Annotated in this window: 46 protein-coding genes (1 of these 46 cut by a window edge); 26 read left to right on the top strand and 20 right to left on the bottom strand. The window is 56.0% G+C overall.

Annotated elements, in window-relative coordinates:
- Window positions 1-162: 162 nt before the first annotated feature.
- The 3 genes from GS630_RS11795 to GS630_RS11785 form a co-directional block, all read right to left on the bottom strand.
- Window positions 163-918, bottom strand: coding sequence for a sulfotransferase family protein (locus tag GS630_RS11795; RefSeq protein WP_171177312.1), 756 nt, complete (start codon window positions 916-918; stop codon window positions 163-165).
- Window positions 919-923: 5 nt separating this feature from the next.
- The gene (locus GS630_RS11790; RefSeq protein WP_171177314.1) at window positions 924-1,760 is read right to left on the bottom strand and encodes a hypothetical protein; all 837 of its coding nucleotides are present in this window, start codon (window positions 1,758-1,760) and stop codon (window positions 924-926) included.
- A gap of 527 nt (window positions 1,761-2,287) precedes the next feature.
- Window positions 2,288-2,911, bottom strand: coding sequence for a TetR/AcrR family transcriptional regulator (locus GS630_RS11785; RefSeq protein WP_171239091.1), 624 nt, complete (start codon window positions 2,909-2,911; stop codon window positions 2,288-2,290).
- Between the two features lie 137 nt (window positions 2,912-3,048).
- On the opposite strand from GS630_RS11785, the gene GS630_RS11780 reads away from it, so the two are divergent.
- From GS630_RS11780 to GS630_RS11750, 7 genes are all read left to right on the top strand, one after another.
- The gene (locus GS630_RS11780; RefSeq protein ID WP_171619824.1) at window positions 3,049-3,513 is read left to right on the top strand and encodes a (2Fe-2S)-binding protein; all 465 of its coding nucleotides are present in this window, start codon (window positions 3,049-3,051) and stop codon (window positions 3,511-3,513) included.
- 3 nt (window positions 3,514-3,516) lie between these two features.
- A complete protein-coding gene (locus GS630_RS11775) occupies window positions 3,517-5,703 on the top strand; it encodes a xanthine dehydrogenase family protein molybdopterin-binding subunit (RefSeq protein ID WP_171619822.1) in 2,187 nt (728 codons plus the stop codon).
- 130 nt (window positions 5,704-5,833) lie between these two features.
- Window positions 5,834-7,153, top strand: coding sequence for a glutamine synthetase family protein (locus GS630_RS11770; protein ID WP_171177322.1), 1,320 nt, complete (start codon window positions 5,834-5,836; stop codon window positions 7,151-7,153).
- A gap of 58 nt (window positions 7,154-7,211) precedes the next feature.
- A complete protein-coding gene (locus GS630_RS11765) occupies window positions 7,212-7,892 on the top strand; it encodes a type 1 glutamine amidotransferase (protein ID WP_171177324.1) in 681 nt (226 codons plus the stop codon).
- Window positions 7,892-9,250 carry a glutamine synthetase family protein gene (locus GS630_RS11760; protein WP_171177326.1) on the top strand — a complete coding sequence of 453 codons (1,359 nt, stop codon included), beginning with the start codon at window positions 7,892-7,894 and terminating at the stop codon, window positions 9,248-9,250. Before GS630_RS11765 ends, GS630_RS11760 begins: the two co-directional genes overlap by 1 nt.
- Before the next feature lie 8 nt (window positions 9,251-9,258).
- Complete coding sequence (locus GS630_RS11755) at window positions 9,259-10,563, top strand: FAD-dependent oxidoreductase (protein ID WP_171619820.1); 1,305 nt, start codon at window positions 9,259-9,261, stop codon at window positions 10,561-10,563.
- A 115-nt stretch (window positions 10,564-10,678) separates the two neighbouring features.
- A complete protein-coding gene (locus GS630_RS11750) occupies window positions 10,679-11,893 on the top strand; it encodes a DegT/DnrJ/EryC1/StrS aminotransferase family protein (RefSeq protein WP_171239086.1) in 1,215 nt (404 codons plus the stop codon).
- A 41-nt stretch (window positions 11,894-11,934) separates the two neighbouring features.
- On the opposite strand, the gene phaR is transcribed toward GS630_RS11750, so the two are convergent.
- The 3 genes from phaR to GS630_RS11735 form a co-directional block, all read right to left on the bottom strand.
- On the bottom strand, window positions 11,935-12,486 hold the full coding sequence (gene phaR / locus GS630_RS11745; RefSeq protein WP_171177332.1) for a polyhydroxyalkanoate synthesis repressor PhaR: 552 nt from the start codon (window positions 12,484-12,486) through the stop codon (window positions 11,935-11,937).
- Window positions 12,487-12,620: 134 nt separating this feature from the next.
- Window positions 12,621-13,067, bottom strand: a complete 447-nt coding sequence (locus GS630_RS11740; protein WP_171177334.1) for a phasin family protein — start codon at window positions 13,065-13,067, stop codon at window positions 12,621-12,623.
- Between the two features lie 131 nt (window positions 13,068-13,198).
- On the bottom strand, window positions 13,199-15,001 hold the full coding sequence (locus GS630_RS11735; RefSeq protein ID WP_171236785.1) for an alpha/beta hydrolase: 1,803 nt from the start codon (window positions 14,999-15,001) through the stop codon (window positions 13,199-13,201).
- Between the two features lie 111 nt (window positions 15,002-15,112).
- Here GS630_RS11735 and phaZ point away from each other — a divergent pair, with 111 nt between their 5' ends.
- Together phaZ and GS630_RS11725 are read left to right on the top strand one after the other, a co-directional pair.
- Entirely contained in the window at window positions 15,113-16,384 is a 1,272-nt protein-coding gene (gene phaZ, locus GS630_RS11730; RefSeq protein ID WP_171177338.1) for a polyhydroxyalkanoate depolymerase, read from the top strand.
- A gap of 5 nt (window positions 16,385-16,389) precedes the next feature.
- Complete coding sequence (locus tag GS630_RS11725; protein ID WP_171619816.1) at window positions 16,390-16,977, top strand: DUF6151 family protein; 588 nt, start codon at window positions 16,390-16,392, stop codon at window positions 16,975-16,977.
- Here the strand turns inward: GS630_RS11725 and GS630_RS11720 are convergent.
- The 4 genes from GS630_RS11720 to GS630_RS11705 form a co-directional block, all read right to left on the bottom strand.
- The gene (locus GS630_RS11720; RefSeq protein WP_171177343.1) at window positions 16,968-17,684 is read right to left on the bottom strand and encodes an alpha/beta fold hydrolase; all 717 of its coding nucleotides are present in this window, start codon (window positions 17,682-17,684) and stop codon (window positions 16,968-16,970) included. The two genes, GS630_RS11725 and GS630_RS11720, sit on opposite strands and share 10 nt — an antisense overlap.
- An 85-nt stretch (window positions 17,685-17,769) precedes the next feature.
- A complete protein-coding gene (locus GS630_RS11715; RefSeq protein WP_171620142.1) occupies window positions 17,770-18,384 on the bottom strand; it encodes a hypothetical protein in 615 nt (204 codons plus the stop codon).
- 44 nt (window positions 18,385-18,428) lie between these two features.
- Window positions 18,429-19,421, bottom strand: a complete 993-nt coding sequence (locus GS630_RS11710) for a carboxylesterase (RefSeq protein WP_171239082.1) — start codon at window positions 19,419-19,421, stop codon at window positions 18,429-18,431.
- On the bottom strand, window positions 19,421-20,170 hold the full coding sequence (locus GS630_RS11705; protein WP_171619813.1) for a carboxylesterase: 750 nt from the start codon (window positions 20,168-20,170) through the stop codon (window positions 19,421-19,423). Before GS630_RS11705 ends, GS630_RS11710 begins: the two co-directional genes overlap by 1 nt.
- A 217-nt stretch (window positions 20,171-20,387) precedes the next feature.
- Here GS630_RS11705 and thrS point away from each other — a divergent pair, with 217 nt between their 5' ends.
- The 5 genes from thrS (at window position 20,388) to GS630_RS11680 (ending at window position 25,073) form a co-directional block, all read left to right on the top strand.
- A complete protein-coding gene (thrS, locus tag GS630_RS11700; protein WP_171619811.1) occupies window positions 20,388-22,346 on the top strand; it encodes a threonine--tRNA ligase in 1,959 nt (652 codons plus the stop codon).
- A 221-nt stretch (window positions 22,347-22,567) separates the two neighbouring features.
- Window positions 22,568-22,870, top strand: a complete 303-nt coding sequence (locus GS630_RS11695) for a DUF2282 domain-containing protein (RefSeq protein WP_171177392.1) — start codon at window positions 22,568-22,570, stop codon at window positions 22,868-22,870.
- A 72-nt stretch (window positions 22,871-22,942) separates the two neighbouring features.
- Window positions 22,943-23,800: a DUF692 family multinuclear iron-containing protein gene (locus tag GS630_RS11690; protein WP_171619809.1), complete on the top strand. Its 858-nt coding sequence runs from the start codon at window positions 22,943-22,945 to the stop codon at window positions 23,798-23,800.
- Window positions 23,797-24,558: a DNA-binding domain-containing protein gene (locus GS630_RS11685; protein WP_171619807.1), complete on the top strand. Its 762-nt coding sequence runs from the start codon at window positions 23,797-23,799 to the stop codon at window positions 24,556-24,558. The genes GS630_RS11690 and GS630_RS11685 overlap by 4 nt, the downstream gene beginning before the upstream one ends.
- On the top strand, window positions 24,555-25,073 hold the full coding sequence (locus GS630_RS11680) for a DoxX family protein (RefSeq protein ID WP_171177405.1): 519 nt from the start codon (window positions 24,555-24,557) through the stop codon (window positions 25,071-25,073). Before GS630_RS11685 ends, GS630_RS11680 begins: the two co-directional genes overlap by 4 nt.
- Window position 25,074: 1 nt before the next feature.
- Here the strand turns inward: GS630_RS11680 and GS630_RS11675 are convergent, their stop codons facing one another.
- Window positions 25,075-25,443, bottom strand: a complete 369-nt coding sequence (locus GS630_RS11675) for a hypothetical protein (RefSeq protein WP_171177407.1) — start codon at window positions 25,441-25,443, stop codon at window positions 25,075-25,077.
- A 41-nt stretch (window positions 25,444-25,484) separates the two neighbouring features.
- Window positions 25,485-25,802, bottom strand: a complete 318-nt coding sequence (locus tag GS630_RS11670) for an ArsC/Spx/MgsR family protein (RefSeq protein WP_171177409.1) — start codon at window positions 25,800-25,802, stop codon at window positions 25,485-25,487.
- A gap of 214 nt (window positions 25,803-26,016) precedes the next feature.
- Between GS630_RS11670 and GS630_RS11665 the strand changes: the two genes are divergently transcribed.
- Window positions 26,017-26,223, top strand: a complete 207-nt coding sequence (locus GS630_RS11665) for a cold-shock protein (protein ID WP_008758035.1) — start codon at window positions 26,017-26,019, stop codon at window positions 26,221-26,223.
- An 84-nt stretch (window positions 26,224-26,307) separates the two neighbouring features.
- On the opposite strand, the gene GS630_RS22515 is transcribed toward GS630_RS11665, so the two are convergent.
- Entirely contained in the window at window positions 26,308-26,436 is a 129-nt protein-coding gene (locus GS630_RS22515; protein ID WP_256368730.1) for a hypothetical protein, read from the bottom strand.
- Window positions 26,437-26,673: 237 nt separating this feature from the next.
- Window positions 26,674-27,582, bottom strand: a complete 909-nt coding sequence (gene thyX / locus GS630_RS11655; RefSeq protein WP_171177413.1) for an FAD-dependent thymidylate synthase — start codon at window positions 27,580-27,582, stop codon at window positions 26,674-26,676.
- A 176-nt stretch (window positions 27,583-27,758) separates the two neighbouring features.
- Between thyX and GS630_RS11650 the strand changes: the two genes are divergently transcribed.
- The 3 genes from GS630_RS11650 to GS630_RS11640 are packed head-to-tail and all read left to right on the top strand — an operon-like array spanning window position 27,759 to window position 29,601.
- Window positions 27,759-28,187, top strand: a complete 429-nt coding sequence (locus GS630_RS11650) for a VOC family protein (RefSeq protein WP_171177416.1) — start codon at window positions 27,759-27,761, stop codon at window positions 28,185-28,187.
- On the top strand, window positions 28,184-28,885 hold the full coding sequence (locus GS630_RS11645; protein ID WP_171177418.1) for a DUF1194 domain-containing protein: 702 nt from the start codon (window positions 28,184-28,186) through the stop codon (window positions 28,883-28,885). The genes GS630_RS11650 and GS630_RS11645 overlap by 4 nt, the downstream gene beginning before the upstream one ends.
- Window positions 28,882-29,601 (top strand): DUF1194 domain-containing protein, encoded by a 720-nt coding sequence (locus GS630_RS11640; protein WP_171177420.1) that lies wholly within the window; start codon window positions 28,882-28,884, stop codon window positions 29,599-29,601. The genes GS630_RS11645 and GS630_RS11640 overlap by 4 nt, the downstream gene beginning before the upstream one ends.
- Here the strand turns inward: GS630_RS11640 and GS630_RS11635 are convergent.
- The 3 genes from GS630_RS11635 to GS630_RS11625 form a co-directional block, all read right to left on the bottom strand.
- Window positions 29,595-30,092 carry a MarR family winged helix-turn-helix transcriptional regulator gene (locus tag GS630_RS11635; protein WP_171177423.1) on the bottom strand — a complete coding sequence of 166 codons (498 nt, stop codon included), beginning with the start codon at window positions 30,090-30,092 and terminating at the stop codon, window positions 29,595-29,597. The two genes, GS630_RS11640 and GS630_RS11635, sit on opposite strands and share 7 nt — an antisense overlap.
- Window positions 30,093-30,170: 78 nt before the next feature.
- Window positions 30,171-30,428: a succinate dehydrogenase assembly factor 2 gene (locus GS630_RS11630; RefSeq protein WP_171236801.1), complete on the bottom strand. Its 258-nt coding sequence runs from the start codon at window positions 30,426-30,428 to the stop codon at window positions 30,171-30,173.
- Window positions 30,425-30,817: a helix-turn-helix transcriptional regulator gene (locus tag GS630_RS11625; protein ID WP_171177427.1), complete on the bottom strand. Its 393-nt coding sequence runs from the start codon at window positions 30,815-30,817 to the stop codon at window positions 30,425-30,427. The genes GS630_RS11630 and GS630_RS11625 overlap by 4 nt, the downstream gene beginning before the upstream one ends.
- Window positions 30,818-30,909: 92 nt before the next feature.
- Here GS630_RS11625 and GS630_RS11620 point away from each other — a divergent pair, with 92 nt between their 5' ends.
- Window positions 30,910-32,112, top strand: a complete 1,203-nt coding sequence (locus GS630_RS11620; RefSeq protein ID WP_171177429.1) for a pyridoxal phosphate-dependent aminotransferase — start codon at window positions 30,910-30,912, stop codon at window positions 32,110-32,112.
- A 2-nt stretch (window positions 32,113-32,114) separates the two neighbouring features.
- Window positions 32,115-32,516, top strand: a complete 402-nt coding sequence (locus GS630_RS11615) for a hypothetical protein (RefSeq protein ID WP_171619805.1) — start codon at window positions 32,115-32,117, stop codon at window positions 32,514-32,516.
- Here the strand turns inward: GS630_RS11615 and GS630_RS11610 are convergent.
- Window positions 32,513-33,871, bottom strand: a complete 1,359-nt coding sequence (locus tag GS630_RS11610) for an MATE family efflux transporter (protein ID WP_245223058.1) — start codon at window positions 33,869-33,871, stop codon at window positions 32,513-32,515. The two genes, GS630_RS11615 and GS630_RS11610, sit on opposite strands and share 4 nt — an antisense overlap.
- Before the next feature lie 119 nt (window positions 33,872-33,990).
- Entirely contained in the window at window positions 33,991-34,914 is a 924-nt protein-coding gene (gene ppk2 / locus GS630_RS11605) for a polyphosphate kinase 2 (protein WP_171177435.1), read from the bottom strand.
- A gap of 122 nt (window positions 34,915-35,036) precedes the next feature.
- Between ppk2 and GS630_RS11600 the strand changes: the two genes are divergently transcribed.
- Window positions 35,037-35,915 carry an alpha/beta fold hydrolase gene (locus tag GS630_RS11600; RefSeq protein WP_171619803.1) on the top strand — a complete coding sequence of 293 codons (879 nt, stop codon included), beginning with the start codon at window positions 35,037-35,039 and terminating at the stop codon, window positions 35,913-35,915.
- A 13-nt stretch (window positions 35,916-35,928) separates the two neighbouring features.
- Here the strand turns inward: GS630_RS11600 and GS630_RS11595 are convergent, their stop codons facing one another.
- Window positions 35,929-36,537, bottom strand: a complete 609-nt coding sequence (locus GS630_RS11595; RefSeq protein WP_171177439.1) for a carboxymuconolactone decarboxylase family protein — start codon at window positions 36,535-36,537, stop codon at window positions 35,929-35,931.
- Between the two features lie 134 nt (window positions 36,538-36,671).
- Between GS630_RS11595 and GS630_RS11590 the strand changes: the two genes are divergently transcribed.
- The 5 genes from GS630_RS11590 to GS630_RS11575 form a co-directional block, all read left to right on the top strand.
- A complete protein-coding gene (locus GS630_RS11590) occupies window positions 36,672-37,847 on the top strand; it encodes a peptidase S41 (RefSeq protein WP_171619801.1) in 1,176 nt (391 codons plus the stop codon).
- Between the two features lie 178 nt (window positions 37,848-38,025).
- Entirely contained in the window at window positions 38,026-39,984 is a 1,959-nt protein-coding gene (gene parE / locus GS630_RS11585) for a DNA topoisomerase IV subunit B (protein ID WP_171177441.1), read from the top strand.
- Between the two features lie 23 nt (window positions 39,985-40,007).
- Complete coding sequence (locus GS630_RS22590) at window positions 40,008-40,358, top strand: DUF6864 domain-containing function (RefSeq protein ID WP_371419732.1); 351 nt, start codon at window positions 40,008-40,010, stop codon at window positions 40,356-40,358.
- Entirely contained in the window at window positions 40,351-40,752 is a 402-nt protein-coding gene (locus tag GS630_RS11580; RefSeq protein ID WP_152457479.1) for a hypothetical protein, read from the top strand. The genes GS630_RS22590 and GS630_RS11580 overlap by 8 nt, the downstream gene beginning before the upstream one ends.
- Before the next feature lie 282 nt (window positions 40,753-41,034).
- Window positions 41,035-41,212, top strand: the 5' portion of a protein-coding gene (locus GS630_RS11575; protein WP_171619799.1) for a UDP-glucuronic acid decarboxylase family protein. 794 nt of this gene lie beyond the right edge of the window; the window shows 178 of its 972 coding nt (coding positions 1-178); the start codon lies at window positions 41,035-41,037; the stop codon falls past the right edge of the window.

Here is a 41,212-nt window from a genome sequence, read left to right as displayed (position 1 = left end):
GACGCGGGCTCAGGTCATGGCTGGTCAGATCAGAAGCTTCGAACTTAAGTTTCTGAGCAGACTCATAGGACACATAAAGTTCCGGGATTGGACCGTAAGGCATAACCTTAGCGGGGCGTGAAACCGCCGCTGTTTTGACTCGCTTTTTCATCTTGCTTCTTTTCAGGCAGTTTCCGACACGCGGATGCGGTGCTTGTACAGGTGATTATAGTGAGGCTTCATCCGACGGTGCACACGGCGCACGCGTTCAGGGGCATCAGCCACTTCAACGTACTTTCGTTTTTGCGGTTTCAGACCGGTAGACTGGGCCAGGTTGGCATGAAAAGACCCACCGTCCCACCAACTATGCTCGGACGGGTCGCCACCAGCTTTCCAGGTCAGAGCCTCTTTGACGAAGGGGATGCCAACCGCATCGCAGAATGCCCGGGTCATGTCATGCGGGTTTTCCAGCAGGTCGTCACTGTCAACAACCGGAGGTTTTTTGCCGCCGTTCAAGGCTGTCAGCAGATCAAACAAAGCGCGCTGCTCGGGGAACCCGACCTCGAGCTCATCGAAATCCGGCCATTTGTTGTACATGGACGAAATCGTCTTGGCCGGGTCGCGGATCAGGAAGGCATGTGTGAAATGCGACAAGAATTCGGGGTCCCACATATGGTTGATATAATGTGGGAAATCCTTGATGAAGACCGGCCCTTTTGCGGCACGGGCTTTGATATCGTCCCACACACTTTCCAGGGTCAGGCCGGGGGTTGTGACTTCACCTTCCTGAAAACGCGGCCACATTGGGTCTTCACCCTGATACCAGGCTTCGCCAAATGGTTCATGCAGGCAATCCAGATCGCCACGTTGGCGCATCATCCATTCAAACGCGGTCGAGGTAGAGCGGGGAATCGCCCAGAGAGCTACAATCTTGTGCATTCGCTTCAGTCTTTCAGTGAGGAGAGCAGGCTGCCCTGCTGGGTTTCCGGAGCCAAGCCCAGGGTTTTGAAAATGCGCCAGTAAAGCGCGGTGTCATGGCCAATGACCGGCTTGCCAAGCCGTTTCTCCAGTTCGACTTCATAGTGAACCGGACGCTGGGCAATACCGTCGGACGGGCGGCGATAATTGCTCATCCCGTTGATCAGATAAGCATCGACATTGGGGGCCTTGTCAGCAGTATAATCGAAGGACTTGTAGATCAGCTCTTCTTCAAAACACCAAATGCAATCATCGACCGCTTCCTGGCTGTTGAACCAACCCTGATCAAAAAAGTTACCGGCCCAGACCACATCAAACCCGGCTTCTTTCAGGAACCCAACTGTGCCTTGATACCAAGTGTCCCTGTGATAGCAGGCGTTGAGCGCGACCTTTTCCACATTCTGATCACGCAGCGCTTCAACCATCGAATAGCCTGCCATGTGAAACGGTGTTTCGTACTTGTCGCTCAGCATTTCGATATGCTGACGGATACCTTCTACACCCAGACCACTGGCATGCACCCAATTTGAACCGACCTGCCCACAGACGTCCGCCCCATTGTTGGCCATGCATTCCATGAATTCTTCCAGCAGGCCGAAGTTCTTTTTGCGTTGATCCAGCCTGTGAGCATAGTCCGGCACATGAAGCATACGGCCGTGCACACCAACACTGCGCGGTGCCATGCGCAAGAAATCAGACGGGGCCGCGTCAAAGTCATGCGGAGGACAAGTAAAACCAACCTGATGCGGAAAGAGCTTGACCTTGGGGTTTTCCCACTTGGGTGGCTTTACGTAACTGTTCATCGCTCATCTGTTCCCTTGGAGAAACCTGGTAGAGAGTTAGAACTGTTTTGCTTTGCATTCCCATTGCTTTTTTGTGCTCATACTCATACCAAAATTGATATGATGTTCCACTTACGAAAATTGCCGCCCAAGAGCTCACTGATAACCCTTGAAGTGGTAGCGCGATTTCGGGACTTCGTCGTACCGCCTAAGAACTGAAAACACCGAAATCAGCAGTCAGCCGTCGTATTGATAATTTGAAATCCGATGTTGGGTCGCGTTCTTTTCGATCAGTACAGAATGCCAAGGATTTCGCGCGGCCGACAGACGCCTTGGGACCGCCGCTTCTGGAGCCCCAAATTGAGTTACAGTTGGATGGTTAGGGCTGGTTGGCAAAGCGCGCATTCTTTCAATGCCGGTTGGCCGATTTCGGAAGAATCCGATAGCTGCATCTATTTTCCGCAAGCCGCCGCGCATTGCGAAAGGTTAAGCTGGATCGGTGCCGTGTTGTTGACGCAATGTGTGGCCTACGTGACACCCACGTGCGCTCAAGAGGCGGGCAAGTCCGGATCGATGCCGTATCTGCTGATCATCATCTGAACACTGCTTTCGATCGTGTCCTCCATTTCAGCCTTGGTCAGCGTTCCGCCGGTAAACAACAAAGGCCAGAAGGCGCGTGCTTTGATCAGGCCGATAAACTCTTGCCCGGCCTGTTCGGGGTCGTCGATTCTCAGCTGCCCATCTTCAGCCGCATCTTTGAGCATGGCGATAAATGTAGCGGTCTTATCCAGTTTGCCCTGCGCCTCAGCCGCGAGCACAGGGTTGCGCAAGGTTTCGCTGATGACCATCCGCGCCATCGCAATGACATCCGGCAGCATTAGAATTCGTCCCTCGGCCCAAGCCAGCTCGGTGAGTTGCTCGCGAATATCGCGACCCTTTTCATACCGGATTTCCAGCACCTCGGCAAAACGGCTGGACAATTCGATCACGATAGACCGGAACAGATTTTCTTTACTTTCAAAATACTTGTACAGCGTACGCTTCGACACTTCGGCCCGCGCAGAAATGCGATCCATGCTTGCTGCGGCAAAACCCTTTTCCTGGAATTCGGCCACGGCAGCTTCGATGATCTGTGCGGACTTGGACGCATTCGGTGTGCTGCATTCATTCATACCCGAGCTATAGACCTATTGACGGGGGCCGGTCAAACCCTAGGTAAACGCAGGAGTTTACAGGCGCGAAGTATTGTGCCACATGTAAACCCGCCAGTTTACCGACTCGGGCAACAAGCCAACACGGAGACCCCCTCATGGCCATAAATCTGAAACTGAACGGCGAGACGCATACGGTCGAAGCCGAACCCGGCACCCCCTTGCTTTGGGTAATCAGGGATGAACTGAAACTGACCGGAACCAAATTCGGCTGCGGCGTTGCCTCTTGTGGCGCATGCACGGTGCATTTGAACGGAGAACCCGTCCGCTCGTGCCAGACGTATATCGAAGATGTCGAAGATGCCGAGATCACCACAATCGAAGCGATCGGTGCGGACAAGATCGGCTCGGCCGTCCAGCAAGCTTGGGTCGAGCTTGATGTCGTCCAATGTGGATACTGCCAGTCTGGTCAGGTCATGTCGGCCGTTGGCCTACTGTCTGAGAAACCCAAGCCCAGCGCCGAAGAGATCGACGAATACATGTACGGCAACGCCTGCCGCTGCGCGACCTACCAACGTATCCGCGCCGGTATCCAGCGTGCATCTGAAATTCTGGAGGCCTGATTCATGACTATCAACACTTCCCGCAGGGGGTTTCTGAAGGGTGCAGCTGCCGCAGGTGCGGTTCTGCTGGTTGGTGCGCGTCCCGATGGCGCGATTGCCGCAGCGTCGTCCGAGAACGTTCAGCTCAATCCGTTTGTGCGGATTGATGCCGACGGCACCGTGACTGCGATCGTGAAGCATTTTGAAATGGGTCAAGGCCCAGCGACCGGTCTGCCGACGATTATTGCGGAAGAAATCGGCCTGCGGATGGACCAGATCGAATATGACTTTGCACCGTCTAACCCACAAGTTTACGCCAACCTTGCATTTGGTCAGGCCCAGGGTACCGGCGGTTCGACCGCTATCGCCAACTCATGGCAGCAATACCGCCAGGCCGGTGCCGCTGCGCGTGAGATGCTGATCACAGCCGCCGCGCAAGCCTGGGGCGTGGACGCGTCGGGCGTGACGATCGATGAAGGTGTTGTGAAGGCGGGCAGCAACGAAGCTCCAATCGCCGAATTTGTGGCGGCGGCGTCGCAGCTCGAAGCTCCGGCAGAGCCGCGCCTGAAAGATCCGTCAGAGTTTCGTTTGATCGGCAACCCGGATGTGCGCCGCAAGGATTCAGCCATCAAGGGCAACGGTCAGGCGATCTATGGTATGGATTTGCATTTACCCAACCAGATGATCGCCATGATCAAACGCCCTGAGGCGCGCGGTGCCACTGTTACTGGCTTTGACGATAGTGTCGCGAAAGAGATTAAGGGCTTCATCAACGCTGCGACTCTGCCCAACAATGCGGGCGTCGCTGTCTACGCCGAAAACACTTGGGCTGCGATTCAGGCCCGTGATGCGCTTGAGGTCGAGTGGGACATATCCGCAGCCGAAACGCGCAATTCGGATGAGATCGAGGCCGAGATTCGTGCCGCTCTGGACGCCGAGCCACAGCACAATGTGAATAAAGCGGACATGGCAGCCGTTGCGAAGGCAGTCGACGGTGCGGACACGGTGATCGAAGAGACATTCTTCTTCCCGCTTCTGGCGCATGCCCCGATGGAGCCAATGAACTGCACCATCGAACAAACCGAAGATGGTGGCATCCTGCTGCACGACGCTGCGCAAATCCCCACGATCACCCATTTCGCCTTCGCCGAGATTTTCCGGCTTCCTCCGGAAAAAATCCAGATCAAGACACTGCTTGCAGGTGGGTCCTTCGGTCGCCGCGCCACTCCGGATGCGGATTATCAGGTCGAAGCCGCCTTGGCCTTTGTACTTACTGATCGGACGCGCCCGTTGAAACTGGTCTGGACTCGCGAAGATGACATCCGCGGTGGATACTACCGTCCTGCTTTCGGCCACAAGGTCCGTGTCGGACTGGACGGTCAGGGCAACGTTGTCGGCTGGCAGCATAAGGTTGCGGGACAGTCGATCATGAAAGGCACACCGTTTGAGTCTGTGCTGGTCCATGACGGCGTCGACCACAGCTCGGTCGAGGGTATCGCAGACAGTCCTTACGCCATCCCGGGCATGTCGCTGGGTTTGACCGACACGGCCAAGGCGACCTCGCTTTTGTGGTGGCGTTCGGTGGGTCACACCCATACGGCCTATGTCATGGAAACCATGATGGACAAAGCTGCCGAAGCAGCAGGGCGTGATCCGGTTGAATTCCGTCTGGCGCATCTGAACGATGCGACCAATGCCGACCAGGCCCGCAAGGCCGGCGTTCTGAAACTGGCTATCGAACAGGCGGGTTGGGGAAATGCACCGGCTGGTCATGCGCAGGGCATCGCGGTGCACAAGTCATTTGGTTCGTATGTTGCCGAGGTTGTCGAAGTGTCCGGCGACGTGGACAGCGGCATTCGCATCGAAAAGGTGACTTGTGCCGTCGATTGCGGAATCGCCGTAAATCCCGACGTGATCAAGGCGCAGATCGAAGGTGGTGTCGGTTACGGCATCGGCCACGTCATGCGCGATCAGATCACGCTCACCAGCGGTGCCGTGGATCAGACAAACTTCCCGGATTACGAGCCACTGCGGATCAGTGACATCCAGGCCATCGACGTGCACATCGTTCCTTCGGCTGAAGCACCGACCGGTGTGGGTGAGCCGGGCACGCCCCCATCCGCTCCGGCGCTGGCGAATGCGATCCGCGCCCTGACGGGCGTTAAGGTCACGACCCTGCCGATGGCGGAAAACGGCGTTACATTCGCCTGACCGAAAACTTTAGGGCTTCGGCGTTACTTGCGTCGACGCCCTTTTGCTTCCCGCACAATTTGATCAAATTTGATGACAAAGCAAATCCATTGAAGTACATCTCGGGGGAATAGCACCGACGGAGCCCCCAATGGACCTGAGCGCCCTGCACAATTTCCGAGTTGCCGCATGTGACCTGAACGGTCAGATGCGTGGCAAACGCGTCCCCGCTAATTATGCAGACAAGCTGGAAAAAGGTGCGGTGCGGATGCCGTTCTCGGCCTTGAACGTTGATCTGTGGGGTGCTGATATCGACGGCAGCCCTTTGGTCTTTGAAACAGGCGACGCCGATGGCGTGTTGCGCCCGACGGAACGTGGACCAGTGCCGGTTCCTTGGCTTGTAAATGAAACGGCGTTGGTTCCAATGAGCCTTTTTGACGACGATGGGACTCCGTTTGCCGGAGACCCGCGCCATGCCCTGGCCACCACGTTGGAGCGCTATGCACAGCGTGGCTGGTCGGTTTTGGCTGCAACCGAGCTAGAGTTCACTCTTGTTGATGCCTCTGGCCCGCAACCGCAGCCTCCGTTGAATCCAATCACCGGTCGCCGTCTTTCGCATGAGGCCGTTCTATCAGTTGCCGAAATGGACGCCTTCGAAGCGTTTTTCACTGACCTGTATGACGGTTGCGCCGACATGGGAATCCCGGCGCAGACTGCCATTTCAGAAAGCGGCGTGGGCCAGTTCGAGATAAACCTGAACCACCAAGACGCCATGCGCTGCGCTGACGATACGTGGCTTTTCAAGGCCTTGACGCGGGGGCTGGCCCGCAAACACGGGTTTGCGGCAACTTTCATGTCCAAGCCCTACGCCGAGGATGCAGGCAATGGGATGCATGTGCACTTCTCGGTCCTGGATCAAGACGGGCGTAACGTGTTTGACAATGGCGGGCCCGAAGGCACAGAGCTTCTGACGTCGGCCGTAGCGGGCTGTGTTGCGGCCATGCCTGGCAGCACATTGATCTTTGCGCCGCATGGAAATTCTTACACGCGACTTGTGCCGGGCGCACATGCGCCGACCGGAGCGTGCTGGGCCTACGAGAACAGAACCGCGGCCATTCGTATTCCGGGTGGCGCGCCGGCAGCACGTCGCATTGAACACCGTGTTGCTGGGGGCGACATCAATCCATACCTTATGCTGAGTGCGGTTCTGGGCGCAGCCCTAATAGGTATCGAAGACGGGCTGCAGCCCCCTGCCCCAATCACCGGAAACGCCTACGATCATCCGGACCTGCCGCAGTTGATGCCAGACTGGTCCACGGCAATAGACCGGTTTGAGGCAGATCCCCTGATCGCCCGCCTGTTCCCTGCCGATCTAATCCGGTACCTGGCAATGACCAAGCGGCAAGAGATTGCCCGATTTGAAAATATTCCTTCAGAGGCACACTGGCTGAGCTATCTTGAGGCGGTTTGACCCTCTTGCCGCCCTGCACGGACTCAGCTAGAATGAATTTGATCAAATTTGGTGTCACATGAAAATCGGCATACTACAAACCGGCCACACCCCAGATGTGCTGCAGGATGAATTTGGGGATTACGACGCTCTGTTCCCCAAACTTCTTGATGGCCACGGGTTTGATTTCGAAACATTTGCGGTTGTGGACAATGTCTTCCCAAACGGAGCCGATGACGCAGATGGTTGGGTCATCACCGGATCGCGCCATGGTGCGTATGACGACCTGCCTTGGATTGCACCGCTGGAAGCGTTGGTCCGAGAGATCCACCAAAGCGGCAGGCCGCTCATTGGCGTGTGTTTTGGCCACCAGATCATTGCGCAGGCCCTAGGTGGCAAGGTCGAGAAATTCTCGGGCGGGTGGGCCGTGGGGCGGACAGAGTATGACTATGATGGGGACAAGGTCTGGCTAAATGCCTGGCATCAGGATCAGGTTGTACAACTCCCTGATCAGGCTCGTGTTCTGGGACGGAATGCATTCTGCGAAAACGCGATGCTGGCCTATGGAGACACGATCTGGACAGTTCAGGCGCATCCAGAATTTTCTAACGGATTCGTTTCGGGCCTGATGCGGACACGCGGCAAAGGCGTGGTTCCCGATAACCTTATGCGAGCAGCCGCAAACCGTGAAACTGCACCCGATGACAATGCAAGAATCGCGCGCCAAATGGCCGAGTTTCTAAAGAAAGAGAGAGCCTGATGGCTGATTGGACTGATAAACTGCCGGACGCCGCCAAAGCGTATTTCCACGGACAGAGGCTGGACGAGGTTGAATGCATCATCTCGGACCTGCCTGGTATCGCACGGGGTAAGGCTGTGCCTGCTTCGAAGTTTGCAAAGCAGTCGTATTTCCACCTGCCCGACAGCATTTTCTACCAGACCATCACAGGTGGCTGGGGCGAGGCCGCGGGTGAAGATGGCTTTATCGAGCGGGATATGATCCTGAAACCCGATTTCTCGACCACCTCCGCTGCGCCCTGGACCGGAGACTGGACGCTACAGGTGATCCACGACGCTTATGACCGGGACTACAATCCTATACCGTACAGCCCGCGCAATGTTCTTAAGCGTGTTGTGCAACTCTATCACGACAAGGGATGGAAACCCGTTGTCGCGCCCGAGATGGAGTTTTTCTTGGTCGCGCCCAATGTCGACCCGGCACAGGGCATCAAGCCTATGATGGGTCGCTCTGGCCGCCCGGCGGCGGCACGACAGGCCTATTCCATGACAGCAGTGGACGAGTTTGGTCCGGTGATCGACGACATCTATGATTTCGCCGAACATCAGGGGTTCGAGATCGACGGCATCACGCAGGAAGGTGGAGCCGGACAGCTAGAGATCAATCTGCGTCACGGCAATCCGATCAAGCTGGCGGATGAGGTGTTTTACTTCAAACGCCTGATCCGTGAAGCTGCGTTGCGCCACAACTGCTTTGCGACTTTCATGGCCAAACCGATCGAGGAAGAGCCCGGATCGGCCATGCACATCCACCATTCGATCATCGACATGGAAACGGGAGAGAATCTCTTCTCCGGTCCGCAGGGCGGTGAGACGGACGCGTTCTACCACTTTATTGCAGGGTTACAGAACCATCTGCCCGCCGGCCTGGCCGTGATGGCGCCTTATGTGAACTCCTACCGACGCTATGTGAAAGACCATGCAGCGCCGATTAATCTGGAATGGGCCCGCGATAACCGCACAACCGGCATCCGCGTCCCGCTTTCTGGCCCCGCGGCGCGCCGTGTCGAAAACCGAATCGCCGGGATGGACTGCAACCCGTATCTGGGCATCGCATTGTCACTGGCCTGCGGCTATCTGGGCCTGGTCGAACAGGAGCGCCCCCGCCGCCAATTCTATGGCGACGCTTATGAAGGCGAAGGGGATATTCCTCAGGTCATGGGGGAAGCGCTGGATCTGTTTGACGAGGCTACGGCCCTGCATGAGGTCCTTGGGCCCGAATTTGCCCGCGTCTACGGCATCGTGAAACGCGCCGAGTACGAGGAGTTCCTGCAGGTCATCTCTCCGTGGGAACGCGAGCATCTGTTGATCAACGTCTGAGACACGCCGTGAACCTGCTTTATTCGAATGACCGCAAGGGCGAATACCCTGCCAGTTGGTACGCTGCGACTGCGAACCCGATGGATCGTTTTCCTGCTCTGTCAAAGGATACCAAAGCAGACGTATGCGTTGTAGGTGGTGGCTACACTGGCCTGTCAGCAGCGCTGCATCTGGCCGAAGCCGGGTTCGACGTCGTGTTACTCGAAGCCCATCGCGTCGGCTTCGGCGCGTCCGGTCGCAATGGTGGCCAATTGGGCAGTGCGCAACGGATGGATCAGGAAGATCTCGAACGCCTTGTTGGCGATGCAGATGCTACCAAGCTGTGGGATTTGGCCGAAGACGCCAAGGATCTGGTCAAGTCTCTGATCGCCAAACACCAAATCAACTGCGACTTGAAACCCGGAATTGCGGTTTTGGGCCTAAGCTCTTCAGAGCAAAAAGAGCTGCATGATCACGCCGGTCATCTGTCGGGACGGTATGGCTATGATCAGATTGAGCTATTGGATGAAAACGCAGGCCGCGCGCTCTGCCCGTCCCCGGCTTACAAAGGCGGCTATCTGGATATGGGCGCGGCGCACCTTCACCCCTTGAACTATGCCTTGGGGTTGGCGCGCGCGGCGGCGAAAGCGGGTGTGCGGATCTACGAAAACACCGAGGTCACCGGGATTGATGAAGCACGACCTGCGGTAGTCCATACCTCTAACGGGACCGTTCGGGCCGAGCATGTGATCCTGGCGTGTAACGGCTATCTGGGCGACCTCAATCGCTCTGTGGCTTCTCGGGTCATGCCCATCAACAACTTCATTGCCGCCACCGAACCACTAGGCAGCGATGCCGCACGTGTTTTGACACAGGATGTCGCGGTTGCTGATACCAAGTTCGTTGTGAACTATTTCCGCCTGAGTGCGGATGGTCGACTGTTGTTCGGGGGCGGCGAAAGCTATGGCTACCGTTTCCCTTCAGATATTGCCGCCAAGGTTCGCAAACCCATGACCGAGATTTTCCCGCATCTGCGCGATGTCAAAATCGATTATGCTTGGGGGGGAACGCTCGCAATCACCATGCGGCGAATGCCCTATCTTACCCGCGTGGCACCAAATATCCTGTCTGCCTCGGGCTATTCCGGTCATGGCGTCGGCACTGCGACACATGCCGGACAACTCATGGCCATGGCAATACAGGGACAGGCTGAAGGGTTCGATACAATGGCGCGTGTGCCTGCCCTGCCCTTTCCCGGCGGACCCGCCCTGCGCAACCCGCTGCTGGTACTTGCGATGACCTGGTTTGCACTGCGCGACCGTCTTGGGGTCTGATCCACTTAAACATTATGACAGATTGGTGAATTCTTGCCGCAGCGTGGAATGAGCGCTTGGCTTGCCACGTGAATAGCTTTATCTTTCCCAAAGATAGAATTCGGGAAAACCAAATATGACGCTTCCACCAAACGTTCATGACGCCGAACCCATCCCCGCAGCCGCCCGCGAAGCCATCGACGCCTTGATGCAATCAGGCGATCTGTTCCGCTATACCGCACCGCAAGATGCCCCGGTGGCCTTGCTGGAAGCCGAGTTCGCGGAATTGCTGGGCTCGAAATACGCTCTTGCGGTTTCTTCTTGCTCGGCCGCGCTGTTCCTGTCGCTCAAGGCGCTGGATTTGCCTCGCGACGCGCGCGTTCTGATCCCCGGCTTTACCTTCGCCGCAGTGCCCTCGTCCGTCGTGCACGCGGACTGCATTCCGGTTCTGTGCGAGGTGGGTGAAAACTATCGCATCGACATGGTAGATTTCGAGGCCAAGCTGGGCAACGCTCAAGCCGTGATCATCAGCCATATGCGCGGACATACGTCAGACATGGATGCCATCATGGACCTGTGCGACGCGCGCGACATCCCGGTGATCGAGGACGCAGCGCATTCGCTGGGCACCACGTGGCATGGCCGCAATATTGGCACCATTGGCAAGGTCGGCTGTTTCTCGTTCCAGTCTTACAAGATGATCAACGCAGGCGAAGGCGGCATACTGGTCACGGATGATGCTGATATGGTGGCCCGCGCCGTCATCATGTCTGGCGCGTATGAGCATAACTGGAAGAAGCACAAAACTCCGCACGGCGACAACTCGTCCGAGTTGGAAGAGGCCTTTGCCCGCTGGCAGAACAAACTGCCGCTGTATAACCTGCGTCTCAGCAATCTGAGCGCGGCGGTGATCCGTCCTCAGATCCCTGAACTTGCGCGCCGTGTTCGCGACGGCCTGGCAAATCACGACTATGTGGCCGAGCGCCTGAACACATCACCCTATATCGATGTTCCCGCACCGCTGGCACCTGAAAGGCGAGCGCCCGACTCGATCCAGTTCAATCTTGTTGGCATGGACGAGGCCGAGATTCGCGCCTTTGCCGCCGCATCCGAGGCACGTGGTGTGAAAGTGCAGGTCTTTGGTCTGAGCGAGGACAATGCCCGTGCATTCTGGAACTGGCAGTTCTTGCCCGAGAAATTCGAGCTTCCCCAAACCCGCGCCATGCTGATGAAAGCATGCGACGTGCGCCTTCCCGTGCGACTAACACGCGAAGAGCTGGATGTGATCGCGGATATTCTGCTGGCTTCTGTGGGCGAAGTGACCGGCCCGATGCCGGTCTATGGCACCTAAAAAAACAGGCCCGCTTAACTGCGGGCCTTTTCTTTTCGATTTCAGTTCAGCTTGGACAGCTTCTGCTGAAGCTCTGCCAGTTGTTTCTTGATGTCGTCCAGGTCCTCTTTCGGCTCGGCCTTTTCCTCTTCCGCGTCAGGCGAGGACCAGCCGCTGGACAAACCACCAGTCATGGCTTTCAGGAACGCTTGTTGCTGCGCTTGCAGCGCGTCGAAGCCCGGCATCTGCGACATCGGGTTCATGGCGCTCATATTCTCCATCATCTTGCTTTGGCTTTCACGAAGCATCTCGAACGAGCTTTGCAGGAATTGTGGCATCATACCCCCACCCGGCACCATATAGCTGCGGACCAGATCGTTCAGCACATTAACCGGCAGTACGTTTTCACCGCGGCTTTCATGTTCAGCAATGATTTGCAGAAGATATTGACGTGTCAGATCATCCCCGGTTTTCAGGTCGATGATCTGAACCTCGCGCCCATCACGGATAAACCCCGCAATATCTTCGAGCGTCACGTAATCGCTGGTCTCGGTGTTATACAGCCGACGGCTGGCATAGCGCTTGATCAGCAGCGGTTTTTCTTGGTCCGACACCGGGTACCCTCCCCAAGGATGATGCGTTGCAGCACAGGTTATGCGACTGCAGCACAAAAAGAAAGGGCAGGTCAATGGACCTGCCCAACGCGATTGCACCTTTAGGGAGGATAAGGTGCCTATCGCGGACGTTCTTACTTGGCCGCTGCGGCTTTCTTAGCAGCAGTGGTCACGTCGTTGGTTGCTTTCTTGACAGCAGCAGTTGCTTCTTCTGCAGCGTCTTTGCCAGCAGCCATCAGCAGCTCGACGGTTTCGGTCTGAACTTTTTTCGCGATTTCAGCGAAAGCAGCCAGGTTTTCAGCTGCGACTTCAGCCGACGCGCTTGCAAAATCGGTAGCCGCTTTTGCGTAGTCAGCAGGCTCTGTCTTTGCTTTCGACATCTCGGTCAGCTTGGCCAGGGTGTCCTTGGTCCATTTGTTCGAGATCTCGGCTGATTTCTCAGCAGCTTCCAGAGCAACGCCCGACAGCTTTTCGTTCAGCGAAGCGGTCGATTTGAATGCGTCTTCCATTGCGGTGGTGTCCACCGGGAATGCGCCCATCATGTCTTTCATGATCGCGCTAAAGTCTTGGGTCTTTGCCATTGTCCTAATCCTTTTAGCCGGTCCGGGCCCACCCCGGGCTTCATCAGCTTGAGGACAATATGATTGCTGCATCGCAGCATTGCAAGTTTTTTCTTGCTGCGATGCAGAAAAATTTAAGTTTCAAAATGAAATCAGGCGTTTGGATTTGCCAAAACATAGGTACCCGGAGCCGGAGCTAGGCTTGGGTATTCCGAATCGCCGGCAACGCGTGCGGGCACCTGTTTCCCGGACCGTTTCTTCAGCCATGCGTCCCACATCGGCCACCAGGACCCTTCATGAAAGTCTGCCTCCTTAAGCCAAGTGTCGGAATCCAGTTTCAGGTCTGGATTGGTGTAGTGTCCGTACTTCTTTTTGCTCGGAGGGTTCACGATGCCTGCGATATGGCCCGACTCGGAAACCACGAAAGTCTTCGAACGCGATCCCATTTTCTGAACGCCCCGGTAGCAGTCTTTCCAGGCAGCGATATGATCGGTTTCGCATGTAACGGCCATCAAAGGCACATCTACATCGCTGACGGACAGTTTGTGTCCCAACAGCTCAAAACCGTCTGTTGCGAACTCGTTACGCTGACACAGGCCGCGCAGATAATCGACGGCCATTTTCGCGGGAAGGTTCGCGCCATCGCCGTTCCAGTAGAGCAGATCAAAGGCCGGAGGCACCTCGCCCATCATGTAACTGCGAATGGCTGGTCCATAGATCAGGTCGCGTGACCGCAGGAACGACATCGTGCGCGCCATGATCCACGAGCGCAGCACGCCTTCCTTGTTCACCTCTTCCTCAATCCCGTCGATGAAGTCGTTTTGCAGGAAAGGCGTGAATTCACCCTGATCAGAAAAATCCGTCAATGCCGTGAACAGCGTGGCTGATTTGACCGACTTATCCCCGCGCTGCTTCATCAGCGAAAGAGTCAGGCTAAGAGTAGTGCCCGCGATGCAGTAGCCGACCGCGTTGACCTGTTTGACCTTGCAGATCTTCTTGGCAACGTCGATTGCCGTCAAAAAGCCGTCCTGAATGTAATCTTCCATGCCGGTTTCGGCATAGCTTTCATCCGGATTGACCCAGCTGACAACAAATAGGGTGTAGCCTTGCTCGGTGATCCACTTGATCATGCTGTTCTGTGCTTTGAGGTCCAGGATATAAAACTTGTTGATCCAGGGCGGGAACAGGACGATTGGTGTCTCGTAGACAGTGTCTGTCGCAGGCTTGTACTGAATCAGCTCCATCATCCGGTTGCGATAGACCACTTCACCCGGTGAGGTTGCCAGGTTTCCGCCGACCTCGAACGCATTTTCGTCCGCCAGCTTTACCACCAGTTCGCCATCGTTGGCTTCCAGGTCGGCAACAAGGTTCTCCAGCCCTTTGATCAACGATTGGCCTTCTGTCTCGACCGCTTTTTGCAAAGCATCCGGGTTCGTCGCCAGAAAATTGGTCGGCGCCATCATGTCGATGATCTGCTGCGAGAAATACTGCAAGCGCCGCTTGTCCTTGGTATCAAGATCGTCGACCGAAGCGACAGCTTGCGCAATAGCCTGGGCGTTGGTTTGGTATTGTTGACGGATCAAACGGAAATAGGGGTTGGTTTCCCACAAGGGGTTCGAGAAGCGCTTGTCTCCGGGGGAGGAGATTTCGTCATCCGCTTCGCCTTTTGTCAACGCACGCTGCGCTTCAGCAAAGTTCAGAACAGACTTTCCCCAGAATTCTATCTGCTGCTCCAACAGTTTGGCGGGATTTTGCCAAGCTTCGGCCCAATATGCCGTTGCTGCTCGTGCGAAAAGCTCTTGATTCGGGCCATCTAATGCAGGTGTGTGAGGCTTTTTAGTAGCCATGACCTCAATCAAACGCTTCGAGAGTTGCTCGACCTTTTCCATATTTTCTTTAAGGCGTTCAATGTGTTCGTCTGATACGTCTGGCATTTGGTCTTCACTTGTTGTCATTTTAACAATTCCCCCCTAACCTCGCTGCTATGCAGAATAACGTCGTGGGTGCTGGGGGGCAAAGCGACGAATGGTCCGAACTATCAGACTGACACTCAGGAGGCCCCATTTATGCGCTATATGATGACCTACGACCTTATGGAAACCATGCGCAACACCAACCAATGGCTTGGTGCCACAGCCAGCGCGATGGCCTCTTACCCGATGTTTTCCATGGTTCCCAACCCCGCTTTCAACTGGATGGCGGCCTGGGGCGAGGTGACAGAACGCACCTTCCAACGCATGGTTGTGAAGCCCGACTGGGGCATCCGCACTTTCACCTGCGAAGACGGCAAAGACCATCTGGTCGAAATTACAACGGTTCTGGAACGCCCGTTTGGCGATCTGGTCCATTTTCGCGTCAACGGCCGCGAAGAACAACCGCGCAAGGTGCTGCTTGTCGCCCCGATGTCGGGCCACTATGCAACGCTGCTGCGTTCGACTGTCAAAAGCCTTTTGGTCAATTGCGAAGTCTACATTACCGATTGGCATAATGCGCGCGATATTCCTGTGTCTGCGGGCAAGTTCGATGTCGAGGATTACACCCTATACCTTGTCGATTTTATGAAAGAACTGGGCCCAGACACGCATGTTGTTGCAGTATGTCAGCCTGCGCCTCTGACCCTTGCGGCCACAGCCTATTTGGCCGAAGTCGAACCAAAAGCCCAGCCCAGCACTCTAACCCTGATCGGTGGGCCGGTTGATCCGGATGCGACCCCAACCGATGTGACGGATTTTGGGCGGCGCGTGACAATGGGGCAGCTGGAAGAGACGATGATCCAGCGTGTTGGCTTCAAATACAAAGGCGTTGGCCGCATGGTCTATCCCGGCCTGTTGCAGCTGGCCTCTTTCATGTCCATGAACGCCGAACGGCACTCCAAGGCGTTTTCGGATCAGATTCAACGTGTCATTCGCGAGGAAGCCTCGGATTTGGATGCGCACAATCGCTTCTATGACGAATATCTGGCAGTCATGGACATGACCGCCGAGTTTTACCTGTCGACCGTCGAGCGCGTCTTCAAGAACCGCGAGATTGCCCGGAACGAGTTTGTCGTAGCTGGCCACAAGGTGGATATGTCCAAGATCACCAATGTTGCAGTGAAAACGGTCGAAGGGGCAAATGACGACATTTCGGCCCCTGGTCAGTGTATCGCCGCGCTTGATCTGTGCACCGGCCTGCCCGACAGCAAGAAGGCAAGCCATGTGGAACCCGGCGCAGGCCATTACGGCATATTCGCAGGCCGCAGTTGGCGTGACAACATCCGCCCGCTTGTGATTGATTTCATGAATGAAAACAGCCGCAAGACGCGCCGACGCGCCGCGAATACCAACAAAGTAGCCTGAGCGACATGAGCGAGCCTGCGCATAGCGGTCTCGCCTTTTCCTGTCGGTGCGGCAGTCTGCAGGGGCGCATATCGGCAAGGGGTGTCCGGCAAGGGACGCATGTCGAGTGTTTCTGCCACGATTGCCGGGCCGCGCAATTGTACTTCAAACAACCGGACCCCGCGCCCGGAGCCGTCGATATTCTGCAGATGGCGCCTGATGAAATTGAGATTTCCGCTGGCGGCCAATTCCTGGCGGTCATGAAGCTCAGCCCCAATGGCATGCTGCGATGGTATGCCAACTGCTGCAACACACCGCTGGCGACAACGCCACCAGGGGCATCACTTCCCTTTGCCGGTTTTCTGGTGCGCAGGATCACCGATGACATTTCTGATTTGGGTCCTGTCACAACCCGTGGATTTGTGCCTCGGCCCAATGGCAAACAAAAGCACGAAAAGATTAGGTTCGCCGCTTTCGGACTGATACGCCGTGTTGCGATTTCGCGTCTGTCTGGCCGTTGGAAGAATACACCGTTTTTCGACAGGAAAACCGGCGAACCCGTCGCGGCGCCCGTCGTGATATCCAAAGACGAACGTGCCGCACTTTATCCGTAATCGAAACGCTGTGGTGCACTCAGCCAGGTGTGCAAGGCTTCGTTGACCTGATCTGGCGCTTCCAGGGTCAAAAGGTGTCCCGCGTTTTCAAGAACAAGTATCTCAGCCTCTGGTATCAGATCGGCCATAAAGGAATGCCGTCGAACCGGTGTCAGAGTGTCATGCGTGCCGCACAGAACCAAGGTAGGAACCTTGATTTTCCGCAAAGCGGCCTGCTGATCCGAGCGGCGCTGCAATGCCCGCATCTGACGCACAAATACCTCAGAGCCCAGCCCCTCGGCCATCGTCAAAAGATCATTGAGAATGGGAATACGCTTCGGCCCCGGTGCCAGAGCGTCCGACCCCACAAGTTTGCGCATCACGTCTTCCAAACGCCCGCCTTGGGCCGCGATGATCAGATCTTCTCTACTGGCGGCTATTTGCGGTGTATCGGCCTGAGCGTCAGTCGCCATCAGACACAGGCGTGAAATTCGCTCCGGCGCTCTCCGGATCAATTCCAAAGCCACGACCCCACCCATGCTGAGTCCGGCCAGCGCGAAGCGATGCGGCAGTTGGTCCAATAACCCCGAAGCAATTTCTTCGATGCGCTCGCCACCAGAAATGGGCGCAACGGTCACCGCCCTCGTACGGGACAACAGCTCGATCTGCGGGCGAAACAGTCGGGCATCACACATCAATCCAGGCAAGAACACCAGCGGCTCGATCACGCAGGGGCCTCCATTTGCTCGGTTTTCCGAACTCTTTGCTTTTTCTTCAGGATGGAAGGTTTGCCACGGCCGGGCAAGGGAAACTTTACGGATAGGCGATGGCCCGAAATGCGGGAAAATCCACGTAACGCCTCTGGCGCTCGAATTTGTCTTCACCGGGTTCGGCACCCGGCTTTAGCAAGCATCCGCGCGGGGCAATGTAGCTGTCAATCCTGCGCATTGGTTTGGGCCGCCACACAAGATTGAACGCGCAAAGTTTCGGAAAGAACCAAATCTCGGAATAGTTCAGGTGATCATGCATCCACCACGCTAAATCCCGCCAGTCTCGCCCCTGTCCGTATTGATCCGCAAACCAGGGGATGACGATTGACGCTCCGGCGATCCGCGCATCGCCTTCGCCGCGATCCCAGATATGGCATTCCAACGGATTGTCATTGCGGGCGCAATTTAGCCGGTTTTCATTGCCGAACTGGTTTAGCGACGGCGACCTGTACCCTGACCGCACGGCAATGCGGCCAAAGGTTTCCTCTAACGGGTCCAGCAGGGTTTCGCAAAACGCACACCCTGTTTCAATCGCCAGATCCGGGTTGTCAGGGATGTTCTGTTGCTGGTGAAAATTGCCAATCTCGGAATACAGAAAGTCACGCATGAAGAAGTGCCGGGACAAGCGGACGCGACCCAATGTCTCGAGGCTCCACATGCTTCCCGGTTTTCGCATTCTATCTCCTTACCTCTGATCTGGCTTCACTGAACCCCAAGCTCTTTCAACCACTCCAGGATACCCGTGACGGCGGCATCGGTCTGCCCCGGTGACATCAGCCGCCCTGCGATGACATGTGACGCGGGATCGTCCCCCGGCCCCATCTTGACCAACTCGACCGTTGCAGGAGCACCCCAGGCCTCGGCGACCTTATGTGTCCTGTCGGGGCGCACAACCTGATCGTCGTCCGAGAACCAGAACAACGCAGGTACCAATGCCTGCGAGAAATCCAGTGCATAAACCGTATCCACCAGAACGGACATCGGTACGACGGCTTCCCAGGGATAGACAGCGGACCAATACTTGTTCTTTTCTGGATCCGGCCCTGATACATCCCTTTCTTGCCCCATAAGCAACGGCAGCCAATGCCGCGCCCAAGGCAATGTCGGCACCCATGCCGCCGCGGTGTTAACCCCGAAATTCGGGGATACAAAAACCATCCCGACCACATTCTGACTAAGGTCGGCGTCCAGCGCCACCGCCGCCGCCAATGTGCCGCCGGTCGAGGTCGAGATGACGATGACCTTTTCCCCAACAGCGCGCGCCGCAGCCAGACCTTCGGCTGTGTCCTGCATCCAGCCCGTTGCCGTGCCTTCCGCCATGGCGGGCCCATCGCGGCCGTGGCCTTGCAATCGCGTGTAAACAAGATTTGCTCCAAGTGCGTCAGCCACCAGATCTGGAACGGGCCGGATTTCTTCGGAACTGGCTGAAAATCCGTGGATGTATAGAACAGAATAAGGTGTGCGTTGTTCTTTGAAACCGTCCTGCCAGATCACACGTTTTTCGACGCCCGGAACGATATCATCAAACGACGCCTCGGTGCTTTCAAAATAGACCTGCACCCCTTCGCCAAATTTGCGGGACTCAAAGCTTGGATTCAGGTCGACATCCTCTCGCGGTCCGAACCAAAAGATCAGACCCCCGACGACAATCAGTGCCAGAAGAATCCGCCCCAGAACCCAACCAAAGCGCCGCATTAGTTAGCTCCCAACACATCTAAAACCGCGTTTTCGATCAACCCCAGACAAGGCCCGTCCGAAAAGCGGTGGTCTGCGTCCTTGACCAGCAGCAAGCGCATGTCCGGCCCGGTCGCGTGATCCAGCAACCGCACCGCAGTTTCCGTCGACACCGCCGTGTCCGCTGTTCCCTGTAGGAAACGCACCGGAAAGGGCAGATAAAGCGGGTCTCTAAGGACCAATCGCCGCCGTCCGTCCTCGATCATTCGTTTGGTAATGATGTAGGGCTCCATGTAGTCCGAGGGCAGTTCGACATGACCAACGCTGTCTAAAGCGGCTTTTTGTTCATCGCTGAATGCCGCCCAATACCCGTCCTCGGTAAAATCCGGCGCGGCGGCGATTGTGACCATGCCCGCAATTCGATCTGGCAGCGTCTTGGCCAGCAACAATGCCTGCCATCCGCCCATCGAAGACCCTACGACGACCAGGGGCCCGTCGGTCAGCGCCGCCACCGCCGAAACGGCGTCCTCATGCCAATCGCCGATACAGCCATCGGTAAATACCCCCGAGCTTTCACCGTGCCCGGAGTAATCAAACCGCAAAAACGCCTGTCCCCGCGCCTGCGCCCAGGCCTCCAGATGCACGGCCTTGGTGCCCTCCATATCAGACTTCAGACCGCCCAGGAAAACGATGGTCGGTCCCGCGCCCTCGCTTTTGTGATAGGCCAACCGACGGCCCTGCGCCGTCTCCAGAAAACTTGTCGTTACCATGAAATCCTCTTTCCTTTCGCAGCATCATGCACGCCACGTACCCAAGTGCAATTCCCGGATCCCTCTTCATCTGGCTCTAAATACCTCGGGGTGCGCGAGGGGCTGGCCCCTCGCTCCTGCCCTTGACACCAGCCCCCCTACCTGCCAAATCGACCCAACACACATAACCCGCAACCGGGCGTTCAGTGGGCGCCAAACCGACGAGGAGAGCCGAACCATGGCCTTGGATTCAAAATCCGTCTCACTCACCTTCCCCGATGGCAATGCACGATCTTATGACGCAGGCATCACGCCCGCGCAGGTGGCAGCCGATATCTCGACCTCGCTGGCCAAAAAGGCTATCTCGGCCACCGTTGACGGCCACCACTGGGACCTGCAATGGCCCATCGAAGCCGACGCGCAGATCGCAATCCACACCATGAAGGATGAAGATCAGGCCAATGAGCTGATCCGCCACGATCTGGCCCATATCATGGCGCGCGCCGTTCAGGAAATCTGGCCAGCCACCAAAGTCACCATCGGCCCCGTCATCGAAAATGGCTGGTACTATGATTTTGACCGGGCCGAGCCGTTCACGCCCGAAGATCTCGGCCTGATCGAGAAAAAGATGAAAGAGATCATCAACAAGCGCGACCCCGTGACCACCGAGGTTTGGGACCGTGACCGCGCGATCGAATTTTATAAGGCCAATAATGAGCCTTATAAGGTCGAATTGATCGAATCCATCCCGGGCGACGAACCGCTGCGCATGTACTGGCATGGTCACTGGCAGGATCTCTGCCGAGGTCCACACCTGCAGCACACCGGTCAAGTGCCGGGCGACGCGTTCAAGCTGATGTCCATCGCTGGTGCCTATTGGCGTGGCGACAGTGACCGCGCGATGTTGCAGCGCATCTATGGCGTGGCCTTCACCGGCAAAGAAAAGCTAAAAGCCCACCTGCACATGTTGGAAGAGGCTGCCAAACGCGACCACCGCAAGCTTGGTCGTGAAATGGACCTGTTCCACATGCAGGAAGAGGCCCCCGGGCAGATTTTCTGGCATCCCAACGGTTGGACCATCTACACGCAATTGCAGGACTACATGCGCCGCCAGCAACGCAAGGGCGGCTATGTCGAGGTCAACACCCCTCAGGTCGTTGACCGCAAACTGTGGGAAGCCTCGGGTCACTGGGACAAATATCAGGAAAACATGTTCATCGTCGAAGTGGACGAAGAACATGCACGTGAAAAGGCTATCAATGCCCTGAAACCGATGAACTGTCCGTGTCACGTGCAGATTTTCAATCAGGGTTTGAAATCCTATCGTGACCTGCCTCTGCGGATGGCAGAATTCGGATCATGCAACCGTTATGAGCCCTCGGGTGCCCTGCACGGTATCATGCGCGTGCGCGGCTTTACGCAGGATGATGGTCACATCTTCTGCACCGAAGATCAGATTGAATCCGAAACTGCCGAGTTCATTCGTTTCTTGTCCGGGATTTATAAAGACTTCGGATTCGAAAACTTCTCGGTCAAATTCTCGGATCGACCGGAAAAACGCTCTGGATCGGATGAGGTGTGGGACAAGGCCGAAGCTGCTTTGCTCAGCGCAACACGTGCCGCAGGGATCGAACCTGAACTCAACCCCGGAGAAGGAGCGTTTTACGGTCCGAAGCTCGAATTTGTTCTGACCGACGCAATCGGCCGGGATTGGCAATGCGGGACGCATCAGGTGGACTTTGTTCTGCCCGAACGTCTGGACGCCACCTATATCGGAGCGGACGGCGGCAAACATCGCCCTGTGATGCTGCACCGGGCAACTTTGGGTTCATTCGAACGCTTCATCGGCATTCTGATCGAGGAACACGCAGGCAAGCTGCCCTTCTGGCTGGCCCCACGTCAGGTCGTTGTCGCCTCGATCACTTCCGAGGCCGACGCCTATGTTGCCGAAGTTGTTGAAACCTTGCGCGCTGCAGGTGTCCGTGCTGAGGCCGATATTCGCAACGAAAAGATCAACTACAAGGTCCGCGAGCACTCAGTCGGTAAAGTGCCCGTGATTCTGGCCGTTGGTCACCGCGAGGTTGAAGAACGCACTGTCAGCGTCCGGCGTCTGGGTGAAAAACAGACGCAGGTTCAACCGCTTGATGTTGTAACAAATGAGCTGTCGCAGGCATCTACCCCCCCGGATCAGCTGTAACATTCAGCGGTATATCTCTGGCAATCCGGCCCCTGAAACAGGGCCGGATTGTAACATTTCACCCTTTCTTCATCAAAAACAATGCATTAGGCTTCAAGAGGGCATGCCGCCCCCTGACGCGCTTGTGAGACACGGGCTCGTGAATTTAACTCTGGCCGACAAGCCACTAGTTTTGTCAGTGTCACAAGCAGACATACCCAGTCATCAAGAGGATCACCGAGATGTCGAACACAGCTAAATCCCTGGTTATCGCAACCGCAGTCGCAGCCGCCGTATCGGGTGCTGCAACCACAGCAACCGCACAAGCCAAAGAAAAGTGCTATGGCGTGTCTTTGGCCGGTCAGAACGACTGCGCAGCAGGCCCCGGCACTACATGTGCGGGCACCTCGACCGTTGACTATCAAGGCAACGCATGGACGCTGGTTGACGCTGGCACCTGCGCGGATATCGAACTTCCGGCACAGGCAGACGGCACACCGCGCAAAGGTTCACTGGAAGCCCAGGACCGCGACCTGCCGGCATAAGGTCGACCAAACGGATCAAGGGGGCGGGCCAGTTCGCCCGCCCCTTCCCTTTCGTGATCAAGGAACTGACCCATGTTGGATGATGCGCTCCGCTCGAACCGCCTGCCCGCTGCACCGGGCGTGGGGTACAAGCCGCAACACTTCGCTCAGATACTTGACCATGCACAGCCCGTTTCATGGCTGGAAATCCATGCCGAAAACTACATGGGCGATGGCGGACGCCCCTTGGCGCAACTGCGCCACCTTTCAGAACACTTTCCGATCTCGGTCCATGGCGTTGGCCTGTCCATCGGTGGCGATGGCCCATTGGATCCCGAACATCTGGCCCGCCTGAAACATCTGGTCGGCTGGCTGAAGCCCGCCAGTTTTTCCGAACATCTGGCCTGGTCCACCCATGACAGCCACTTTTACAACGACCTCTTGCCGCTTCCCTACACGGACGAGACGCTGACACGGGTCTGCGAGCACATCGATCAGGTGCAGGACACCGTTGGTCAACAGATGCTGCTTGAAAACCCATCCAGCTATCTGGCTTTTGAAGAAAGCACTTGGTCCGAGCCCGATTTCCTGCGCGAGATTGCCCAACGCACTGGTTGCGGCCTGTTGCTGGACGTGAACAACGTCTTTGTCTCTGCCACTAATCTGGACTTCTCGCCGCAAGGTTACATCGACGCCTATCCGCTTGAGAAAGTGGGCGAAATCCATCTGGGCGGCCATGACGAAGATGAAGACGACCACGGCCATCCGCTTTTGATTGACAGTCATGGGCGCGAGGTCGTTGATCCGGTTTGGGCCTTGCTAGACTACGTCCTTGAACAATCCGGTCCCAAGCCGCTGCTGGTCGAATGGGACACCGATGTTCCCGACTGGCCGGTTTTGCGCGAGGAAGCGGTTCGCGCTCAGGCCGCACTGGACAAGGTACCGGCATGAGCGTGTCCCAGTCCGAGTTTCGCGCCGCCATGATGGATGCGTCCACGCCGGTTCCAGATGGGTTGCTAGACGCTGAGGCGCAACCGGCGGGCCGCAGGTTTAGTGTGTACCGCAACAACGTCGCGGTTTCCCTGACCGAAGCAATGCATCAGGCCTTCCCCGTTATCACCAAGCTGTTGGGCCCGCAGAACATGGACGGATTGGCCGGGATATTCCTGCGCCAACATCCCCCGTCATCTCCGCTCATGATGTTCTATGGCGAGGCATTTCCTGGTTTTCTGGCCGGAATGCAGCAGCTTGCCCATCTTGGATACTTGCCCGACATTGCCCGGTTGGAATTGGCCTTGCGCCGGTCCTACCACGCGGCAGACAGTCAACCTGCACCCGCAGATGCATTGGCAGTTGATCCTGAACAGGTGATGCAGGCGCGATTGCAATTTGCCCCAGCCATGCACGTGATCCGATCGGACTGGCCGATTCATTCGATCTGGCGTTTCAACTCCGAAGCCGACGCGCCAAAACCTCAGGCGCGCGCCGAGGACGTACTGATCACGCGCCCTAAATACGATCCTGATCCTCATTTGCTGCCGTCAGGCGGGGCCGACTGGATTGGCCATATGCAAAACGGGGACACAATCGGTGCAGCGTTCGAAAAAGCCGCTGCCGAGGCACCCGAGTTTGACCTGGGAACCACTCTGGCACTGCTTTTGCAGGGCGGTGCTGTAACTTCCGTGACTATCGAAAGGCCGAAGACATGACTGCCCTGATCTCACTTCACAACTCTGCTCTTGAGAAGGTGGACAATGCGTCCAACTGGCTGACTCCGACACTTGCCCGGCTGGTCTTCATTGCAGTTCTGTTGGTTTACTACTGGAACTCAGCCATGCTGAAGATCGACGGTTCGATCTTTTCGCCATCCAGCGGAGCCTTCGGCCAGATTTTCCCCAAGGCTGCGGAAGCGGTGCTGTGGGATGTTTCGCAGATGACATTCTTCCAGCGTATCGTCATTTTCTTCGGAACAGTCGCTGAATTTGTTCTGCCTGCCCTGCTGCTGGTTGGGCTTTTCACACGCCTTGCCGCGTTGGGAATGATTGGATTCATATGGGTGCAAACCCTGGTTGACGTCACCGGCCACGGCGTGAAACTGGGCAGCCTGTTCGACGCGGCTCCCTCTATCATGGATCAGCGCACATTGTGGACCTTCCTGATGCTGGTCATTGTGATCAACGGCGCAGGACCGCTTTCGCTGGACCGTCTCCTGCGCCTGAAATGATCTAGAAATGTGCTTTGGGCTGGTCCGGTTTTCCTGCCGCCAGCCCAAGGAAGCCCGCAACGCTGGCGAATGCGATCGGGAACATGGTGAAGACACCAAACCCAAACGCATAGTACATAGTACCGGCTGAAATCAGCAGCAAAACCCCACCAATCAGAGCTCGCGCAGGCGCCATTGCCCCTCCGGCAATCGCCAGCAAGGGCGCGATAATCGAAAGGGCCTGGATCAGGCCAGGGTTATCGACCTGGCTTAAAACCCCATCAATCTCGCCAACATGGTCGACGACAACCACTTTGGCATACCCGAAAAAACCGACGATCATACCGATCAGCCCGGCAATAACGCCCAAAATCATTGCGGCATTGCGCATTGAAAATCCTCACTTCTGATCTTGGGCAAATAAGCACCCATTTAGGAAATGCCAAGCTGGGTGCGGGTTTCAGCGGTCCAGCCCAACAGAAGCTTACCGTCCTTCTCGATCAACGGGCGCTTCATCAACGTCGGGTGTTCTTTTAGCAGCTCCATCGGTGCTTTTTCGCGCTGGCTCTGGTCCAAACCGCGCCAAGTGGTTGACCTGGTATTGAGCAGAGCATTGCCGAACTCGACAAAAGCTTGCGACAGCACAGAGCCCGGAACACCATCCTGCCGGACATCAACAAGCTCTGCATCTGGCAACGATTTCAGAGCCTTACGACACGTGTCGCAAGTCTTTAACCCATAAAGCTTCATCTTTTTGATACTCCCGCTCGTGCTTCGATTTTAGGCAATCACGCCCGTTTTTGGCAGTTATTCTTGATTTTTTACTTCACCGTGCAATGTTGAAAAAGGTGAAACATGTAAATTGGACTGTTCTGCAAACGCGAAACAGTTGGGTTTACGATGACGCCAACCACAGCCCCCACCAATTTGTGGGACAATGCGTAAGTAGAAGGAGACACGGGACATGCCAACCGGCACCGTGAAATGGTTCAATACCACGAAAGGCTATGGGTTTATTGCCCCTGATGAGGGGGGCAAGGATGTGTTTGTTCATATCTCGGCCGTAGAACGGTCCGGCCTCACCGGACTCGCAGACAATCAAAAAGTCTCATACGAGTTGCAGGACGGACGCGACGGCCGCCAAATGGCAGCTGATTTGAAGCCGTTGTAACGCCACCCGCCTCGCGCGGAGTGAAAAATTTCAGGATGACGGCCAATTTCCGGCCGTCACCCGCCCCCCACCGGAATTGTTCCATTACCCTCGCGCGGGCTTTGACCTGTCGTGAGAAAACCAGTTGTCGCCCATGGCAACGATGCAGGACGTGCCGGTCGCATAGGTCACTACCATCGTCCAATCGCCGCGCTGGTTTGACCAAACTTCCATGATTTGTTCAGGTCCACGAACGCCAGTGGCCACGCGCTTGGACGCAAATTGGCCTTTTAATTTCTGGTGCAACCGGGGCGTCGGCTCACAGAGAATTTCAGCGATAGGAGACTGAGACTGCGCTGGCAAAGCTAGGCCAAAGACCAAACAAAAAGCAGTTTTAAAAACATGGGTCATGGAACCAACGTAACGATTCCATGACACAATGTATAGACAAGTGCTATGCGTTAATGCGCATTACTTACGAATGATCGCTTCGAACTCGCGCCATTCACGGGCAGTCATGCCAGAGTTTTCTTGCGTGACCGTCTCGCCAGCCAACATGTTCCGAAGGCTCTCCACCATCTGCGCGGAAAGGTTGACTGCGCCCAACCGGTAATCCTCGAACGCTTTGTAAGCAAACGGCACCCAGTCGGCGACGATCTTGCACATCGCATCCGCATATACGCGGATTTCGTATTGCGCATGAGGGTCCGCACGCAGACGCAGGAAATGGAACAGATTGTGCAAGTCGACCTTCCAATACCACTGTGTGTAGATATTCGCAGGAAGGTTCATCCGGGCCAGTTCACGCGCCAGACCCTGTTGCCCATCCTGGCTGATCATGGCCTCGTAATTGTCGTAGCAGCGGGTGCTGTCAGCTTTCAGGATTTCCAGGACACGGGCGGCTTCTTCGCCTTCCAACGCTGATCCGCGACCCTGATTGTTCACCTCAGACTGTGCTGCCACATGTTCGGGTGCAGGGATATAAAACTCGCGATCCAGAATCGAATAACGCGCTGAGTATTCGTTCACATTGGCCGTGCGATGCCGAATCCACTGACGCGCCACGAAAACGGGCAGTTTTACATGCAGTTTGACCTCGCACATTTCGAACGGGGTCGAATGCCAGTGCCGCATCAAATACCGGATCAGTCCTTCGTCGTTCTGAACCGATTTGGTGCCTTTGCCGTAAGAAACACGGGCTGCCTGACAGATCGCTGCGTCATCGCCCATATAGTCGATCACGCGGACAAAGCCGTGGTCCAGAACCTGATGAGCGGTGTACAAATGGTCTTCCATTCCCGCTGAAACGACGCGACGTGTTGGATGCGATTGGGCGCGTTGCGCTTCGATCTCGGCCTGGTGGTCGGCGGACAGCGGCATGAAATCTTCCTTTCTGGCAATGAGTCGCCTTCTACTATATCTCGCTAATCGCAGCATCGGAACCGCGATATATGCCGCAACCTGCGCAATTTTTGATTTCGGTCGCAGGGCGCTCTCGACACATCAAACCAGTGCGCTAAGTTGCTGGCAAAACTAATCGAAAAAGGATGGCCGCAATGGCGCTGACATATCTGCACACTATGGTCCGGGTGAAGGATCTGGAAAAATCCATAGCGTTTTATGAGCTTTTGGGTCTCAAGGAAACGCGTCGGTATGACAGCGAAGCGGGGCGGTTCTCATTGATTTTCATGGCCCCTCCCGGCCAGGAAGACGCTCCGATTGAGCTGACGTACAACTGGGATGGCGATGATGACCTGCCCAGCGACAGCCGTCATTTTGGACACTTGGCTTATGGTGTCGATAACATCTACGAAGTGTGCCAGCATTTGCAGAACAATGGCGTGACCATCAATCGCCCTCCTCGCGATGGGCGCATGGCGTTTGTCCGTTCACCTGACAACATCTCGGTTGAGTTGCTGCAAAATGGCGACGCGCTTGAGCCGGCCGAGCCCTGGGCCAGCATGGAGAGCACTGGCCACTGGTGATCAGGTGGGTCATAACACTGGGGCTGGCCCTTGTGACCAGCCCAATCCAGGCCGAGCAGTGCCGTTTGGCACTGGCCCTGGCGATGGACATTTCAGTTTCGGTCGACGACGCGGAAGACATTTTGCAGCGACAGGGACTGGCTGCGGCACTTCTGGCACCTGAAGTGCAAGAAGCTTTCTTCTCATCTCCTCTACCTGTTGCATTGGCCGTCTATGAATGGAGCGGGCAAAGTACCCAGCACGTTATCCTCGACTGGCACTTGATCGAAAATCACAGAGATCTTGCGGCTGCGGCGACCCGGATAAGTCAGTCGATCCGGTCCAATGAAGGCTTGGCAACGGCCATGGGGCACGCTTTGCGGTTCGGGGCAGAACTATTCCAAAGCGCGCCTCCCTGTCTATTTCACACCATAGATCTGTCAGGAGACGGGTCCAACAATGACGGCTATGGACCCCAAATCGCGTATCAACGGTTCTTTGACCATGACATCGTCGTCAATGGCCTGGTGATAAACGCCGCTGATTTCGAAGGGGAACTTTTTCTCATCCCTTTTTTCGAAAACAACGTCCTGCATGGCCCGGGCGCCTTTCTGGAAGTCGCACAAGGCTTTGAAGACTTCGAACGCGCGATGCGTAGAAAACTGGAGCGGGAACTGAGCGGGCTGCAAATTGGTTCAGTACAGGTCGACGACCAATGACGGCGCGCCTGCTGGTCATTCTGTTTTGCCTGTTTTCAGAGCCCGCCCTTGCACAATGCCGGCATGCCTTGGCTTTGGGTCTGGATGTGTCGGCATCTGTCGATAGCGGTGAATACAGGTTGCAGGTCGAAGGTTTGGCTGCTGCTCTGCGCGATCCCGAAGTAAGCCAACTGATGCTGGCGAACGGTTCAACATCCATGCGGTTGGCGATTTTTGAATGGACGGAACCAGGGCATGAGAGGATGCTACTGAACTGGACCGAAATTCAAACCGCTGCCGATCTGAATGCAATCAGCCAGCGCCTCATCCAAACCTCGCGAAAGGCGACGGCCCAAGGGACGGCAGTGGGCGCTGCTATGGTGTTTGGGGTGGACCTGCTGAACCAGCAAAGAACATGCTGGCGGCGCACCCTGGATTTATCCGGTGACGGCAAACACAACCTCGGACCTCATCCGCGAGATGTGCGAACAGCCTTGCGCGACAGCGGTGTTACGATCAATGGGCTTGTTATTGGTGCGGATGATCCAAGTTCAGGTGACAGGCGCTATGTGCAAGTTGGAGAACTGTCGGCTTACTACAATACGTGGGTTATATCCGGTCCAAACGCGTTCGTTGAAGTCGCCCTCGGGTTTGAGGCCTACGCAGAGGCCATGACCCGCAAACTGATCCGAGAACTAGACAGTCTCGTTCTGTCCGAAGCCAGCCCTGATCAGTAGATATACCTGATTTGGTCGGTCCAGTACCGTTCGACGCGGCGTAGCGATGTCGTGATGTCTTCAATCCCTTCCAGTTCCAGCACCCCCCTGCCCTGAAGACCTTCGGCATGGCGCGCAAACAGATCGGAAACGATATCGCGGATTTCCCTGCCACGCGGCGTCAGGCGCACGCGCACGGATCGGCGGTCGATCTCACACCGTTGGTGGTGCATATATCCCATCTCAACCAGTTTCTTAAGGTTGTAGCTGACATTGCTGCCTTGATAGTAGCCGCGGCTTTTCAATTCACCCGCCGTGACTTCATGATCACCAATGTTGAACAACAGCAGCGCCTGTACAGCGTTGATTTCCAATACGCCGACGCGCTCAAACTCATCCTTGATGACGTCCAACAGCAACCTGTGCAACCGTTCCACAAGGGCCAGCGCCTCAAGATAGCTGGTCATAAAGCCCTTGGTTCCCGGTCCGGAGACCTGCATTTCCATACTCATCCGACCCTCCGATTCAGTCGTGCTGTTTGGGACACGATGAATGGAAAGTCCGAAAATTCAGTTAAGTTGGAATGTCCCTTACTTCTGAAAAGTTTGCGCGATGTTCGACACAAGATCTGCGAACTTTTGAGGCGGCGGCACCTGCCCTGTCACCCATTGATAAAGATCCTGATCGTTTTCATGAAGCAGCGCGTCAAAGACATCCAACCCAGCGTCGTCCATGTCGGCGAGATTGCGATCTGCATAGGCCGACAGGATAATATCCATTTCCTTGATTCCACGCCGCATCGAGCGCATTTTCATACGCTTGATCCGCACCTCCCGGGGTTCGCTCAATGCTTCTGCTCCAACATCAGGCGCATTTTCTTCTCAAGCCGCGCCGCACGCTCGGCGCAGGCGCGCATTTCCCCGCGAATGGCGCGCAACTCAGCGACTGCGGTAGACAACTCCATGCCGCCTTCACCTTCTTCGACCGGAGCATCCATGCCTTCGCCTTCACCGGTCAGAAGCCACATGATCGACACGTTGACCATCCCGGCCATCATCGACAAGCGGTTCGCCCGAGGCTCGGACAGATCGTTTTCCCAATCGGAAACAGTTGCCTTTTTTACCCCAAGTCGACGCGCCAATTGCACCTGTGTCATGCCCGCAGCTTCGCGCGCCCCTGCCAGGCGATCCCCAAATGTCGCAGAATCCGGACCATACCAGTCGTTTTCATCAGTCACTTGGGTCTCCAATTCAGAGTTTCTATACAACTTGAACGTCTTTCAGGCGCACCCTATGACAGTCGGGTTGAACATACAAACCGAGGCCGACTATGAGTTTCCTGTCTGCGACACTGTCACGCGTCAAACCATCGCCCACCATCGCCATGACGGCAAAAGCAGCCGAATTGAAGGCCGCCGGGCGAGACGTTATCGGCCTCAGCGCGGGTGAGCCAGATTTCGACACGCCACAGAACATAAAAGACGCAGCCGTTGCGGCCATCGCAGCAGGAAAGACCAAGTACACCGCACCCGACGGTATCCCCGAGCTGAAACAGGCAGCTTGCGCCAAGATGAAGCGTGATCATGGGCTGGACTATGCGCCTGCGCAAATCTCGGTAGGCACCGGTGGCAAGCAGACGCTGTACAACGCTCTGATGGCCACGATGAATGAGGGTGATGAGGTCGTAATCCCCGCCCCTTACTGGGTCAGCTATCCAGATATGGTCTTGCTGGCGGGTGGTACGCCGGTGATTGCGGAAACGTCGCTGCAAACCAATTTCAAACTGACTGCCGATCAGCTTGAAGCAGCGATCACGCCAAAAACCAAATGGTTTATCTTTAACTCTCCATCGAACCCCACCGGTGCGGGCTATAGCCGTGAAGAGCTGAAAGAGCTGACAGATGTTTTGATGCGCCATCCCCATGTCTGGATCATGTCGGACGATATGTATGAGCACCTTGCTTATGACGGGTTTGAATTCTGCACCCCCGCCGAAGTGGAGCCCCGCCTGTATGACCGGACGCTCACCTGCAACGGGGTTTCCAAAGCGTATGCGATGACGGGTTGGCGCATCGGCTATGCCGCAGGTCCGGTCGAGATCATCGCGGCGATGCGCAAAATCCAGTCTCAATCCACGTCGAACCCCTGTACGGTCAGCCAATGGGCAGCGGTTGAGGCGTTGAACGGCACGCAGGAATTTCTGGCCCCAAATAACGAGATGTTTAAACGCCGCCGCGATCTTGTCGTGCGGATGCTGAACGAGATCGACGGCATCACCTGCCCGACGCCGGAGGGTGCGTTTTATGTTTATCCCTCAATCGCCGGGCTGATTGGTAAAACAACTCCTGCCGGAACGGTCATCGACACGGACGAAGCTTTTGCTACTGCCCTGTTGGAAGAGGCAGATGTTGCCATTGTCTTCGGCGCTGCCTTTGGTCTTTCGCCAAATTTCCGGGTCAGCTACGCTACGTCCGATGCGGCGCTGACCGAGGCTTGCAGCCGCATTCAGCGTTTCTGTGCTTCCTTGAGGTGACCATGTCTGCCGATCTTCCCGAATATTACTTTCGCATCCGTGAAAACGGGGCTGCAGTGTTTCGGGTCGATACGGAAAATCGCCAACGTCGAATTGAGATGGACCAGATTGCGGTCATCAATATCCGAAATGGCGACGTCAAACCGCAAGGACAGCGAACACTTTCAGACCAGGATCACGCTGAAATCGACCGGTGGATGCAAGAGCGCCAGGCCTTGTTGGCCCAGCGCGATATCGACGACATACACCGCGCCGTGGACTACCTGAACCTGACCACACAATGGGCTCAGTCCAAGGCAACTGACGCGCAATTGGAAGACGTGACTGACAGGTTGCTTATGGCAATGCATGACCTGCGCACCGTCCTGGTTCGTAAAAAGGCAGACCGGCTGAGCAAGGATTAAGCTGGCTCAGCCGCTGCGGGCATTTGACGAACCGAGTGCATCCAGAACCGGGCCATCAACAACACGGCTGCGAAGGCCAGACCGAGCACCAGCCCAAGCCAGACACCGATGCCGTCCATCTGACGGACAAAACCAAAATAGTACGACGCCGGGATTCCAACGACCCAATAGCTGAGCGCTGCCATGACCATGGGAATCTTGGCATCCTGCAACCCGCGCAGCAGGCCCAGCGCAATGACCTGCGCCCCATCGACCAGTTGAAACAAAGCTGCCATTGCCAACAACCCGGTTCCAATGGCCAGGATTTGTCCACGCTGGGGATCATCCGCCTCCATGAACAGGGAAATCAATGGTTCAGCACAGGTCAGAAACAGGATGACTGTGAAAACAGACATAACCAGCGACATGCCCGTCACCGCAATTGCGCCTTTCTCCAGATGCGCCCGATCCCGACGTCCAAGCGCATTTCCGGCCCGGATGGTGGCCGCATTTGACAACCCCAGATGCACCATGAAAGTGGCCGACGCGAGGTTCAGCGCGATCCCATGCGCCGCCAGCGGAACCTGCCCCAACCAACCCATCATCACAGCCGATGTTGCAAACAGCGACACCTCGGCCAACGTGGTCAGGCCAATCGGGACCCCAAGCTTCCATACACTGGCGAACATCTCCCAATCCGGTCGCCAGAAACGCTGAAAAAGGCTGTGTTCCGGCAGTGTTCGAACAACGTAGATGACAACAGCGATTAGCGAAACGACCTGCGTCGCGATTGAGGCGATTGCTGCACCCATCACACCCAATTCCGGTGCCCCCCAATTGCCGAAGATCAGCGCATAGTTGGTCACCGCGTTCACAAATGCCGCCGCGACTGTGATCCACAGCACGATCTGCGTTCGCTCCAAGGCCGCAAGGTAGGATTTGAGCACCATCACGATAAGGGCCGGAAACAACCCCCAACCAGCTACGCGCAAATACTCGGATGCTGTTTCAGCAACCTGCGGCTCCTGCTTCATGGCGATCAGGATTGGATAAGACCACCACAGCAACGGCATGACCACTATTGCGTACAGCAAAGACAGCCAAAGACCCATGCGGGTTGAGCGGCGGATGCTGGTTTCGTCCCCTTCCGCCGCAGCGGTGGCAACCATTGGCATGACCGCCCAGCCGAACCCGGCCCCAAACAAAAACAGCACAAAGTAATAGCTGCTGGCCAACGTGACCGCAGCAAGTGCCTCGACCCCGTACCAACCCAGCATGATGGTATCGGTCAAACCGATGGCAAACTGCGCCAGATGACCACCGACCAGCGGCAAGCCAAGCACGGCAATCGCCCGAAAATGGGCGGGGTATGTCATCACTTTTGTCATTGCACCAGCCATATGCGCGGGCTTGGCGCGGGACAAGAGCGGATCAATAAAATTTCACTATGAGACTATAGCGCCCGCCTCACCATTAAAAACGGGCGCGTTGAGGATTAGCGGGCATCCGGATGCAATGTTGCGCCCAGAATATGCTCGGACCGGTGGATGACGTGGTGGGCTTGTCCAACGATCAATGGATCAGGCTCCCCCACTACGTTCAAGTTCTTGCCTGGGTAATCCAGCGTCGACAGGAAATGACGCATACAATTCAGGCGCGCGCGTTTCTTGTCATTCGACTTGATGATCGTCCATGGCGCGTCTGCGGTGTCTGTATAAAAGAACATCGCCTCTTTCGCCTCGGTATAGTCGTCCCATTTGCTGAGGCTGGCCTTGTCGATCGGCGACAGCTTCCACTGCTTCAGAGGATCGGTCTCGCGGCTTTTGAAACGGCGCTGCTGCTCTTCCTGCGTGACCGAGAACCAGTACTTGTACAGCTGAATACCCGAGCGCACCAGCATCCGTTCCAGTTCCGGCGTCTGGCGCATGAATTCCAGATACTCGTTAGGCGAGCAGAATCCCATCACCCGCTCAACACCCGCGCGGTTGTACCAAGACCGGTCATAGAACACCATTTCCCCAACCGTCGGCAGTTCCTGAAGGTAGCGCTGATAGTACCACTGCCCCTTTTCTTCCCAGGTCGGTTTGTTCAAAGCGACCACACGCGCCTGACGCGGATTCAGGTGTTCCATAAACCGTTTGATCGTACCGCCCTTGCCAGCGGCATCGCGGCCTTCGAACAACAAAACAAAACGCTGCCCCGTGTCCTGCGCCCATAGCTGAACCTTCAAAAGCTCCGCCTGCAGCTTTGCCTTCTGCGCCTCATAGGTCGACCGCGCCATCTTGCGGCCATAGGGGTATTTTCCGCTTTCGAACGCCTGCCGGATCTTTTCGGGGCTGGGTTCTGCCGCGTTTGCCGCCTCGACCTCTACGGCTTTGATCTGAGGGGATTTTGCTTCGACCGGAGCAATGGCTTCCATACAACTTATCCTTTTTCTGCTGTCCTGAATGAGGGCTAGCAGAAACGCCGAATATCCGCTTTGATTGGTGTCAAATTGATGCCTCAAAAACCCATAAATTCCTCAGCGGATCAGAGGTTCCGATGCACACATCTTTTGCCAACCTCAATGGCCAGCCATTTTACGTCCGAACTTGGGGCAAACCGGAAGCGCCACCGCTTTTGATGCTGCATGGTTTCCCGGAATTCGGCGGCGCGTGGGCGGATCTCGCCCCTTATCTGGCGGATCGCTTCTACTGCATTGCACCGGACCAACGTGGATATGGCCAAAGCTGGTGCCCTGAAGGGGTGCAGAGCTATGCCCTATCTCAACTGGTGTCCGACATGGCCGCTTTGATTCAGAGCCACGGTGCACCGTTTACCATACTAGGTCATGACTGGGGCGCGTCGGTGGCCTATGGCCTTGCAATGTATCGGCCAGATCTCGTGAGGCAACTTATCATAGCCAACGGCGTGCATCCGGTTCCGTTTCAACGCGCCATGGCCGCAGGCGGTGCGCAATCAGAGGCCTCGCAATACATCAACCAACTGCGGGCGCCCGATGCAGCGCAAAAATTGTCCGAAAACAACTTTGCATTGCTTGAAAGGTTCTTTCGCCACGGCATGGGACTGGATTGGCTGATCGAAAGCCGGATGGCCGAATACCGAGTCGAATGGGCGCGACCAGACCGGTTAGAGGCGATGCTGAACTGGTATCGCGCCTCTCCACTGGTTGTCGCTCAGCCGGGGCTTCCCGCAACAGACCTGCCGGATCTACCCTTTGATCGACTGCACGTCCGATGTCCGCATTTGTTGCTTTGGGGACCAGATGACAAAGCCCTTTTGCCCGAGGCAACTGAAGGCTTGGAAACCTTCGCGCCCAACCTAACCCGGATCACGATCCCTGAAACTGATCACTGGCTGCATCACCAAAAACCGCAGGACGTTGCACAGGCCATTCTGGATTGGGTCCAAACGGCCTGACCTTTCTAGTGTCTTAACGATGCCCCCAATCGTCGGGGTTGTCAGAATTGTTCGGCGACAAACCCAATTCGTCGCCATCGGTTGAACATCCCAACCCCAGCACCGTCCGGTTTGCATAAGAGAAGTACGAACAGACCTGATTGACCTCAAGGATCTCTCCGTCGTCCCATCCGGCCTCGCGCAGGGCGATCACATCCGCCTCGACCATATCCCCCGGCGTTTCGGTCAGTTTACGGGCATAGATCATGGCAGCCAGCTGCGCTGCATCCAGCGGAGCAGCAGCCGGATCGCGCGCCTCAATCGCCGCCCGGATCGCTTTGCCTTTCGCTTCATCGCCAAGTAACCGCTGTAAGCCGGCAAAATGATGTTCCACGCAGTACCCGCAACGGTTCAGAGAGCTCACCCACACGCCCAGGACCTCAAGAAACCATTTCGGGATCTTGTTGCCCGAGTGATGCAGCACTGCCTTGTAGATCGCCATATGACCTTCCATCGAATGCGGCCGCAGGCTGTGCGCCATCATGATGTTGTCCACATTGTTGTCTGGGCCTGTCACACGGTCGTAGAGTTTGCGCAGCCTGCCCGTGGCCTCAGCGAAGGGGATGGTTTTGATCCAGCTCATTTGGGGTCCTGTTGTAGTGTTTGCTTAATGGCCAGAGACTATGAGCGCTTTGAGCTGGTGGCGAGACGAATTCGGCAAATCACGACGATGAGCCCAATCTGGACATAGATGAGCGTTCATGCGCAGTGTCATTCATGCCGCTGACGCAAGACTTGAAGCTAATTTTGGAAACTGTCCTGCCAACCGATCCCAGTTTTCGGCGGGTCAATGAGGCTGAAGTAGACAGCTACATCAATGACTGCCGGCGATGCGCTTTGGCGGGCTCCATTGACGCTTTTTTGTTGTCCGCGATGCGCCTGTTGGCACTTCCAAACAATGGTCACACACGGCTGATCCCGAATGATGCGATCTCGGTGCTACCGCTGAGGTTTGTGAGCATAGGGCGTTCCGTTCAAGTCATTGCGGCGGCATCAGGAGAAACTGCACTGCGAGGAGAGTTGATAGCAGTCAACGGTGCGGCTTTGAGCCAAATCGAAGCCGCGGCAGAGAAATTTCTGGCGGGAACGTCCCAAAGAAAACGGGTCGTCGGACCGCTTCTTCTGGCTTGGCCATACGCATTGGCACGTTTGGGTTTTTCTGCAAAAGACGCGACGACCGAGTATCGTGTGCGGAACAAAAATGGGCAGATAACCAAACTGAAAATGGCGAACAGAAATACTGTTCCTGCCTCGTCGCTCTACCCCAGAAACGAGCACGGCAAGACTGATCCCGCCTGGGAACCCGAAACCTTCGTAGCGATAAAGGGCTGGCAAGGGCTTGGGCTTTCGATGCAGTTGCCAAGTTTCTTTGACCCTGGTGAAACTGCACTTCCTAAAGCCATCTCAGGTGCAGCGGACCGCGTGAGAGCCTGCTCAAACAAAACGCTCTTAATTGACGTTCGCGGAAACACCGGCGGCAATTTTCTTATGGCGATGCCCTTGATCGAGGCGATTTCGCAAAGCGCAATTGAGCAGGTTGTGGTGCTTGTCGATAAATTCACGTTCTCCGCAGCGATCGTGTTTGTAGCCATCCTGAAACATCGTTTGGGACATCGACTCAAACTCATCGGGGAAGAAATGGGCGACGGTTTGATGTTCTTTGCCGAAGGCGGCTTGCTCAACTTGCCGACGAGCGGAGCCGTCGTGCGGTATTCGTCAGCCTTTCACGACTGGGAAGGTGGAACGTCTGGCGAAACCACACCGCCCGAAATAGCCCGGCAAATCGTACCCGCAGGAGCACTGAATTTGGACCGGGAATGGGTCGAGGGACCTATTGGTGAGGATGCACAAGGCGCGTTCTATCAACGCGTTCTCAAAAGTATGAGCGATTAGACGAACGGCCGTCAAATCCTGCAGCGCTGTCAAAAGCAAAGCCAGGCGTCGCAAGCACAGCAATGAGTCCGTTTGGTGCCCAGCGCAACCCAAAGCTTCCACAACACCTCGCGCCCCTCTTCCCCCGGACCACATCACCTGCCATAATAGGAGAAACTCAAAAACAAGAGCAGCACCCATGCCCGACGATCTGTTGACGCCCGAAGCGACCAATACCTATGACGCCTCCTCGATCGAGGTGCTTGAAGGGCTGGAACCGGTCCGCAAACGCCCCGGCATGTATATCGGCGGCACCGATGAGCGCGCGCTGCATCATATGGTGGCTGAAATCCTCGACAACTCGATGGACGAGGCAGTGGCGGGCCATGCCAACCGGATCGAGGTCGAGCTGCACGCGGATTACGCGCTGACCGTGCGCGACAACGGGCGCGGCATTCCGATTGATCCGCACCCCAAGTTCCCCGACAAATCCGCGCTTGAGGTTATCCTGTGTACCCTGCACGCGGGTGGTAAATTCTCGGGCAAGGCATACCAGACCTCGGGCGGTCTGCACGGTGTGGGTGCATCCGTGGTGAACGCGCTGTCGGATTCAATGGTCGTGCAGGTGGCGCGTGACAAGACGCTTTTCGAACAGCGGTTCTCACGTGGTGTTCCGCTGGGCCCCGTGGAAAAGGTCGGCGCGGCCCCCAACCGGCGCGGCACGACCGTCACCTTTCACGCGGATGCGGACATCTTCGGCCACCACAAGTTCAAACCCGCACGCCTGTTCAAATCCATCCGCTCCAAGGCCTACCTGTTCTCGGGCGTCGAAATCCGCTGGAAATCCGCCATCGACGACGGTGAAACACCGACCGAGGCCACCTTCCACTTCCCCGGCGGCCTGTCGGATTACCTGAAAGAGACGATGAACGGCTCGTCCACCTATGCCGAGCAGCCCTTTGCAGGTACCGTCGATTTCAACGAAAAATTCGGAACCCCCGGTAAGGTCGAATGGGCGATCAACTGGACGCCCTCGCGCGATGGGTTCATCCAATCCTACTGTAACACCGTGCCCACGCCCGAAGGCGGCACCCATGTGGCGGGGTTCTGGGCCGCGATCCTAAAGGGGATCAAGGCTTACGGAGAACTGATCAACAACAAGAAGGCCGGTCAGATCACTCGCGATGACTTGATCACCGGCGGCTGCGCGCTGGTATCTTGCTTTATCCGCGAACCGGAATTCGTAGGCCAGACCAAAGACCGTCTGGCCACGGTCGAGGCCCAGCGGCTGGTCGAAAACTCGGTCCGAGACCATTTCGACAACTGGTTGGCCGCCGACACGAAATCCGCCGGCGCGATCCTGGATTTCCTCATCCTGCGAGCTGAGGAACGCCTGCGCCGACGGGCCGAGAAGGAAACACAACGCAAGTCCGCCACTAAGAAACTTCGTCTTCCCGGCAAGTTGGTGGACTGTAGTAGTTCAACACGGGACGGCACGGAATTATTCATCGTCGAGGGCGATTCTGCGGGCGGTTCGGCAAAAATGGGTCGGGACCGAAAAACGCAGGCCCTACTGCCCCTGCGCGGTAAGATTCTGAACGTGCTGGGCGCGGCCAGTTCGAAACTGGGCACCAACGCCGAGATCAACGATCTGACCCAAGCGCTGGGTGTGGGTCTTGGCACCAAATTCAACGTCGACGACCTGCGCTATGACAAGGTCATCATCATGACCGACGCGGATGTGGACGGGGCGCATATCGCCTCGCTGCTGATGACGTTCTTCTTTACCCAGATGCGCCCGATGATCGACGCGGGCCACCTGTACCTCGCCTGCCCGCCCCTCTACCGCCTGACCCAAGGCGCCAAGCGCGTCTATTGTCTGGACGAGGCCGAGAGGGACGAATGGCTTGAAAAAGGTCTGGGCGGCAAGGGCAAGATCGACGTCTCGCGCTTCAAGGGGCTGGGCGAGATGGATGCCAAGGACCTGAAAGAGACCACGATGGACCCCAAATCCCGGAAATTGATCCGGGTCACCATCGACGAGGACGAACCCGGCGAGACCGGCGACCTGGTCGAGCGTCTGATGGGCAAAAAACCCGAACTGCGGTTCCAATACATTCAGGAGAACGCGCGGTTTGTGGAGGAGTTGGATGTTTAGGTATTCGAAGGAATAAAAACCAAATGAAGGTTGGAAAGAACACGGTAATCTTTGCTGGGTCTCTACTTACACCAAACGACGAAGTTGCATTGTTTTCGATAAAAAACGACTTCGCGAACTTAGAAATTGCAGTTAAGTTTTCGAACCATTCGAACAATCGAGAACAACGTTTGAAAGTTGACAGAATAGACGGCGTTCCCACTATAGAATTGATCAATTGGAACAACAGCTTAGGGACCGCAACTACTGAACCACTTGAGTTGGGCGTAACGAAAACTGGTCAGAGAATTCTCTTTCTATGCTCGAACAAAACAATCGGTAGTGTTAACGACGTCACTCTTCAGCTGATGCTGGAGGAAAACAAAAATGACTGACCAGATAAACGTCACTCCTACTTCCGTTCCTGTTGACAAAACATTCGACAACACAGGTCAAGAATTGATCTACGTTACTGTCGACAGATTAAGACTGGTTCTTACCGAACACAAAGAATGCGTAAGTGAACAAAGATCGCTTTGGGCACCGGTCGGGATTGGGGTTTCGATTCTAGCTGCCTTGGTAACCTCCAGCTTTAATCCAATATGGGGGATCCCTGCGGACAATATCCAGAGTTTCTTTGTCGGTTGCCTTTTCGTCTGCGCTTGGGTTGCGTTTTCTAGTATTTACAAAGTTGGGAAAGGATACCTTTCGGGCAAACGAGTAGGTGACATAGAAAGCGTGATTGAGAAATTGAAACCTGAGCTTCCTCCAAATGAGAAGGGAAAATAAGTACTTTGGTAAGCGTAAGATGGGTACTTGCACCCATAGTGTTTCTTTTGTCGAGCGATTTGAAGGCACCTACTCTACTTCTTCTACTTCGCTATGAATCTTGGGCCTTGCTGGCATATTGCCCCGCTTCACATGTTAGGTGAACTTGGGACACACCAACACCACACGCGCCCTCAAAAAACCAAAATCTACTGCAATTCAAACATCTTCGGTTTACTAATCAAACCAAGACCCGGCTTCCCTGTGACAAGCTGGCTTGGATTTAACGATTAAGGATTTGCAATGGCCCGCCTTTATGACAGTCGAAAACGTGTTCTCGTAACCGGTGGGGCCGGGTTTCTGGGCTCGCATCTGTGCGACCGGCTTCTGGATCAGGGGCACGAGGTTTTGTGTGTCGACAACCTGTTCACCGGCACCAAGCGCAACATTGACCATCTGCACAACAACCCGCGGTTCGAGT

It is taken from the genome of Ruegeria sp. HKCCD7303 (genome assembly GCF_013111185.1).
Lineage (GTDB): Bacteria > Pseudomonadota > Alphaproteobacteria > Rhodobacterales > Rhodobacteraceae > Ruegeria.
This window is presented reverse-complemented; position numbering and strand designations above follow the sequence as displayed.

Bases quoted from the DNA above. Each gene is read 5' to 3' on its own strand.
- GS630_RS11620 (WP_171177429.1), top strand. From the start codon at position 30,910: ATGAGTTTCCTGTCTGCGACACTGTCACGCGTCAAACCATCGCCCACC.
- thrS (WP_171619811.1), top strand. From the start codon at position 20,388: ATGGCCTTGGATTCAAAATCCGTCTCACTCACCTTCCCCGATGGCAAT.
- GS630_RS11715 (WP_171620142.1), bottom strand. From the start codon at position 18,384: ATGTGGAGCCTCGAGACATTGGGTCGCGTCCGCTTGTCCCGGCACTTC.
- GS630_RS11795 (WP_171177312.1), bottom strand. From the start codon at position 918: ATGCACAAGATTGTAGCTCTCTGGGCGATTCCCCGCTCTACCTCGACC.
- GS630_RS11670 (WP_171177409.1), bottom strand. From the start codon at position 25,802: ATGAAGCTTTATGGGTTAAAGACTTGCGACACGTGTCGTAAGGCTCTG.
- GS630_RS11635 (WP_171177423.1), bottom strand. From the start codon at position 30,092: ATGAGTATGGAAATGCAGGTCTCCGGACCGGGAACCAAGGGCTTTATG.
- GS630_RS11705 (WP_171619813.1), bottom strand. From the start codon at position 20,170: ATGGTAACGACAAGTTTTCTGGAGACGGCGCAGGGCCGTCGGTTGGCC.
- GS630_RS11665 (WP_008758035.1), top strand. From the start codon at position 26,017: ATGCCAACCGGCACCGTGAAATGGTTCAATACCACGAAAGGCTATGGG.
- GS630_RS11680 (WP_171177405.1), top strand. From the start codon at position 24,555: ATGACTGCCCTGATCTCACTTCACAACTCTGCTCTTGAGAAGGTGGAC.
- GS630_RS11740 (WP_171177334.1), bottom strand. From the start codon at position 13,067: ATGGCAAAGACCCAAGACTTTAGCGCGATCATGAAAGACATGATGGGC.
- GS630_RS11610 (WP_245223058.1), bottom strand. From the start codon at position 33,871: ATGACATACCCCGCCCATTTTCGGGCGATTGCCGTGCTTGGCTTGCCG.
- GS630_RS11775 (WP_171619822.1), top strand. From the start codon at position 3,517: ATGACTATCAACACTTCCCGCAGGGGGTTTCTGAAGGGTGCAGCTGCC.
- GS630_RS11765 (WP_171177324.1), top strand. From the start codon at position 7,212: ATGAAAATCGGCATACTACAAACCGGCCACACCCCAGATGTGCTGCAG.
- GS630_RS11690 (WP_171619809.1), top strand. From the start codon at position 22,943: ATGTTGGATGATGCGCTCCGCTCGAACCGCCTGCCCGCTGCACCGGGC.
- GS630_RS11675 (WP_171177407.1), bottom strand. From the start codon at position 25,443: ATGCGCAATGCCGCAATGATTTTGGGCGTTATTGCCGGGCTGATCGGT.
- GS630_RS11710 (WP_171239082.1), bottom strand. From the start codon at position 19,421: ATGCGGCGCTTTGGTTGGGTTCTGGGGCGGATTCTTCTGGCACTGATT.
- GS630_RS22590 (WP_371419732.1), top strand. From the start codon at position 40,008: ATGAAGGTTGGAAAGAACACGGTAATCTTTGCTGGGTCTCTACTTACA.
- GS630_RS11685 (WP_171619807.1), top strand. From the start codon at position 23,797: ATGAGCGTGTCCCAGTCCGAGTTTCGCGCCGCCATGATGGATGCGTCC.
- GS630_RS11750 (WP_171239086.1), top strand. From the start codon at position 10,679: ATGACGCTTCCACCAAACGTTCATGACGCCGAACCCATCCCCGCAGCC.
- GS630_RS11590 (WP_171619801.1), top strand. From the start codon at position 36,672: ATGCCGCTGACGCAAGACTTGAAGCTAATTTTGGAAACTGTCCTGCCA.
- GS630_RS11790 (WP_171177314.1), bottom strand. From the start codon at position 1,760: ATGAACAGTTACGTAAAGCCACCCAAGTGGGAAAACCCCAAGGTCAAG.
- GS630_RS11595 (WP_171177439.1), bottom strand. From the start codon at position 36,537: ATGAGCTGGATCAAAACCATCCCCTTCGCTGAGGCCACGGGCAGGCTG.
- GS630_RS11580 (WP_152457479.1), top strand. From the start codon at position 40,351: ATGACTGACCAGATAAACGTCACTCCTACTTCCGTTCCTGTTGACAAA.
- parE (WP_171177441.1), top strand. From the start codon at position 38,026: ATGCCCGACGATCTGTTGACGCCCGAAGCGACCAATACCTATGACGCC.
- GS630_RS11650 (WP_171177416.1), top strand. From the start codon at position 27,759: ATGGCGCTGACATATCTGCACACTATGGTCCGGGTGAAGGATCTGGAA.
- GS630_RS11640 (WP_171177420.1), top strand. From the start codon at position 28,882: ATGACGGCGCGCCTGCTGGTCATTCTGTTTTGCCTGTTTTCAGAGCCC.
- ppk2 (WP_171177435.1), bottom strand. From the start codon at position 34,914: ATGGAAGCCATTGCTCCGGTCGAAGCAAAATCCCCTCAGATCAAAGCC.
- GS630_RS11770 (WP_171177322.1), top strand. From the start codon at position 5,834: ATGGACCTGAGCGCCCTGCACAATTTCCGAGTTGCCGCATGTGACCTG.
- phaZ (WP_171177338.1), top strand. From the start codon at position 15,113: ATGCGCTATATGATGACCTACGACCTTATGGAAACCATGCGCAACACC.
- GS630_RS11780 (WP_171619824.1), top strand. From the start codon at position 3,049: ATGGCCATAAATCTGAAACTGAACGGCGAGACGCATACGGTCGAAGCC.
- thyX (WP_171177413.1), bottom strand. From the start codon at position 27,582: ATGCCGCTGTCCGCCGACCACCAGGCCGAGATCGAAGCGCAACGCGCC.
- GS630_RS11615 (WP_171619805.1), top strand. From the start codon at position 32,115: ATGTCTGCCGATCTTCCCGAATATTACTTTCGCATCCGTGAAAACGGG.
- GS630_RS11735 (WP_171236785.1), bottom strand. From the start codon at position 15,001: ATGACAACAAGTGAAGACCAAATGCCAGACGTATCAGACGAACACATT.
- GS630_RS11725 (WP_171619816.1), top strand. From the start codon at position 16,390: ATGAGCGAGCCTGCGCATAGCGGTCTCGCCTTTTCCTGTCGGTGCGGC.
- GS630_RS11760 (WP_171177326.1), top strand. From the start codon at position 7,892: ATGGCTGATTGGACTGATAAACTGCCGGACGCCGCCAAAGCGTATTTC.
- GS630_RS11695 (WP_171177392.1), top strand. From the start codon at position 22,568: ATGTCGAACACAGCTAAATCCCTGGTTATCGCAACCGCAGTCGCAGCC.
- GS630_RS22515 (WP_256368730.1), bottom strand. From the start codon at position 26,436: ATGGAAGTTTGGTCAAACCAGCGCGGCGATTGGACGATGGTAGTGACC.
- GS630_RS11600 (WP_171619803.1), top strand. From the start codon at position 35,037: ATGCACACATCTTTTGCCAACCTCAATGGCCAGCCATTTTACGTCCGA.
- GS630_RS11785 (WP_171239091.1), bottom strand. From the start codon at position 2,911: ATGAATGAATGCAGCACACCGAATGCGTCCAAGTCCGCACAGATCATC.